This is a genomic window from Flavobacterium sp. SOK18b, from assembly GCF_014156605.1.
Classification (GTDB): domain Bacteria; phylum Bacteroidota; class Bacteroidia; order Flavobacteriales; family Flavobacteriaceae; genus Flavobacterium; species Flavobacterium tiangeerense.
The window spans coordinates 1-57,671 of the sequence record NZ_QKNZ01000035.1; the positions used below are offsets into that span (position 1 = coordinate 1).

Sequence of the window (57,671 nt, forward strand, 5' to 3'; positions counted from 1 at the left end):
TATTTTTAAAACAGCATAAACCAGTTTTTATTGATAATATTTTCAATAGAGAATTGTTAACTAAATTAAAATCAAAAGGATTAATAAAAGATTTTGGTATTTACTCAAAAGATGAAACTAAAATAAGAGCTATAGCAAATTATTAAAGTAATTAACTTTCTTAACAAATATTTAGGTAGCCTACACAAACTCCCCAATATCAAAATCCTCAAAATCATTTTTCCGCAAAAAGAAAGAACCGGCATCTGTTTCAGAAAAAAGGCTCCCGTCTAATAGCTCAGCTATTTTACGGGAAGCACTTTCCATAGAATTCTCCAGTAAGGTGAATAATTCGGTTCCTTGTATTTTCTGAACTATAGCAACTGCTGTTTCCTTTTGAGATGGCTCCAATTTTTCTTTTTGCAGCAGCATCCCCACGGAGCTTAGTTCTTCAAAGGTAACCCCTTGGGCAAAACCGTTATCCCCACTAGATATTCCATACCTGTTCCATTCTTCTTCCTCTTCCTCCAAATCAGCTATATTTCCAAAAACTTTGTCCAGTTCTTCCTGTGGAATTTGTATATCGACATCTTCCTCGTCGATTTCAATATCAAAATTATCCGTTTCTTGCTCCTGGTTTTTATTTTGTCTTTCAGTGGCACTTATTGGCACTGAAAGACTTCTCATCGGTTTGGGCTGCCCCATGATATCGGGCAGGTTCGGATTAGTTTTTTCCTGTATTGGTTTTTGCTCCTCCCCTTTCCTGATGACAATCTTATCCTCCAACAACAGCCCAATAACAATCAGTAGGCATATAACGATTACTGTTTCCATAATTATAAAATAGGTTTGTATTTATCATTGAAACTTGTGGTAATCTGCTCGCCGAACTCCTGAAAATGATATTCGAGAAGATTGTCTAAGTAGGCGTAAATGGTTATCTTATCTTCGCCTATTACCTGTACGATCCGAGACAGTTTCTCATGGAAATCCGGTCGAATATATACCGTTTTGCCATCACGGGCATTGGTACCAGGTCTTTTGAAAAATATACTTTCGTAATCCTGTTCATTTACTTTTTTGGTTCTATTACGTTCCTTCAGTAAAGGTTTTTCCTGTAACGGTTTCATAGGAGCTTCGGGTTCTTCCGGCGGAAGTTGCAACCCTTCCTTTTTTACTCCATCTACCATTAAATTCATCATTAGCTCTTCGTTGATTTCAGGAATAGCTTTTTTCTTATTGTCTTTTTCCATACTATTATAATTGAACGATTCTTAAAAATTCCGTCATAAACTGGTCTAAGCGGCAAGCTTTCATCAAACGTTCATCGGGAGGCATTAAAGTTGAACGAAAAACGGTCTTGGCACCGGCTTCGCTCTCCTTGCGGAAACGTGTGCTGTTCATGATAAGGCATTGCATCAGACTTAATCCCAACTCATCAATCAATTTATTATAAACATCATACAAGGGCGAGCGTTCACGACCATCTACCTGATTCCAAAACAGGTTAATGGTTACAATGGAGGTTTCTCCTTTTTTCATAATAACATCCTTCATCAGCTGGGTAAAAATGAGCGTACTTTCCATAACTACACGATCTGCTATGATAGGTGTGAAAATATGGTGCATCCCCGCCAGAGCTTTCAAAATACCGGGAGTGTTTACTGTACCCGGAAGATCAAAAAAGATAAAATCAACCGGAAAAGAAATGGATTCTAAAAAATCATGCGCAGCTTCCAGTACACCTTCAGCTTTATGTTGAATGATTGGATAAGCTTTTTTGTTAATGGTTGTAAATTGTTTGAATGCCACCCTTTTTAAAAATTCATTTTCCATCACCATAGCCAAATCACGGGTCTTCATTTTCATTAAACTATGTTGTGGAAAATCGGCATCGAATACGGCTACATTGTAGCCCAAGCGATAATGTAGCGTACTGGCCACAAGTGCCGTAAAGGTGGTTTTGCCTACACCTCCCTTTTGGGAAGAAAAAGCAATGAATACTGTTTTGTGTTCTGTTTTCATTTTTAACTGTATTTAATTATTTACTTATATCGTTGCGTTGGTAGATACTTATCTGCTATTGCCTATACGTATGCAGTTTTGTAGAAAGCTATGTGGTCATTTAAACAGGTATTGCTCTGCTTAAATACTAACATATGTACCTCTATTTTTAGGCAGCTATACATATAGGTTTGTATCATCAGACCAAGTTATATGCAAACCCAAGTCTGTAAATATGCACATATACAACTATATGATTTCATATCCTCAACTGCATCTATCCACATCCGTACGCTTGTACATACACAAGTGACTACATACATAATTAAGGAACTACATACCAACATAGTTATCTGTTTACATCCGCTTGCAGGTACAAAGAAATGCAGATATATACGTCCTTATTCTAAGGTGGAACGAATTGGCGTTCATTGGCACTGTTTGGCACTGCAACACAGCTCAATGCTCTACTGAAGAGGAGTTTACTTTGTAAAGTGATTTTTATTAACGGACTTATGCAAAAATATTATGAAATATCAAGTAAGAAAGTGAACGGCCCGAAGCCGTTTATCCCTGCTTTATTTAATCCGTCCCGAAGGGCGGATTTTTGTGTTCACCAGAACACGGCAAGTTGTGTTTTGAGGCACTCGAAACTGAGTTCGTGCCTCAAAACAACTTGCCCTGCTGGGGGCTGAAAAGCCTTCCGAAGTCAGGCTTTTTACTAAAGTTAAAAATGGATTAATGATGAACGAAAACAGTAACAGAAAACAGAATAAAGGCGGACGGACGCCCAAGAGCAATCCGAGTATTCACCGCCACGTTTTTCGCCTTACGGACGAAGAAAATGCGAAATTATTATCGCTTTTTGAAGCATCGGGAATGGTCAATAAAGCAAAATTTATCATTTCCGTATTGTTTGGAAGAGAGATTAAAACGGTCAAAATAGACAAAGCTGTGTTAGATTTTTATATGAGGTTAACCTCTTTTCACAGTCAGTTCCGTTCCATTGGCGTTAATTATAATCAGGTCGTAAAGCTGTTGTACCGCAATTTTTCGGAGAAAAAAGCAGCAGCTTATCTCTACAAATTAGAAAAACAAACGGCTGAAATGGCAGTATTATGTCAAAAAATTATTCAGCTCACAGAAGAGTTTGAAGCAAATCATTTGAAAAAATAGTGTTGAAATGATAGCAAAAATCGGAAGAGGGAGCAATTTATACGGAGCTTTGGCATACAATCAGCTCAAAGTGGAGAAAGAAAACGGGCAAATTCTGTTTGCCAATAGAATAATTGAAACACCTAATGCGCAGTATTCCATTGCTCAATTGACCCAATCTTTCGAACCTTATCTGATAGCCAACCGCAATACTGAAAAACCAATTTTACATATTTCACTCAATCCTGACCCGAAGGATAATGTAAGTGATAAAAAGTTCAAACTGATGGCTCAGGATTATATGCAGGAGCTGGGTTATGGGGAACAGCCTTTTGTAGTATTCAAGCACACGGATATTGACCGTACCCATATTCATATTGTATCGGTTTGTGTGGATGAAGAAGGCAAAAAGATTTCGGATAAGTTTGAAAAAAGAAGGTCTATGAAGGTATGCCGTGAACTCGAAAACAAATATGGATTACTATCGGCTACGGAGAAAGGACATCGGCAGAATGACAAGATTTTTCGTCCTGTTAATTACCAAACAGGAGATATAAAAAGCCAGATTGCTTCGGTTGTCCGGTATCTGCCTAAGTATTATAAATTCCAGACGTTGGGGGAATATAATGCTTTGCTTTCCCTGTTCAATATTACCACTGAAAAAATAGAAGGCGAACTGCAAGGAAAAATCAAGCAAGGCTTATTATACTTTCCTTTAAATGAAAAAGGAGAAAAAGCTGGGCATCCACTCAAGGCTTCCCTATTCGGTAAAAATGCTGGGCTTTCGGCTTTGGAATTACATTTTGCAAAAAGCAAAGAGGCTTTGAAAGACCACCCGACAAAGCCAACCATTAAAGCTACTGTTACCATTGCCCTGCAATCAACAAGTGATGAGCAGGCTTTTAAAAAGCGATTAGGCGAACAGGGCATTAACGTAGTGGTACGGAGAAATGACAAAGGGCGTATTTACGGAATAACTTTTATAGACCATAATTCTAAAGCAATTTGGAACGGATCCCGATTGGGAAAGGAATTTTCTGCCAATACCTTTAATGATTATTGGAACCATAATATCAAACCGGAAATAAAAAGGCTTAACGAACCTCATCCAAAAATATCTCAGCACAACGCAATGAAAGATCCACCAGCCGAAAAGCCCCATGAATTATTCGATTTCCTAAACAAAGAAATCACCGCTTCCAGCACAAATGAAACTAGTATGATGGAAAGTTTTGGAGGACTGTTGCCTGAGGCACAAGGAGAAGATTACGAAGAACAGGACTTTACCAATAAAATGAAGAAGAAAAGAAGACGTAAGAGAGGTAAGTAGGTTTTACGTTTATTATGAATTCCTTATTATAAAAACACTTTCAATCCCAATGCATAGCTCCAGTACAAAATCTTCGGAGCAGTTGGTGTCTTGAACTGATAAATACCATAGACATATAATGAAAAAAGTATAAATGCTCCCCAACTCAACCCAATACACAATATACTTTGTCGTTCTGTCAGATTGAACATACCTGCAACGAATGATTTTATTATGAGTGCTGGAATAATACAGCATATTAACACACATGTTACCCAAGGTAATATCCATAACTTCCTGTTCTTTGCTTGCAAGCCAATGATAGTTCCTTTAAAAAAATAAATAATGCAGAAAATAAAGTAGGTAAATAATAGAGAGAGACCCCAAATTTTAAATTTGTCGGTTTCTTCTCCCCAGAACTTTTGAGACAGTAAAAATCCTGCATAAAAAAACATACCGAAAATAGCAGCTATTTTTAAGGCTAGAATAAAACCCCCAACGATTACAAACATTAGTCCAGTAGCAGAATCACTTTCTTCTCTTTTCTTAGCTATATATTCATCTTCACTTTCTCCTGGATCAGCATCAGGATTATTCCAATTCATATTTTTCTTCTTTAATATTGATTATCAAATTGATGATGTAACCTAAAAATTTTTCAAGAGTATAAATTTACTAAAAAATCATAATAAAATCCGAACCTAGTTGGAGCTCCTTAACGCCAAACACTGTCATGCATCGCTAATGTCTGCCACTTTTTTGTAACCATGCTGCACTGCCTTTAAATTAACAACCGAACATTTAATAATTATAAAATGCAGGGAGAAGACGATTTAAGAGGATTAGCCAAGATAATGGCTTTTATTCGGGCAGTGAGTATCCTTTTAGTACTAATGCACCTTTATTGGTTCTGTTACGGTTTCTTTATGGAACGTGGCTGGACATTAGAAATCATCAACAAAATCTTAGGTAATTTCGACAGAACGTCGGGCTTGTTTTCACACATCTTATATACCAAAGTCTTTGTTTTGATATTATTAGCATTAAGCTGTTTGGGAACAAAAGGCGTAAAGAATGAAAAGATAACTTGGACAAAAATTTATGTGGTTTTGGGAATTGGTTTTGTACTATTCTTTCTTAACACATCATTGTTAAAACTATCATTAAACATCGCTACATTTCTCTATATCCTTACCACAGGTTTGGGCTATATCTCCCTTATGGTAGCAGGAATTTGGATAAGCCGTCTGCTCCGTACCAATTTGATGGATGATGTTTTCAATAATGAGAACGAAAGTTTTCAGCAGGAAACTAAGCTAATGCAAAACGAATATTCCGTGAACTTACCCACCAAATTCTGGTACAACAAAAAACAGCACAATGGTTGGATCAATATTGTAAACCCTTTTAGAGCGACCATTGTATTGGGTACACCCGGTTCGGGTAAATCGTATGCTGTAGTAAACAACTATATCAAGCAGCATATTGAAAAAGGTTTTTCAATGTATATCTATGATTTTAAGTTTGACGACCTATCTACAATTGCCTATAATCATTTACTAAAACACACTGATAAGTACAAGGTAAAACCGAAATTCTACGTCATTAATTTTGATGACCCTAGAAAAAGCCATCGTTGCAATCCCATAAATCCAGATTTTATGACCGATATATCCGATGCTTACGAATCGGCCTACACCATCATGCTAAATCTTAACAGGAGTTGGATACAAAAGCAAGGGGATTTCTTTGTAGAAAGCCCGATTATTCTTTTAGCGGCTATTATATGGTTTCTTAAAATCTATGAAAACGGCAAATACTGCACATTTCCACACGCCATTGAACTGCTCAACAAAAAATACGCTGACGTCTTTACAATCCTAACCACCTATTCGGAATTGGAAAATTATCTATCACCCTTTATGGATGCCTGGCAAGGTGGCGCGCAAGACCAGTTGCAGGGACAAATAGCATCTGCGAAAATTCCTTTGTCAAGAATGATCTCACCGCAATTGTATTGGGTTATGACAGGAGATGATTTTTCACTGGACATCAACAACCCTAAAGAGCCGAAGATACTATGTGTAGGTAATAATCCTGACCGTCAAAATATCTATTCCGCAGCGTTGGGTTTATACAATTCAAGAATTGTGAAACTTATTAATAAAAAGGGACAGCTTAAAAGTTCAGTCATCATTGATGAATTGCCTACCATCTACTTTCGTGGATTAGACAATCTTATAGCCACTGCTAGAAGTAATAAGGTGGCCGTTTGTTTGGGCTTTCAGGATTATTCACAATTAACCCGTGATTATGGAGACAAAGAAAGTAAGGTTATACAAAATACCGTGGGCAATATATTCAGTGGTCAGGTGGTAGGAGAAACTGCCAAAAACCTTTCGGAACGTTTTGGTAAGGTGTTGCAGAAAAGGCAGAGTTTGTCAATCAACCGTAATGATACGTCGACATCCATTTCCACACAATTGGACAGCCTCATTCCTGCATCTAAAATTTCTACATTGACCCAAGGTGTTTTTGTAGGGGCTGTATCAGACAATTTTGATGAACGTATCGAACAGAAAATCTTCCATGCTGAAATTGTTGTAGACAATGATAAAGTAGCTGCTGAAACCAAAAACTATCAAAAAATACCGGAAATACTATCTTTCGTAAACGAGGCAAGAGAAGATATGATGAAGCAGGAAATCGAAGCTAATTACAGACAGATAAAATTGGATATTATTCAGGTAATTGAAACTGAATTGGAGCGTATTAAAAATGACCCTGATTTACAGCATTTGGTGCAAAAGGATAGTACAAAAAGAATCAGCCAATAAATGTAGCTTCTTGTTTTGTTCCAGATTTACATTGTTTTTAAACGCACAGAAGATTTTCCCTGAACATCATCTATTTTAATTGTACTTTTTTGCCCTTCAGTCATCTCATCTTTCGGTTCTGGAGCAATTGACAATTGTATCTTCCTATCGATGGCCGCCAGTTCGGTTTTTAGTTCGCTCAGCCTGCTTTCTTTTGTCCACGTCCCATTGACCATTTCCTGAAGTACAGGAAGATCTTTTTGCAATTCAGCAATTTTCTTTTGTTGCTGTTCGATATAGCCAGGTATTTTTTCCAAAGCATTAAGGAAGTTCATTGACGCAAGCTTTTCATCATTAGCAATCAAGCCATTATTGTAGGTGTATTTTATGTTGCCTTCACCCTGTACCAAAAAACGATTGACCCTAATATCAATACCCTCTTTTTCGGACATTTCGGTTTTAACTAACAATGCAAACCCATATAGGCTGCCTATTTCTTCATATTGACCACCAGTACGAGCTTTATCGGCAATCTGGTTAAGCTTGGTTCCAATCTGTTTCATATCTGCATTAGACGATAATCCATCAAGTTGGACAGGATTTAGTATCGTACCATCCTGTCGTTTTTGTAAGCGTTGTTCCAGGTTTTCCCTATCAAGGCTCATTCGTTCCAATCGTGACTCGGCAGAATCCAGAGTAGCGGAAATATCTTCCAGTTTGTATTTGGAGCTGAACTTGGAACGGTTGAATGCCTGCTTCTCACTTTCCAATCCGGCAACCTGTTTTTCCAGCTTCGCTTTTTCCAAAAGATCGGTATTGCCCGAAAGAATAGCTACATATTCCGAAAAGTTCATACCCGATTTTTCATCCATGCTTCCCTCGTCAATGGTCCGCTTTCCGAGATTGTTGGTTTTAAGCTGGTCAATAAAAAGCTGTTTATTGTACAGCAGATTAAACTTGTAGCTGTCCAGCGATTTTTCGACTGCATAGATAATTACATCCACCTTGTTATCGGCGAAAAATTTGGCGATTTCATTGCCTTTTCGGACAGCCCTTCCGTCACGTTGGGCAAGATCGCTTGGTCGCCACGGGGTATCCAAATGATGAACGACAACGGCTCTTTTCTGTGCATTTACACCAGTTCCCAACATGCCGGTAGAACCGAACAGCACACGGATTTTTCCCTCATTCATACCATTGATAAGTTCCTTACGCTGCTTATCATTTTTAGCTTCCTGTATAAAACGTACTTCATGTGGCGGTATGCGGTAGTCCTCTACAAGCTTTCGCTTGATCTCCCCATATACATTCCATTCTCCTGGCTTGTAAGTGCCTAAATCTGAAAAGACAAACTGTGTTCCTTTCTGCGCATGAAACTTTTGGTAATACTTTGCAATATTGGCTGCACAATGAGAAGCTTTGTTATCTGGGTGGTCATCATATTTACCGCTTACCATTCGCATATCGAGCGACATCTTACGGGCATAATCAGTAGCAATCAGCATCTTTGCTTTTCCTTCCCGATCTGTCAGCGGAGGTCTCCCTAATAGGATAGCATTACCTGATTTTGCAAACTCCATCAATTTCTGGATGAATACTTCCTGATCTGGTGTAGGCGGTATATTATAAAGCACCTCGTTCTTTTCCGGACGATCTATACCAATATCCTTAGCGGTTCTGTAATCTGTAATTTCCGAATAGAACTGTGCTAGTTCCGGCACTTTGATAAAGTAACGAAAGCGCTCTTTTGACACGATATTATTCGCTACCGAAAACTCATAATCAGTCGTTTTCCTTGCATAGATAGCCGCCCAAGCATCAAAGCAATTGATACCCTGTTTTTCCAATGCTCTTGGACGCAGATATTTGAACAATAGATATAGCTCGGTTAAAGAATTGCTGATAGTTGTTCCCGAAAGAAACGTAGCGCCCATATCTCCTTGTATGCGATCCTGAATGGTGCGGATGGCAAAAAGCAGATTCATAGCCTTTTGACTTCCCATCATATTGCCCAAACCTGCAACCCGGTCATGGCGGGTATTGAACATCAGATTTTTGAACTGGTGGCTTTCATCAACAAATAAGTGGTCGATGCCCATCATCTTAAAATCCACTACATCATCTTTTCGGTTTTCGATGTCATGTTCCAATGTTTTCAACCTAACTTCAAGGTTCTGCTTCCTAATGATTACACCTTTGAGCATTCCCCTTGAAATCTCCTTGCCCTGTGCTTCTAAAGCGGCAAGATTATCTCCCACGCTGTTGAGTTCGACTTGTAGGATTTCCTTTTGCATTTCTGCTGACTGGGGTATCATGCCAAACTGATCATGGGTCAATATCACGCAATCCCAATCGTTGTTTTTAATATCTCCGAAAATCCGTTGCCTTTTCTGTGGGGTAAAATCTTCTTTACCAGGATACATAATTTTAGCGTGTGGGTAGGCTTCACGGTACGTTTCTGTAATCTCATGAACATTGGCTTTCAATCCTATTATCATAGGTTTGTGTACCATTCCCAAACGTTTCATTTCCTGTGCTGCCGTACACATCACCAATGTCTTTCCTGCTCCAACTTCGTGGTCACAAATGGCACCGTTGTTCAGCTTGATCATCCATACTGTATCTTTTTGGCTCGAATACAAATCGTTAATACCTAAGCCTTTTCTGTCCAGTCCGGGAAATTCCTGATGACTTCCGTCGTATTGCGGTCGTACAAAACAGTTAAAGGTATCATTATATTGGTTGGTTAGTCTTTTTTTAAACTCATCATTTTGGGCGTGAAGCCATTCACTAAATGCTGTACGAATTTCATCAATCTTGGTATTTGCCATTTGTATGGCTTCCATATCCCGTACCTTGATCTCCTTATCATCAATCATGACCTTTTTGGTAATATCAGGAGTGGTGTTAACTAATGCATTTTTCAGCAGAGCAATCCCGTCAAATGTTCGACTTTCAGACTTGACAGCATATTTATCCCATATATGTACATTTTTCTGGTAGCATTTTATAGAAAAGTCATCGGAAGTTTCAGAATATTGAATGCGCACCTCTGTGTCGAAAAGATGAGAAGCGAAGCGAGCATAGATCCCTGTCGGTATCCAGCGTTCACCAAGATTGAAATCCAGCTCTTCAAATTCAATTCGTCTTGGACGAGCTTCTTCTAAAGAGGTAAGGCTTTGTTTGGCCTGCCTATCATAGGGATTGTTTTCGAGATATGTTTTTACAGCTGTGGCTTTCTCCACCACATTGCCTGCTATCCATCTTTCAGCTATTTCATATTCCTTTTCCAAAGGATTGTAAAAAATACGTCCTTGTAATGCCTCTTTCAAATTGTCGGATGGCATACCACTGATTTTGGACATATACCCCAAATCAACCCTGCCGTATTTGTTCAGCGATGCGGCCAAAGCCTCATCAGGATTATCAGCAGTCAATGTGATAATGGAGAAGCTTACCGGACGGTGGAAGATATCTGCCTTATGTACCACACCACCCACCACACGTTCCAGATAAGGGATTTCCTTACCTGAACTGTCTGTTTTGATAAGCTTGATATTATCAGCACTGTTTAGGTTGCCGTACCTTTTTACAAAGGCATCGTAAGCCTTATCAAATTTTTCTCTCTCTTCTTTATGTTCAATTTGCAGTTCGGCTTCCTTCTGATATAAATCGAGATAGCTATCCCGTACAGAAATATAGGCTTCAGCCCTTACTTTCTGCAAGGATGATAATTGCAGAGGATGAAACATTGCCTGCTTCTTATCACTTTCAAAATCTTTAAGATAACCTACCCAGCCGTTATCCACTGCAAGGCTATCGTTACGATGAAAAGACTGTATTCCCTTGGTATAAATTGCAGGTTCGGGAATAGTGTTCTCTGAGGTAATCTTTTCGATCACACCATTTCTGTTCACTACTGAAAACAAATCGCCAATGACTTCCTGCGCATTTCTTTCACTTGGAGTATTATTTACTGGAGAAATAGGAACAGGAGGTTGCTGCATCAAACCGCTGAACAGGTTTCCCTGATATCCGCTCACAGTTCTTTTTCTTTTGGCTGGTTGTTTTGTTGTTGCAATTGCTTTAACAGGAGTGGCAACAGCAGCCAGTTCTTCTGAATTTTCAAAGAGATCAAAAATGCTCAGTTGCCTTTCCTCTTTTACAATGTCCTTATTTGTTGTTGAAGCAGATAAAATCTGTGTTTCCAATGTAATTGATACAGGTCCGGAAACGGGAGGTGTAACCGTTGGTTTTATCGGAATTTGTACGACAGACGAATCGTTCCGTTCACCTTTATACAAGCCAATATCAAGATGTTTTCTAAAATCCTCCGTTACCATTTGTTTCAGGTCTTTGGCAATTCCCTCCACACCATTCGTGTGCGTATAGATAAATGCAGGTTGTCCGTACGGATCAGTACCAAGCACACGCGTAGTATGGACAATCCTTACGTTATCCTGAAACAAGGCATTGTTTGGTTTATTGTATTCCGCTATTTTGCTTTGACAAAACAGTTCTTCCGCTTGGGTCACACTTTTCTTTGTAGAATTTTTTTGCAGGATTATCAAATCGCTACCGACTTCCGTACCGGCATAGTCAGTAAACAGGTTGTTTGGCAATCGAACTGCTGAAACCAGATTATTATCCTTCATCAATGCCCTACGAATGGTTTCATTTTTAGGGCTATTCAGTACACCCTGTGAAGTTATAAAAGCCAGTATACCGCCCTCACGGAGCATATCGGCTCCCTTCAGGAAAAAGTAATTGTGTATGCTTCGAGCAGCCTGTACTTTTGCAGTATCCCTGCTTCTAGAATAGGAAAGATCAAAAACGGAAGTATCACCGAAAGGGATATTACTAGCAACCACATCATAGCTATTTTGTTCTCTTTCTGGTACTTCTTCAAAACCGTTTATTCTGACAGAACTGTCGGGATAGAGCTGCTTTAAAATTTTTCCTGTAAGCAGATCCTTTTCATAAGCGGTAACCTGAGGTGAGTCTCTATCGGCAAAAGATTTTATAAAAGAGCCGATACCGGCAGAAGGTTCTAGAAATTTTCGGATGTTTATACCGTTTTCTTTTAAGGGAGCAGAAATAGCATCAATAACCAAAGGCGGAGTATAAAATGCAGTCAGTACAGAACTCCGCATACTGTCCACATACCTTTGGTATTGCTTCTCGTCAGTTGCATTTTCTTTTAGAAGTTGATGGAGTTCTTGTGTAAGTGAAAAGAGTTCGTGTTCAGTTTTCCTCCAATGGTTAATGTCTATCGGTTTTTTGGCAGGGTTCAACAGGAATTTAAGACCGCCAAATCCGCTGTATTGCATCATTAGCAGTCTTTCGCCTATCGTGGCTTTCCGTTTCTCCCTTTCCAGTTCAAAAGCAATTCGTAAGGCATCAATATTCCTTTGGAGATGTTGACGTTTACTGAAGCCCATTTTCTTCTATCCAAATGGCTATAGTTCCAGTCAGTTCGGTATAGAGCAGTTCAAACTCCGAAGAATAGGCAAAGTCATCCTCCAATTTGTAGTTTGTAAAAACAGGGTCGCAAACAGGCAACATCTTGAAGGCAAACGGTCGTAGTTCTTCGTCTGCCATTGTAGTATCAAACTCATTGCAAACCACCTGAAAAACGGTATCAAATCTGGAGAAGTACAATCCTTCAAATAAAACATAATCAGCAATATGATTGCATTGACTGACGGGGTTTCCTGCCCGAAATGCTCCTTCATAAGCATTGGAAGCCCAACTTGAACGCTGGTCAATAAATTTAACATCATACGTTTTTTCGGGAAAGCTTGTAGTCAATAATTCTTGTAGTCGTAACCTGAAATAAGACAGGTCTTTTTGATGTGTTTCCATACTATATTTTGTTTATAATTTTGCTAAACGGATAAAATTTGAAGCATTCTGCCAATCTCAATATCCATTCTTGAAAAGGCAAACCATTTTTTACCCAGATCTTTAAATGATACTCCAATATGATAGAGTTCGGTATTATAATTATGAGAAAACGGTCGTGGTCATCCTTTTACGGCAGTATAGCTGCGGAGCACAGATAAGAGCATAGCGATACCTTGTTCGGTAAAAGCATAAGGCAGATAACGCCTTCCCGCATAATTCAAACTTGAGTTCACAAATTGTGACCTCAAGGTTATAGTATCAAATTCATCTTGGGTCAACTGGAAACGGAAGTTTTCAGGAAAGCGGTCTATATTCCGCTTTACAGCCTGATTAAAGACTTTAGTTTCTACCTGATAAATTAGATTTTTCAAATTCAAAGGAGCTTTCCCCTTTTTCATTCAATACAATATAGGCCTCGAATTTCTTTCCAGCTTTACTTTTCATTCCTCTTATAAGAGAAGTTTTGCCAGTATTGACAAGACTTTCTATATCAGTTATGCTTACATGCACACCACATACATTTCGGAACTGTACCCAGTTGCAGACCTCATCAGGACATTTAACAATTTTATCCCTAATAATCAGTTGCTCCTTTTTGCATTTAGGACAAACAAGGGTAGGCGTGTTTTCTTGTGCAATGGCCGTTTGCAGCAATTCATTGGTAATAGATGTGGCATAGATTTCCATTTCTTTTTGAAAAGCTTCCGCATTACTTTCGTTGTTTTCAATTTTCTGCAAAGCCAGCTCCCACTCTGCGGTCATTGCTAAATCGGCAATTTTCTTGTCTTTGACCAGTTCATAGACTTGCAATCCTTTACCGGTAGGTATCAGGGATTTATTTTCCCTTTGGATATAGTTACGGCTAAACAGGGTTTCAATAATGGCGGCTCTTGTGGCTGGTGTACCAATACCTACGTTTTGCATTGCTTTTCGCTCCTCTTCATTTTCAATCTCCTTTCCTGCCGTTTCCATAGCTGATAAAAGTCCGGCCTCAGTATAAAGCACAGGTGGTCTGGTTTTCTTTTCCAAAACCGAAGCATCTTTGATTTTGAGTTCATCACCTTTTTTTAGTTCGGGTAATTCCTGCATAGGTCCAGTATCATTATCTGAAAAACTGCCTTTGATGGACCGCCAACCTGGTTCCAATATCTTGCAGCCTTTCAGGGCAAAATCATAATGCAAAGCCTGTAAAGTAATATCGGTTATCTCTTTTGTACAGGCTTGTGAAATTGCTTCAAGTAGTCGAAAGGCAATCATATTGTAAACGGCATTTTCCTTTGCCTTTAATGCCGAAGGGATTTTGTCCGTAATCAGCAGACCATGATGATCTGTAACACGAAGGTCGTTTACGATACGTTTATTGAAATGCCCCCATTTCACTTTGGTTATTGCTCGCTTGAAGGCTACCATTTCCTGCAAAGCCCTGATAAGATTTGGAATCTCTGCCCACATATCTTCAGGAATATACTTACTCCCAGTGCGTGGGTAAGTAATAAATTTCTTTTCATACAGGCTTTGGACAATGTTCAAGGTTTCTTCAGCCGTCAGATTCAACTTTTTATTAGCTTCTTTTTGTAAGCCAGTCAGATCAAACAGCAAAGGCGGTTGTTCCGTCACATTTTTGGTTTCTACAGTGGTGACCGTAACTGTATTGCCATTTCTTTCCATGGACTTTAATATATTTTCCACCAGCTTTTTATCTTGCCATTTGTTTTTGGAAAGGCTTTTAAAGTCTATGAACTCTTTTGTATGGGACACCTGTATTTGCCAGTATTGCTGTACCGAAAAATTTCTATTTTCCAGATAACGCCTGCATATCAAAGCAAGTGTAGGCGTCTGAACTCTTCCAAGCGAATAAATCCCGTTGCCTGCGGCAATGCTTAATGCCTGAGAAGCATTTATGCCCAAAAGCCAATCAGCTCGGCTCCTGCCCTGCGCTGCCTGATATAATCCGTCAAAATCGCTACCAGGTTTTAGGTTGTCAAAGCCCTGCTTGATTGCCTTTTCGGTCAGCGAACTAATCCAAAGACGTTCAAAGGGTTTGTAGCTTTTGAGGTATTCATAGATATAGCGGAATATCAGTTCACCCTCACGCCCAGAATCGGTTGCGACAATAATCTCTTCACTAAGGTTGATAACATGTTCAATTACCTTTAACTGCTTTAACGCTCCTGTATCTGCTACATAGATTTTGTCTTTTTTGACTTTTCGGACGGTCAATAAAAAAGGATTTGGAAGTATCGGCAGGTATGATTTCTGAAATCCTGAAATTCCGTAATCTTCCGGCATACCCAATCCTACCAAATGTCCAAAAGCCCACGTAACATAATAGCCATTGCCCATTAGGTAGCCATCTTTCTTTTCGGTGGCTCCTAACAGGGCTGCTATTTCACGGGCTACGCTTGGTTTTTCTGCAATCACTACTTTCATAATTCAATACATTTTTAGTAATTACCTTTTTATGCCTTTAGATTTGGCCGGTGCTTTGGCTGCTTCTTGTTCCTCCAGCTGTTCCTTGCTGTCGGGATTTTTTTGTCCTGATTTTAAAGGCTCTTTGATATTCTTGGTCGCTTCATTAGTTTTCCCTTCAGAATTGACTGCCGTCTGTGTTTTATGAGCTTCGGTAGGTTTTGCCTCTTCTTTGATTTTGTTCGGGTTTTGAAAAGAAAAATCTGTTTTGTTTGTCCCATTGTTGAAAGTGATGTAACCATTGTATTCTTTACCTTTCTTATCCACCAATCCACTAACATAGACAGTCTGACCGTCTTTGAACTTTTGATACTGCTCATTATCCAGTTCTTTACCTCTAAAAGTTTTCGGAGTTTCCAGCGATTGTTTTTTCTCATTACCTTGTACCTGCTTATTGGTATTATTCCTGTCAAACAAGAACTCTACAAAACGTTTGTCGGCATTGAATTGTACCTCTGCATCAAACGAAGTTCCTTTTTTGGAAGTCATACCCTCTATATGAAGCGGCTTACCCTCCATAAGGGTTTGCTTTTGTACATCATCCAGTTTCACGCCTTTGATCTCATCAGGGATTTTGATTTTGTCTGTTCGCAGAGCAATAAGCTCATTAGTCAGCCTATCCACGCTGACAATAGAGAGAATGGTCTCATTAGTTTTAGGATTGATCAGATTGACCACACGCCCCATATTGCCTGTTTGGAGCAGGTTCTCTTTATCTTCCTTACTGAACTCATGACCGAAAAAAGCAAAATTCAGATTAGGTTCTTTGCGGATACCATGAATAGCAACCACAACCGCTCCTTCATCATTTTGTTGTAAAGACAGTCGTGCATCCATCCGAGTAACGGCAGTGCCGAGATTAAGGCTTACTGGTACAAGCTCATTGGTTTTAAAACCTCTCAATAAAGGATCAAGGAGGTTCATCTTTTCAAGTTTTTCTTTATTCAATCCTAGATTGTTCATTGTTTCCCAGTCAATCTGTTCTGGTTTGTAACGGTATCCACCTGTTTCCGATGTTGTCTGTGTTGTTTCCATACTATTTCTATTTTCTTGTTTATTATTATTTTTATCAGGTTCTGCTTTCACTTCGTGTTGCTTCATCAGCTGTTCTACTTCGGGAGTTGGTCTATCCATCTGTTTTTGCATTTCATTTGCCATATCAATAGCGACAGGTTCAGTAACTTTGAAAAAGGAAAAACGAGTAGGATCCTTTAATTGGCTGAAAAAATTAGAAAAAAAGTTAGAAAATAAATCGCCATTCTTATCCACCCGCATAAACTGGTTCTGGTTTTTCTTTATAGGTTCAACGGTTTCCAGCTTGCCATTTTTATCAATGCCCTTTACAGCCTGAATTTTCTTTTTCTCTTTATCCAGTACCAATAATATCTCAGATAATTGTTCGGGAGATTTTGGTCTATCTAAAGTTTGTTCGCTCATAATCTGAATATTTTCTATTTCTATGCCGAAAGTAAAGAAGCTGCCACTGTTTCTCTTTGGTTGGCTTTAATTGACATCATTTGTCAGCCGTTGACTTTTGCTTTGGACAAGGGAGAGGTAAAGCTTTCTCTGATGAACTGGTGCACATCTGAGAGCTTATAATAAATTTTTCCACTAATAGTATAATAGGGTAACTTACCGGAAGAGCGGTAACGCTGCAAGGATCGTGGGCTTATCTTCAGTATTTGTAAAATATCCTGATTGTCCAACAGCTCTTCTCCATCAATAATCGCATGTTGATTTTTAGTCCCACTTGCCAATTCCATTAGGATGTCAAATCGCTCCATTATTCGCTCCATCCAAGCCATAAATTCTATTCTGTCGATATTCATAATCAAAAATTTAGGTTCAATACGCAGTATGTAGCAATTCTTCCAGATAGAGGTACTGTTTAAAATGCTTTTACAAAATTCAGTTGCTTTTGTTGGATTTTATCCCAATGGCTTTCGTAGTACTGAAAAACTTTAACATTTAAAATTCTTAAAGCCTTGGTTTTACTGGAAAATAATTCTCCATAAAATGATGATTTCTTATTCGATTTAAAATATTCTCTTTTTAGGCTCCAATTATTTGAGTGATCTTCTCATGAAAAATGAGTGAAACCATGATTTCTGTTTTTAGATTAGTACTGTTTAGTATGTTTTTATAAAATTCAGCAGCTTTTATTGGATTTTATCCCCATGGCTTTCGTAGTATGAAAAAAGTAAAAACCTTAATTTTTCTGATAATTGTTCTTTGATTGATTCTGGCATAAAAAAAAGCAGTATATCCTTTTAAAATCAGGATTTACTGCTTGTGGGCATAGTGGTTAAGGCTTTATTCTTGGTCTTCTCTATACATTTTTTGCTGTAGGTTTAGCGTTAATTCCTCCAGAAATTTTGTCTTACTGCTTTTACGTGCTTTAATTTCAGTATAGGTTTTATAAATGTTATCTAGTTTGATGTTGAAAAAATCTTCAAATGATGTCGTTATCATATTAATATCTGCCGCACCATGATTGATTGTTCCATTAGAAAACAAGGCGTAGATTAATTCTGTCAAAGCTGTTTTTGGCCCTGTCCATACCAATACTTTATGCTTTTTTTCTTCAAAAATATCAGAATCATCCACTTTTAGTCTTTTTAGTGCTTGTCGGATGTAATGAATAAATCGATACATCGCCTTTACTTTTGCCCAGAGCATGTCTTGCGATGTTGAAAATTCCGGAAATTGGTAATAATCAGTCATAGGTGTAAAGGGAAAATTATCGCGATGGTTTCGAGTAAAGAATTGATGATCCAGATAACTGTATCCTTGTTCCATATAATGCACAAAATCGGCATTTCTGTAAAAGAACTTATTAATTTTCCGCAATTCTTTTTGGAGGAATTCGACTTTATAAGTGTTTCCCGCTTTTGGCATTCTTAGCTCGCAGGAACGCACTTCTGTAAAATAGATCAATAAACTCATAGGAACGGGTTTGATATTTTTGAAAAAATCGATCTCCTCCGGAACGGTGTTGAAATCATTTTTATCAACTATCTCTTTTAAGTTCGTTAATGTTTTATTACACAATACAATTCCATTGCAAGCCTTATTTTGCATTGTATCGTTTGCCTCTAAAATTTCATTGCAGACAGCATTAAATGATTCAATCGCTTTTTCAAACATCTTTTTAAATATTAGTTGTCAATATCTTTCGTCATTTTGCAATTGATTTGTAATCATTTTGCAAAGTATTCATAAGTTCCATTGCGTAATTGTCTCTTGCCTGAACATAGGCTACTTTTGGAATTATCCTAGCTCCTAATTTTCTTTTTTCAAATGAGGCTGACACTCCAAAATCTATCTTTTGAAGTTGCAACTCATTAGCTCTTTTTATGGTTTGAAATAACAATTGCCTGTACAGTTGGTATTCTTTCGCCCATTTATAATCCATACCTATTAATTCCGGTACATAGGTATGATTGTCATTTTTGTAGCAAAACATAACTCCTACAAATGGATTTTCAGGCTCTACTTTCAGGGCTAATACTATAAATTCCCAGTTGGGACTTTCATTCATGTTTTCGAAAATTTTTTGGGTATATCGGAATGTATTGATAGCGTAATTATTGTCTTTTACATTGTTGTAGAGTTGATATGCTCTTCCTATTTCTGATTTGCTCAATTTATCTTTTATTACAACATCATAGTACTTCTCATAAGGTTCTATCTCTTTATTGAAATGTTTACGGGAACGCAACGATAATGTTTTTGTAAACTCTTCGTGTGAATGCCAAACTTGATTTTCAATTACACAGGATTCCGGCATGTCTATTTTGAAATAACCTTGATCTACTATTATTTTGTTGTAGCTGTTGTCTTTTTCGAAATCTCTTAAAACTAACATGTCTGCATTTAAGTCATTGAATTTTTCTTCTAGCTTATCCAATAATAGTTTCAATGCTTTTTCTGCCAAAGGATGTTCCTGATTGATAAAGCAGTGTTCTCCTTCGGTAAATAGAGAGCCCATACCCAATACTCTTGAGGTGAGGTATAAAGGATTAGTCTTTCTTATTTCTTCCAAATGGATAGAAACCGACTCAGTAGCCAGCATGTCGTCTTTCCAAAGACCGTAGGTAACAAAGGTCATTAATACTATGATACCTTTGTTGTCTTTAATGATATAATAGTAAAAATCCCATTGGTTAGTCGGGTCTGGATGCTGACTAAATGTTTTTTCTAAATAAACAATTCCATCCCAATCGAAAATATTTTGTTTTCCCATGTATTGATTCCATGCTGATTTTTCAATATCTTGAATGGTATTTTTTTCTTCGATAAAAAGCTCCTGCTCTTTTGATTGTGAAATATTTTCTGCTTTTTTATTGTCCATTCCAAAAGCCCGTCTGATTTTGATTTCACTACTGTTTGTTTCTTCCAAAGCTTTGGGAAAATGGTATTCCATTGCATCAGCTAAGGCTGTAATATCTTCTAGCTTATTGTGGCTCGATAATGTTATTCTGATTCCTGTATTCTTTATTGGAACTGCTGGATAAATTCCCAAGTTCAGAAAAAATCCTTCTTCAAATAGGCGATGCACAAACTTATAAGCTGTTGCAGGCGTACCCATACCCAAAAAGAACACTGGCGAATCATTTTTTGAAATTATGGGGAGGTTTCCGTTTGATAATAACTGGTTAAAATAATCGATTTTATCCGCTAGCACTTTTTGTTTCAATTCTATTTCAGGAGATAAATGAATGTCTGCCGAAGCGATTGCTGCTGCTACAGATGCAGGTTCTAACTGAGCGGAAAAAGTTAATGGACCGCCGAAATTTTTGATTTTATCTCTTAGTTTCTGATTCCTGCAAAATACCGTCGCACCACTGGCTCCAAAGGTTTTGCTTAATGTACTCACCACAATACAATTTTCTGGAAGTTCTTCTATCATATCAAAAATAAAACCAGTTCCATTTTTACCTCGCCAACTCATACCATGAACATCGTCAAAATAGAGATTAAGCTGAGAATATTTTTGAGTCAAAGCCAATAATTCTGGGATAGGTGCATAATCACCAAACATGGAATATACACCATCAGCCATATACCAGATTTTATTGCATTTGGTAGTTAATTGTTTGATTTTATCTTCTAACATTTCCAAATTACTATGTCTGATCATCTCCACTGGAATTCCCCGTAGCTTTAAAAGCTGACACGCATTTTGTACACTCCAATGTACTTGATGATCCATTATTACGGCATCTTCATCTCTTATCAATGTCGGGATAACAGCTAAATGTCCTAATGTACTGTTCTTTGTTATAATGGGTGGTATACCATACATTAATTCAATTTTTTGCTCTAGTTCACTGTAAAGCGGATGCGAAATATATGACTTTGAAAGTGGGAATTGTGTACCATAATTGTTTATGGCTGCTATTGCAGCCTCTTTCAACCGAATGTCTTGTTCGAGTCCCAAGTAACCTGTTGTACCAAAATGAAACATTTCCTTTCCCTTAACTTGGATTGTCCTACCTGTCAATTTTTTGTCTTCTGCATATAGATGTAGTAATCCTTCTTTTTTTGCTCCTGATAAAACCTCATCAACTGTGTCTATGAAATTATTGTGCTTAATTTTTGCCATTTTTAAATTGTTTAAGTTGTTTTAAAAATTTAGATATCTAAAATTCATCATAAAAATTGAAAGTTATTTCATCCAATACCTCAATACTCCCGATATAACAAGTCAAAGTCCCGAATTGACAACTAAAACTTCCAAATTGCAACAAATAATCCCAAATTGGCAAGTGTCTTATTAATAGATGTTTATATTTTTGTTAAATTAGAAAAATTAAATTCGTAAAACATGATTGCAGCACATGATTTTTATGAGAATGATTTTGCCAGGTTTTGGATCTCTGGGGGCATTCTCTTTTTTGAATACAAGCCTAATACTACTATTGATTTAAGGGTAGCCCAGTGCGTTGTAACCGATAGAATTCATTTTCAAAACGAATGTACTTATCCTATTTTATGTGATATTAGGGGTGTTGTTGCTACTGAGAAAGCTGGAAGAGATCATTTAGCACAGTCGGGCTCTATTTTGACGCAAGCAGTAGCACTTATTGTAAATGAAAAACTTTCCTTGATTATTAGTACTTTTTATGTAGAGATTAGTAAGCCCTCTGTACCTACTCAAATTTTCACGAAAGAAGATGACGCTTTAATTTATCTAAAAGGGTTTGTTTAGCGTTTACTATAAGATAAAAAATTAAAAGTTGAATCTTATGAATAAAACATACAACGAAGAGCGTATTGTTACAATTCATCAAATGTTATTTGAGATGGCACGTGGCAATTTCAACACGCGCATTCCTTTAAGTTCAAATGATGAACAATTGGAAACGCTAGTTGTTTTAATTAATATGGTAGCGGAAGAAATGCAGGAGTCGGTTTTTCAAATTGGTTACATTAATACACATAAGACCCTTCAAGTTACAGCTCTAAGCACATTTGTTTTAGATTCGTCTTTTTTTATCAAGAGCTTTACTCCTGAAGTTACTTCCTTTTTGGGTCATTCCGAATCTGAGTTGATCAACCTATCTTTGGCGGACATTATTACTACAGCTTCTTTTGAACAACTTCAAGAAGTAGTTGATGCAAATAGTACTTTGCCTACAACTATTACATTAGATTTTACACCTAAAGAACATTTACCTATTTCGGTTGCCAGTAACATTGTAAGGTTGGTTAATGGTTCGGAAATTATAATAAATCTGGTTACTCCTGCACGTCAAGATACTTATAGTCCTTTACTGTATGGGAATGAAAACGAGAAACATAATAAAACTCGAAAGGCAGATGCGTTATTGATTCAAAAACTTTATGATTATATTTTAGCACACCTTGAAGAACCCCTTCCCTCCTTAAAGGTGCTTTCTTCTAAATTTGGTACTAATGAACATAAATTAAAAGATGGTTTTCGCCATTTTTTTAAGACTAGTATTTATCAGTTTTATAATCAAGAGCGTCTCAAAAGAGCTTTCTTTATGATTGAACATACTGGAATACCGTTAAAAAATATTTCTGTCATGAATGGTTTTAATAATTATCCAAATTTTTCAAAATCATTTAAAAAACAATTTGGTTTTTCTCCCAACGAATTAAAGCGAAATGAAGTTGGTTTTATTTCGTCAGTTGAGGATTAAAGTTATCCGTTTTAGTCATCTCTTACTCCCAAAAAGACAACTATAGTCATTTTATAATTCAGAATTTTGCTTTAAATAAAAAGTACTATGAAACTGAATATTAAATTACAAAATGTATTTTTAGAGATGGTCTGCTTCCTGTATATCATTTTGTTTACGTATGCTGCAATCAGTAAACTAATTGATTTTGAAAACTTTCAAACACAATTAGGCCAGTCTCCACTTTTAAGTGCTTATGCTGCTTCTATCTCGTTTCTTGTAATTTTTGCGGAATTGGGACTAGTAGTTGCTTTATCTCTGCGAGTAAGTCGAATAAAGGCCCTTTATTTATCAGTGGGCTTAATGACTGTTTTTACTACATATATTATTTTGATTTTGAATTTTAGTTCGTTTATTCCATGCTCTTGTGGTGGAATTTTAGAAAAGTTAGGATGGAATGAACACTTGATTTTCAACCTTTTTTTCATTTTCATAGGTAGTTGTAGTCTGTTGCTTCATCAATATGATAAAAAAGGGATTATCTCACTGTTATTAATAGTAGTATCAAGTGTGCTTTTCGTTGTTTTTTTATTTCTATCATCAGAGGATACTATGAAGAAGCAAAATCCATTTATTCGTCGATTTACTCCTAACGTTGCATCAAGGACTTTAACAAAAAATTTAAATAATTATGGATTTTACTTTGCCGGCCACTCTAAAGGAAATATCTATTTAGGAAATACCATTTCTCCTTTAACTATCATTGAGTTTGACAGCACATTGCAACATAAAAAACAATATTCTATTCAACTTACTCCGGATACTTTACCTTTTAGAGCCGTTAAAACAAAAATTTTGGGTGCTCATTTTTTTCTTTATGATGGTTCTATTCCTATCATTTATCGGGGTTTAGTTTCTGATTGGAAAGCTACCATTTGGGTTACCAAAAAACCTTACTTTACTACATTACAGCCAATTGATTCTACTCTTTGTGTATTTAGAGGGCAACAATTAGGTACTTACGAAAATATATTGGGTACAATAGCTTTAGATGATTCTTTAAAAATTAGAAAGCAAAAGCACTTATTACAAAAACAAATAGACGGTATTTTTGACACGGACGGAACCCTGACTTACAGTGAGGGTTTAAAGAAAATCGTTTATACGTATTTCTATCGGAATCAATTTATTGTAGCCGATACAGCTTTGCAACTTGTCCATCACGTTACGACTATAGATACCACTACCAGAGCTAAATTAAAAGTAGTCAGAGTCAAAAAATCAGGGGATAGTAAACTTGCAGCTCCGCCTTATACTGTTAATTTAAGAAGTGCTGCCTTTAATGAACTTTTGTTTAATCAATCAGGGCTTCGTGGTCGTTACGAAAGTAAAAAAAACTGGGACCATGCTTCTATAATTGATGTTTATGATATTACGAATAAAATCTATTTATTCAGTTTCTACATCTACCACGAAAATAAAATGAAAATGAGTGATTTATTGATAACTGAAAAGGCCTTGTATGCAATAGTAGGACATCAAATTGTAAAATATACTTTTGGGACCCCAATGTTAACGCAACTAAAAAAATAAAATGAAAGATATACTGGCCGGTATCAGGGGTAAGATCGAAAACCTGTAGAAAAGAGTAGATCGAAATAATAATTATTAATTTTTTTATTATGAAAACAGATTTTTTAAAATTGATGGTGCTTCCAATGGTAGCATTCTCATTGGCTAGTGCTGCTGCTGTAACCACTAGTACGGCTAAAGAAAGCCAAACGGCTACTGCAATTATTAATGGTTATATCCATTCACCACTCCCTTCCAGTTGTAAACTGGTAAACGTAGATTGCGATGTTACTGGAAATGCTTTTTGTATGAGTGGTTCTTCACAAGTATTCGATAAAGATAGTGAAACGACCTGTTCTACGCCGCTTTTTAGAACTGTTAATCCGTAGATTAACGAATAAGTGCAGTTTTTTCAAACTGCACTTATTTATTTTATTCCTTTAAATATCGGTCAAACCAATCGGTAATTCGTTTTGTAAGGTCCATTTTATTCTCCTTGATTACAATTACATGCTGGTCTTTTGGATATACCAATAAAACATTCTTCTTCTTGGCTCTTCTCAATGCATTATAAAAAAGTAAACTCTGTTCGTAGGGTAAATTAGTCTCCATTTTACCCACCCAAGACAGTAATGGTGTAGTAATATTATCTGCATAAAGTATTGGTGAATTTTTTAGGTACAACTCTTTGTCTTCAAAAATAGATTTTCCTATTCTCCATTGTTGCGATTCACTTCGCCATAATTCTGGGATATTGAGACTTTTTGAGTTACTAAAATACCAACTTACCATGTCTGAAATTGCTGCACCCGATACTGCCGCTGCAAAAATATTCGATTTTGTAATAATGTAATTTGTTTCATAACCTCCGAAAGAATGCCCTATTAAGCCAATATGCTTTATGTCAATCATTCCTGTTTTTACAACGGCATTGTTTGCAGCAACAACACAATCCAGTGCACTATTTCCGGTTTCTCCTTCATAATATTTCACATCTGGTAATAATACAAAATAATTTTGTTGCACAAAATGCTTTACATTAAAACCGGTATCGTTGTATAAAGTCGGAATGCAATATTCATGCAATGAGTTAGTGATTTGAGAGTACACATTGATTATCATCGGATATTTTTTGCCTGCTTCATAATTTACAGGATAGTATAATAAACCTTGCAGTTTGTCTCCTTTTGAATTCGAAAATGAAATTAGTTCTACCTTTCCTTGATTAAATTTTTTATCATGGGTATTGCTTTCAAACAGAACCTTATTTACACCGTTTTTAAATAATACAATTCTTGGAGACTCATTATGCGATTGTTCTCGATAGACATACACTTCATTATTGACTCTACGCAATTCATCTGATTTTGTATCATTGTTTGCTACTGGAATTAAAGTGTTGGATGTAGAAACTAATTTGAATTGTTGTGCTTTGGTAGTCGAATTTCTTGATGAAACGATTAAATTAGTAGTCGCATTAATTTCAGTAAGAGCCCAACCATTGTAATTATCATTTCCTATTTGCTTGATGTTTGAACCCTCTACAGTGAAGTGAGTACTACTTTCTCGTCCATTTGTAATGCGTTTTAGTTTATTTGTTTTGATGTGAAATTGATAGATATCGAATTCATCTTGTAGCAAAAGGTATTCTCCATTATCACTCCATCCTTTCATTCCAAAAACATGTGGTCTTGTTATGTACTTTAAATCAGTTGAAACCCATTCGGAACCTGTAGGTGGCACAATTGACACTGTAGATTGTGTTTTTATATTGTACAGCCACCAATTTTTATCTTTAAAATAGCATATGTACGCTCCATTTGGGGAAAAAGACAATAAGTAATTTTCGCCAGGTTGCTTTTCTAAAAATAACTTTTTGGTACCATCAGCCAGATTGTACAAGAAATAGTCAACCTCACCATAGCGTTTAAAATGAGGCGCATATGCAGTTGGATTGTAAAGTAATGCAACTGATTTACTGCCGTTAAGCTGTACAAAAGGAAATTCTTTACTTGTAATCGTATTCCAGCGCTTTTCTTCAATAAACCAAACCGATAAAGTGGAATACCCTTCTAAATTTTCCCTACTTGCTTTTGGATAAATCCATAAATCTTCTGTATCCCAAACCTCGACATCGTCTTTTTTTGGTGTTGCCTCTTCTTTGACTTTCGCGATTCCAAAAAACACCCTTTTACCATCACTTGAAATTTTGAAAGACTTTGTGGTAACAATTTCATGCTTTTCTGGAAAATTTAAGAATGATTTTGGTTCAAAGGTTTGAATACTTTTATCTTGGGTTTTGTAGAAATTCAGTTTTGTGTATTTCCCGTTGATGCCCTCTTCGAGCCAAAAAACACCTTTTCCATATTCTGCTAATGTCAGACCAGATAATTTGTTTTGCGTTGTGTGATATTCAGTTTTTTGGTTTGTCCTAAGATTTATTGTTCCGAAACTACTTTTCCCTTTATGGTTACTTAGATAAGTCAGGATATTATTAAGCTGGTCCAATTGGTATTCTATTACATTTGGAAGTTGGATAATTTCTTTATTTTTGATGGTCCTTACTATCAATTCCCCATCATTGGAATAGCTCACGATAATTTTCCCGCTGTTGGCAAATTCAAAAGCAGCACTATTCGCTATAACAGTACTTTCACTACTTTCTAAGTTGGTTACTATTACTTTATCTCCTTGAAAGGCACCAAATGCAATTTCACCACCAAATTTGCCTTGTGTTCCTAGTGGAAAACTAAATACAATATTTTTCTGGGTATGTTTTACAAAGAGTGTATCTGAACCATTGCTGTACTGCATATCAAATGATATCCAGTTTCCTTTCTGGGAAATAGCTCTGTTTTCTAATTTGCCCCACCTTTCATACTCTGCTACAGCAATATTCTTTTTGGAATTATCCTGCCCGTAAATAGAGCAGGATATTACTATCCAAATTGTCAAAATTGTTTTTTTACAAGAATAACTGAAAGCGATAGTACTATTGTTTTTTAATAACTTCATGACTTTAATAACCTGTGTTTTGTGGTTGTAAATTAGGATTTGCGTTCAATTCTAGCTCTGGAATAGGCCACAAAATATCTGAACTGTTCCAGCCTGGTTTTGAAACAGATAGTATTCCATCGACTGTTCCACTGCGCTTTAAATCAAAAAAGCGATGGCCGTGTTCAGTAAAAAACTCAAATCTTCGTTGTTTTTGAATTTCAGACAAAATTTCAGTGGCGATAGATGATGTAGTTATTGGTAAGCCAGCGGTCGTTCTTATTTTATTTAAATCCTCTTTTGCGCCCGCTAAATCGCCTTGTTTTGCTCTTGCCTCGGCTCTGATCAAATATTGTTCTGCTAAACGCAACACAATAGAATATTCCTGCGAACTTGTTGTTGCGGTACGTAGTTTGTATTTATTGGGATGATTCCAAGTATTTAGTCCGGTGGTAACTGACTTTGTCCAATTCACTTTGCGTTGGTCGCCTGTTTCAAATGCATTCATAAAATCCGTACGAAGCGCACAAACTGGTGGCGGTCCTGATACGAAAATAAAAGTTGTACCTTCATTACTATTTCGTACCGCTGTTGCTGATGCTAATTGCCAGATAGTAGTTTTACTATTTCTTAGAAAAATCTTGTTTAAATCCGTTTCCCAAGCATAAAGCGGACTATTGATAACAGTAGTTGCTTCATTTGCTGCTGCTGTATTTTTATTCATGTATAAATATACTCTCGCCAGCATGGCTTTGGCCACCATTTTATTGGGTTTTGCACGATCCGAAGAACTATAATTTTCAGGCAATCTAGAACTGGCAATTTCTAAATCCTTCGCGATTGCTGCATATACTTCATCAGCAGCACTACGTGTAACTTTTCTATTAATTTCATAATTGGTTCCTGTAATATAGGGGATGCTACCATAAATTTGCAACAGATAAAAATGCACTAGAGCACGAACGAATAGTGCTTCACCCGACACTCTGTTTTTAACCGCAATAGGTAACCCAGTCGAATTTTCAACACCTTGAATAACTGAATTTGCATTATATATTTGACTATAGCTTGAAGTCCAAAGTGACGCCACAGTAGCATTGTCAGCCGTAAGCGCATTGTTGTAAATAGGTAAGGAAATTGTAGAGTTGGTATAATCTTGTAATTCATCAGCGTACAATCCCATTCTAACAGATGCACCAGTAGGTAATCCAGATAGGATGCCGCCGTCACGAAGTTGTGCATAGATTTGTGCCATTGCTGCATTTGCTGTCAATTCACTTTCAAAAACTGTAGTTCCTGTAAGCTGAGAATTAGGTAATGGAACCTCGACAAAATCACTACAGGAACTTGAAGACAGTATTAGTGCCAAAACCAAAAGAATGCGATACAGCTGGAATGGCTTTGTTAGTACCATTATAAATTGTAAATTTTTCATATTACTATTTTTTTGAGGATTAAAAGTTTAATGTCATTCCGCCACTGATCACTTTTAGCGGAGGGAGGAATCCTGAGAACTTAAACTCGGGATCACCTGCTTTGTAAGATGTAAATGTCAGTAGGTTTTGACCTTGAATAAAAAGTTTGCATTTTACATTAGTGGTCGCTTGTAACGGAATATCATAGGAAAGTGATATATTTTTTAGTCTGATGAAAGAGCCGTCTGTAATTACGGCATCACTTTCTATGTACCTATAATAGGTGCTTACCGCTGCACCATTTAGTCCCGTAGTATGCAGTTGCGAACTGCTTTGATTCCCAATTTGCTGCCAAGCATCGCCAATAGTGTTGCTTTGGTTTACTTGACCACCTCCCGGAACATTTGAAATGTAATCGTAATTGTCTCTTTTTACGAACTGCAATAAAAAATCCAATTGCCAATTTTTATAGTCCAATTGGTTTTGGATGCCTCCAAAATATTTAGGAGATAAGTCCTTAATAATTTGCTTGTCGCCTGCTGTTATGCTTCCATCCCCATTTAAATCTTCAAAATCGTATAATCCTGTTTGTGGATTAACACCTTTGCTTTGGTATAATTTTACAATATCAATTGATTGTCCAATCACATACCGATTTGCAAAAGTGGAACCTGAAAGATTCGGGAAAGAAAGTAATTTATTTTTTGAAACGGCCACATTGAAGTTTGTTGACCATTTAAAAGAGTTTGAATCAATATTTAGGGTTCGTACGGAAAATTCAAAACCTGAATTTTCAACGGTAGCATCAAGATTCGCATTCAATGACAAGAAACCTGTTGTAGCTGGCATAGGAATACCCACCAATTGATCCGACGAACGATTCCTATACAACGCTAGCGTACTAAAAATTCTGTCTTTAAAAAAACCAGTTTCTAAAGCTAATTCTAGTTTACGATTGGTTTCCCATCCAAAATCGGCATTATAAAGTCGTGTAGGTTGTAACCCAATTATGCCCTGATAATTAGCACCAGTTGTACCGTAGGTATCATAAAACTGATAATCTCCAATTTGATCATTGCCCGTAGTTCCATAACTAAAACGGAGTTTTCCAAAACTCATTTTACTGTTTTCTGGATTGAATTTTTCTTTGCTAAAAATCCATGCGGCACCAATAGCACCAAAATTAGCATATTGTTTGCCTGGTCCAAATCGGCTGGAACCATCCCGACGACCTGTAAAGTTTAAAAAGTATTTTTCGTCGTAACTGTAATTGATGCGACCAAAAAAAGCTTGATAACGGTATAAAAAAGTATCGCTATTGGTTGTGTTTTTTGTAATTGCAGAAGCTAAGTTGTTAATCAGATTGTTGTTTGCAAAACCAATACCCGATTGGAATAGGCGTTCTGTACGTTGCTGTTGGCTAGTCATCCCCAGTAGCACATCAAATTTGTGGTTTCCAAAATTTTTGAAACCTCTTAGTTGTGGCTCTATAATCCATGATTGTCTGCTGGTAAGGTTTAAGTACATTAAGGAATTGTCACTCCCAACTTCGTAAACGGGATTGTAAATGGTGGATGGTATCGTTCGCACTTCTTTGGTTTTTAAATCGGTAAAACCAAAGTTTGATTTTATTTCTAAACCTGGAATTAGTTCATATGACAACACACTGTTGGCCACCAAGTCATTGGTGTTCGCACGGTAGGTGCTTTTTAGAGGTGCCAAAGGATTTTCGAAGGTATCATTTTCCCAGTTTAAATTTCCATTTGAATCGTAGAGTGCGGGAGCGTTTGGTGCCAAATAACGCGCTGTTAATGTCAAATCTGTCGCTGCTTGTAGATTGTCTTGTGCCGTGTAATTTCCCGAAAAAGAGATTTTGAATTTCTTATCTAAAGAAGTGTGGTTTATTGAGCTAAGAATCCCTCCTTTAATGTACCTGAAATCTCCCGGAAGGACTGTTCCCTCGGTTCTGTAGTTCCCACTCATCAAGAATTGTGTTGTTTCACTACCACCAGAGATACTGGTTCTAAAGTCATTAATTGTTGCTGAACCGCCTAATAATTCCTTTTGCCAATTGGTATATCGAGTTTGATCCCAAGCTCCATTTACATCATAATCAGTATCCGATATTGGAATTCCATCATTGATAAATGCTTGTTTACGCATCGACAGATACTGCTCCGTATTCATCAGATCTACAAATTTAGTCGCTGTACCAACGGCTGTTGAGGCAGTTACTGAAATGTTTGTTTTACCTGACTTTCCTTTTTTTCGAGTAATTAAGACCACACCGTTTGCTCCCCTTGAGCCGTAAATTGCAGTCGCATCGGCATCTTTTAATACTTCGATATTTTCTATATCATTGGGATTAATACTGTTGAGCGGGCTGGCTTGGCTTGGTAATGCCGTTGATGTGTTCGCACTTCCTATGGACTCGTTTGAATAGGGAACTCCATCAATAATGTATAATGGTTCATTTCCATCAAGGCGAATACTGTTACGACCTCTAATTTTAATTTGGAAACCACCGCCGGGAGTTCCCCCATCTTGAATGATATTGACACCTGCCATTCTTCCTTGCATTGCGGCTAATACATTTGTGACAGGTTGCTTGTCGATGTCTTTCGCAGTCATTCTTGCAATGCTACCGGTTTGCTCTTTTTCTTTAATAGAATAATATCCAGCATTTATTACGATTTCTTTTAAAGTCGTTGCATCTTCAGTCAATTTTACATTAATAGTTGCTTGATTTGCAACTACAATTTGAATCGTTTTATAGCCTAGATAGGAAAAAACCAAAACATCATTCTCAGCTGCTAGTATTGTGTAATTTCCATTTTCATCAGAAAATGCTGTTGTTGGCTTATTGTTAACCTTTATGGTTACGCCAGGAACTGTGCTGGTATCATCGGTGATTTTGCCTTTAATAGATCGTGTTTGAGCATTTAATCCTGCAAAGAAGCACAGGAAAAGGATGCAGTACAGTTTGGACAGTTGTGTTGTTGTCCAAAACTTCAAAAATGATTTTTTTTTCATACTTTTGAATTGGTTAAATGAGACTTCGGTTTAGTTTGCTTTGGTCCTCTATTCGTCCGCCAAGAAGAGTTAGAGGGCCTTTTTTTGTGATTAGCCTCGAAAGCGCTAAGGCATAGATTTTTATTTTTTAAGTCATAGGCGTTATCTGAATATTATTAGGTGTTATTACATCTAAGCACGCTGTGTGATGTGAAAATAAATAGTTATTTTTCTTAGTTATTGCTATTTATATAAAAGCATCGGAACCATAAAGCCAACAAATTATCAGCGTAATGAAAGCTAGAATTAAAGTAACTTTTATAGTTTTATAGTATTTCATCTTTTCGTTGTTGTTTGCTGTTTTTCAATTTATTATTTCGATTTGCACTATTGCTATTACCACAGATCTTGAGAGCACTCTTTTTTGGATGCAAAGGCTTTTGAATTTATATTGTTTATTTAGGAAAGTACACTGCCGTTGCCAGTTGCAGCCCAACTCAGGCAGTGCGTTTCCAAACAAACTAATTCAATTAATTGATTGATTTACGATACTGTAAAAAAGAAGATTAGCTAAGAATAAAAGGGAGTAACTTTTGCGCATAAAAAATGGCATGGAACTCAGCTTATTGCATCAGAGGCATTGGCATACCTTAACCACAAATAAGTGAGCCCACGCCATGGGACGTGAGCATCTTACTTATCATCTCGTGGTTATAAAACGCCAATTTTCTGATACGAGATTCTAAGCGAATGCTTCAAATATTTTATATGAAGAATCGCAAATATATTAATTATGTTACAAATATAACAAAGTTATTCAAAACTAGCACTATCGTGCCAATAAAATTCATGAAAAATATTTTCTTTTGCCGTAATGGTTAATAATAAAAGTAATAGCAACAAAAGTAATGAAGCAAAAATATTTTTGCTCGATAGATTTGTTTGTAACTACATTAAAAAAGAATGGATTTCAGATGAAAAATCAAATCTATCTCAAAGTCAAGAACTCGGAATACATCCTCATGTTCTAACTAAGATTAAAAATGATGATGGCTACCGAATACCTTTATCAACACTGGCAATTATCTGCTTTTACAAAAAAATTGAATTATCTGAATTTTTCAAATTGATTGAAAAACAATATGGTTCAAAGATTAATGACGATTTTGTTTTAAAAACGAACACAAAAAAAGATGCTTAAGCATCTTTTTCTGTTTTATGGCGGTATGAAAAACTTATCAATTTGGCATTTAAACTTATCAGAAACTGAAGAATTGATTTCATGCTATAAGTGTAACTCTCTAAACATATTGTAAGCTTTAAAATATTAATTTGCAAAACTTCCTAAAGAAAGTAAAAGTACTACAAATTACAAAAAGTTATTAGATTTCAGCCTATAAATGAAAAGTAAATTTTTATGAATATGGGCAAGAATGGTAAAACCGCAAAATATCCTTTAACTCATTTCAGTCTAACGGTTAAAAAAAAAATTGAATAAATCGATTTTATTTCTCATCGTGAATAGAATTCTCTCTCTCCTCTACCTCCTTTACTGTGCGTTTAAAATTAAACTTTTTTGGAATAATTAGATTAATGATGGTATAAAAAAAGCTCATAAGTAGAAATAATATTCCTGTTTATATTTCTGTATGTCAACACAGAAAAAGGACAATTATTAAAATTACCCAACTTAATAGAACATTTCACAGAACAGACCACGAAGTGAAAAAACTGAAACTGTCTGCGCTAGTTCCTAATAAACAGGTAATAAAAACTATACAAGAGGGGACATTAACTTTCCACTTGTTTTACAAATATGGTAGATAGTGTTTTGGATATGCCATGAGTTATCCCACACAACTTATGAATACTATAAAGGTGCAGCGTTCGGCGCGTACAATGCAGTCACTGGGTATTCCCAAAATATCCAAAATTAACAAAAGATGATGAAGCCAAACTAACCTCTATTTGATGGTTAGCACAGGACAGATAAGCACGCAATCGACTTTTAATCTTTGTTTGGAATTTTTCAATAAAGTTTCGGACGCACTAATCCTTAAATTAAGCAACCAGAGGCTGTCCGAAAATTACTTTTCGGACAGCCTCTGGTTTATATTATTTATAATTGTCGATAGATAGAATTAGTCTATAAAAATCCCTAAAAATAAGTTGAAACTCCAACACTAAATCCATCGGTAGTAGCCGGTGGGTTTCCTAAAATATCGGTTTGTTTCTGAAAGCGATAATTTAGTCTAAAAACAGTCTGTGAGGTAGGACGGAAACTTAACGCAGGCATGATGCTCCAAATATCTTCTGCAATATTCCCACTAGTTTCGTTAAAGGTTCCAACGTTCCAATCAACATATTCCAGTCGACAAGCTAAGTTTAACACAACATTTTCCCAACCTAAAACATTTTTTGTAAGTAAAGGTTGAACGATATCGATAAATCCTCCAAATTGCTTATTGCCAAATTGTTGGCCATACGTTTCCGGAACATCTACTTTAACCCATGCCAATTCTGAAGTTATAAACGTTTTAATTTTAGGAAGCGTTGTGTTAAAGTCTAATGCATAAATATCGACACGTCGTTTTTTGTCTAAAATTATTCCTTCATCTTGAAATTTATTGTAAACGCCCCCCATATAGGAGAGTCCTAATTCACCAATTTTACTGTTTCGAATAGCGATTTTACTAGTAAATAAAGGTAATCCGCTATTTATTTCTTCAAAACGTTCTGGATTGTTTTTGGCAGCTGGCAGAAAAGTTTTGTTCTCTGTGTTTTCAATTATCGAGTTATCAAAACTTCCTGAGAAATAAGCTTCATAGCCAATCATCCAATTCTTCGAGTATTTTTTTCCAAAAAGCCCAGCCCCAGCATTACTAAAAGTACTCGGTAACATTTGTGTTGCTGAAATGGGTCTGTCGGTAAATTCCCATTTTGGACCATCATGATTCTGATTGAAAGCCCCAATAGGATTCATGATTATTCCTCCTCTAAAATTAACCAAGGGATTAAATTCAACATCCACAGAGGCGAATTCTATAGCGATTTCCTTTCCACCTTCTTCAAATTCGATCTCGCTTAAAAATTTCACACGTTTGCTGATTGCCGATGACATAAAAATGGTTAATCGTCTGGCTTGAAATTGATGTCCTTCGGAAACGCCATCGGTGGAAAGGCGTTGCCAATTAGCTTCCAGATAACCTCCAACGGCTATGGGTGTTTTTCCAATATTTAAAAAAGGACGATTATAAACAGCATCCATATTTAAAGCTTGTTTTGTACTGTCTTTAGACGTCCTTTTTAGTAAAACAGGGTCGATTTGTGAATAGAAATTTATAGAAAATAAAAATGTTATGCATAGGAGTTTTAGTCTCATTTTAATGATATTTTAAGGGTGCCGTTATCTATTATGATCGGAAAATTTCGTAAATTTCTATCAGCCGGGCCGTTTTCTAAACTTCCTTTGTTGCTAAATTCACTTCCATGTGCCGGACATTGTAATTTATCTCCAAAAACCTGCAGTTCTGCTCCTTGATGAGTGCATTGCATAAATAGTGCGCTATAATTATTCGCGTCAAAACGATAAACACAAATAGGATGGGTCAGTTTTTCGTTTTGTATGATTACGTATTTTTTATATTCTATGATTCCCTTATTTTTGATTTCAAAATCAGTCAATGGAACTAGAATATCTGAACCTTTTATCTCTTTTTCCAAAATTTTAGATGTGCTGCAGCTTTGTAATAAAGTAAGAGTTGAAATTCCTGCTAAACAACCAAAACCACATGTTTTTAAAAAATCTTTTCTGTTCATAATTACAATGATTTTATAAATTTTAGTAATGCCTCTCTGTCTGATTGTGAAAGATTTTGATAGCCTGTTTTACTGTTGTTTGCTTCGCCACCATGCATTAAAATGGCACTTTCAATACTATTTGCTCTACCATCGTGCATTAAGAAATAGTTCCCTCCTTGTGCGTCTTCAGAAAGCCCTATTCCCCATAGTGGTGGTGTTCTCCATTCGTAAGTTTTTGCGCTTCCTTCAGTATAACCATCGTCTAAACCGCTTCCCATATCGTGTAATAACAAATCGGTGTAAGGAGCGAATGTTTTATTTGAAAGGGCCTTAATAGGTGAATAACCTGTTTTCAATTCAGATTTATGACAGCTTGCGCAATTAATTTGGTTAAAAATGGTTGCTCCTTGTTTAACAACTGCATCACCTTGATTGCGTTGAATTGGTGCTTTTAATGTTTGCAAGTAAAAAACAACGTCGTTTACGGTACTTGTCGCAATTTCAGGATCAATTTCCAGATTAGTATAAACGTCAATAGGATTGAATATAGAGGTAATTCCGATGTCTTGGTTGTAAGCATTTACGGTTTGGTGCAATAAATCAAAAGCCGCGGCTTTTTTGCCAAAACGGCCTATATTTTCCGTTTTGAGAAACAGCATTTGATGTTGGGATTACAAAGTCAGGAATGTCTATCCAGTTTGGAACACCCGATATTCCATCGCCATTAACGTCATTAGGATCTGCCATTGCCAGGATAGTTGCATCTGTAACAGATTCTAAAAATCCTAAACCTGTATTTGCTGGTGGCGTAAATTTAGCAAAAGTAGCTCCAGATGGGATTTGTTCGGGTAAAAATCCGGGTAGCGATCTATTTTGTAATTGTGGGCCACCTTGGTTTAGGAACAAGTTTCCTGTTTCATCAATTTGTCCAAAACGGGTAAGTGTGGTAGAGGGGTGTCCTTTACCGTCGCCAGCATGACAACTGATACAGCTTGACGCAACAAAGGTAGGACCAAGTCCTGTTTCACGGGTAAAAACCTCATTGAATGCCGCATCACCTTTTAAGAAACGTGCTAACTCTTCATGGGAGAGCCCTTCAACGGTTCCATCTAAAACTTCATCATCAGCAGGAATTTCAGTATAATTTTCATCACAAGATGTGAATAACAGGATCAAGAGTATTGGTATAACCCAAAAAAAAAAGTGTATTGTTTTCATTTGCATAAATTAAATTTTAGGCAAAGCTAAATAAATATTTCGTATTAAATAAAAATAAAAATATAATAATAAAAATTAATTAATCCCTAAATCATATAAATTTTATTGTTACTTTTGTATTAGTGAAATGGATGAACCTCATACTATCAATTTATCTAACAGCACTTTCATTTTTGCCTTGTGCTGATTTGGAAGTAAATAGTTTGGTACATACATCAAAGGAACTTTCCTCCTATAAAGAAAACCATTCCCACAATAAAGAAAAAGATTTGTGTTCTCCTTTCTGCGCTTGCAATTGTTGTGGAGTGCAAATATTAAGTCATTTTCCAATTAAATTCGATTTTCCTTTAATTTCTGCGGTTATAAAAACCAAAGAGCCATTCTATAAATCTATTTTTGCTTCCAATTTCTTCGGAAGTATTTGGCAACCGCCTCAAATAGCATAATGATGCCCGAGTAATTTCGGGTTAGAAAATTGTGACCTTTTCACAAATAATGGCAAATATTCTATTTGCTGATTTCTAATTCATTATAATATTTCAATGTTAGACAAAATCATACAATTTAGTATAAAGAACAAGTTCATTATACTCTTATTTACCCTTGTGCTTATAGCCTGGGGAAGTTATTCTATTAAAAATTTACCGCTGGATGCCTTGCCAGATGTAACTAATAATCAAGTACAAATAATTACTACTGCCCCTACTTTAGCAAGTCAGGAAGTAGAACAATTAATTACCTATCCACTCGAACAAGCTGTAAAAACGATTCCAAAAGTAATTGAATTACGAAGCATTTCTCGTTTTGGATTATCTGTGGTAACTGTTGTTTTCAAAGACGATGTAGATATATATTGGGCAAGAGAGCAAATTTTTCAACGCTTAAAGCAAGCTGAAGAAAACATACCTAAATATGCAGGTTCTCCAGAATTAGGACCTATTTCTACAGGTCTAGGAGAAATATATCAATACGATGTATATGCCAAAAAAGGCTATGAAGATAAATACGATGCCGTAAAATTACGAACCATTCAGGATTGGATTATCACTCCACAATTACAGGGTATTGAAGGTGTTGCCGAAGTCAGTACCTGGGGAGGAAAATTAAAACAATACGAAGTGGCTATTAATCCAAATAAACTAAATAGTTTAGGAATAACCATTACCGATATTTTTGAGGCTTTAGAAAAAAATAATCAAAACACAGGCGGTGCTTACATTGAAAAAGACCAATACTCTTATTTCATTCGTGGTGTTGGTATGGCTACAGGCATCAAAGATTTAGAAAATATAGTGGTTGCCAATAAAAACGGTGCACCTATTTTAATTCGAAATGTAGCCGAAGTTAGAGAAGGTGTAGCACTACGTTATGGGGCATCTACTAAAGACGGAAAAGGAGAAATTGTATGTGGAATGGCTCTTATGCTAAAAGGAGAAAATTCAAGTGCAGTTGTCAATAGAGTAAAAGAAAAAATGGATCAGATCAACAAAACTCTTCCAGAGGGAGTGGTTGCTGAAGCTTTTATCGATAGAGGAAAATTAGTAGATAGTGCCATAGGAACTGTTACTAAAAACCTATTGGAAGGTGCATTAATAGTAATATTTGTATTGATCTTATTTCTTGGAAATCTTCGTGCAGGACTAATTGTAGCATCTGTAATTCCATTATCAATGCTTTTCGCTGTGATTTTGATGAATACCTTTGGAGTAAGCGGAAATCTAATGAGTTTAGGAGCAATCGATTTTGGAATTATTGTCGATGGTGCGGTTATAATTGTCGAAGCAACAATGCATCATTTGCAAAAACTCAAAAGAAAAAAAGATTTATCCCAATCTGAAATGGATGAAGAGGTATATCAATCGGCTTCCAAAATTAGAAACAGTGCCGCTTTTGGGGAAATAATTATCTTAATCGTGTATTTGCCAATCCTGGCATTAGTTGGCACAGAAGGTAAAATGTTCCGACCAATGGCAATGACAGTAGGATTTGCAGTAATAGGTGCATTTGTTATGTCTTTAACTTATGTACCAATGATGAGTGCGATGTTCTTATCCAAAAATACAGAACACAAAACCAATTTTAGTGATAGAATGATGGCTTGGTTCGAGGGAATATATACCCCGTTTTTAGAAAAAGCATTGCGTTTCAAAAAAGCAGTTTTGGCAATTTCATTAGGTCTATTTGTATTGGCGCTAGTAATTTTTCAAAATATGGGTGGCGAATTCATTCCAACAATTGAAGAAGGAGATTTAGCCTTAAATGCTACAATTATGACCGGAAGTTCGCTTTCGCAAATGGTAAAAACAACCACAGAATATGAAAAAATTCTAAAAGCTAAATTTCCCGAAATTAAAACCATAGTAACCAAAATTGGAAGTGGTGAAATTCCAACGGATCCAATGCCTATAGAAAGTGGGGATATGATTATTGTACTTAAAGACAAAAGTGAATGGACAGGTGATTACGACAATTGGGAAGATTTAGCCAATGCAATGAAAGAAGAAATGGAAGCCATTCCAGGTGCTAATATTGAAGTTTCACAACCAATTCAAATGCGATTCAACGAGTTAATGACCGGAAGCCGAAGTGATATAGCCATTAAAATTTTTGGTGATGATTTAGAAATTTTAGATACTAAAGCCAAAGAATTGATTGCTAAAGTCAATAATATTGAAGGCATTGGAGACTTAAAAGCAGATAAAGTAACAGGCTTACCGCAAATTACTGTAAAATACGATTACAATAAAATTGCATTATATGGTTTGAATATTACCGATATCAACCAAATCATCCGCTCTTCATTTGCAGGAGAAAGCGCAGGTAAAATCTATGAAGAAAGCAAACGATTTGATGTAGTGGTGAGAATGGATGCAGCTAGCCGAACAGATATTACAGATGTGAGTAATCTATTTATTCCTTTACCAAACGGACAACAAGTACCACTATCACAAGTAGCAACGGTTTCTTATGAGCAAGGCCCTGTTCAGGTTTCTCGTGAGAATGGTAAACGTAGAATTACTGTTGGATTAAACGTTCGTGGTCGAGATATAAAAAGCGTTGTCGAAGAAATTCAGGCTAAACTTGATAAAGATTTCAAACTTCCCCCAGGTTATTATGTTACTTATGGAGGACAATTCGAAAACTTGATTGAAGCTACTAAAAGACTTTCGGTTGCTTTACCTATTGCATTAGCATTAATAATGGTGCTGCTATATTTTACTTTCAATAGTATGAAACAATCTTTGCTAATATTTACCGCCATCCCATTATCAGCCATTGGAGGTGTTTTCGCACTATGGATGAGGGGAATGCCTTTCAGTATTTCGGCAGGAATTGGATTTATAGCCCTTTTCGGAATCGCAGTGTTAAACGGAATTGTATTGATTTCTTATTTCAATCAATTGAAATCTGAAGGAATAACCGATCCATTACAAAGAGTTTTAATGGGTACAAAAACACGGTTACGACCTGTTTTAATGACAGCTGCTGTTGCGTCTTTAGGATTTATGCCAATGGCATTATCCACCAGCGGTGGAGCTGAAGTACAAAAACCATTGGCAACGGTTGTTATTGGAGGATTATTATCGGCTACATTATTGACGTTGATTGTTTTACCAATACTTTATTTATTGTTTGAAAAAGGAATTAAAGCAAGAAGAAAAATAAAAACACCAATCGTTACCCTAATAGTTTTATTGATAAGTAGTTTTTCTTTTGCTCAAAATAGCCAGCCTATTTCATTACAAAAAGCTATCGAAATTGCAAAAACCAATAATATTGATTTAAAGATTGCTGATAAGGAAATTGAGAAACAAACGGTTCTGAAAAAGACAGCATTTCAAGCAGATCCTTTGCAAGTGCAATATCAGGGTGGGCAATTCAATAGTAAATATTATGATAGCAATGTTTCGATACAGCAGTATTTTCCAATTGGAAGAATTACAAAAGCCAATCGTCAATTGCAGGAAGAATTGGTGAAACTAGCTGAAAAACGAAAAGCATTATCCGAATATGAAATCGAAAAAGCAGTAACAATCGCCTACTATCAATATTTATATGGTGTTTCTGTACAAAAACTAAATGCAGATTTATTGGAAATTTATTCTAAATTCCTAAAGAATGCAGAACTACGTTTTGAAACAGGCGAAAGCGGAAAAATTGAAGTAATCAGTGCCAAAGCAAAGTCAAAAGAAATAGAAACACAGCAAGCGCAACTCGAATTTGATTTGGCAATTTACCAAAAACAATTACAATTTTTTATTCAAACGGAAGAGAATATTGTACCCGATAGTACAACGCCAATGCAATATTCATTTCAACCGAATGAAAACCAATCCAAAGTAGAAACGTTGGTAACCGATTATTATACACAGCAAATTTCGGTGTATCAAAAAGAAGCCAATACTTTTAAAGCATTGCGAACACCAAAATTAGGATTAGGTTATTTTGGACAAACCATTGATACCAAATCTTATTTTCAAGGGTTTACGGCAGGTTTACAAATTCCTTTATTTGGTGGGGTAAATTCAGCTAAAGCTAAAGCATCTGCTATCAGTATTTCGCAATCCCAATTAGAATTAGACAAAAATAAATTGACTTTGAAATTACAAATGCAGGAATTGAAAAATGATTTCGAAAAGCAACAAAAAGCATTAGATTATTATCAAAAGGAAGGTTTGCTATATGCAGAACAAATAATTGCAACGGCTCAAAAAAGTTATGCCAATGGTGATATGAGTTATTGGTATTACATCAGTTTTTTGAATCAGGCTATCGACATCAAAAAGCAAAATGCCGAAGCTACCAATGCTTATAATCAAAGTGCTATTCAATTGCAATTTCCATCTATTTCTAACAAATAAAATTTCTCAAAATGAAAAATATAAATTCAAAATTCAAAATTTTCTTAATACTTAATACTTTATTCTTACTACTTCTCACCTCTTGTGGAGAAAAGAAAACAGAAGAAGCAGGTCACGAAGAAGAAAAATCAGAAAACGAAGTAGCATTAACAGCCTTACAATTCAAAACAGTTGGTATTCAAACAGGTTCTGTAGAAAACAGGAATCTTAATTTAGTGATTAAAGCCAATGGATATACGACAGTTCCACCACAAAATATGGCTAACATTTCAACCTTAATTGGAGGAACGGTTAAGGATATTTTTGTTTTAGAAGGCACGTATGTAAACAAAGGAAAAGTACTGGCAACTATTCAAAATTTAGAAGTAGTTGGAATGCAGGAAGATTATAATTCGGCTGTTGCCAATATTGAATACCTGCAATTAGAATACAATCGCCAGAAGACATTAACTGATGAAAATGTAAACCCTAGAAAAGTACTTCAGGAAGTAAAATCAAAACTAGCTGTTGAAAGAGCCAGAGCAAAAGCTGCAAAAAACAAATTGCAAGCCCTGAATATGAGTACAAGCGGATCAAGTTTGGTACCGATAGTTTCACCAATATCCGGTTATGTTGGAAAAATCAGCATTGCCAAAGGAGCATTTGCCGAAACAGGAATAACCCTTTTTGAAGTCGTGGATAATAGCCAGATGCACTTGGACTTAAACGTTTATGAAAAAGATTTGGAATCAATTTCTGTGGGGCAAACGATAGACTTTATTTTGACTAATCAAGGAAACAAATCCATTAAAGGAAAAATATTTGGTATCAATAAATCCTTTTCAAATGAAAGCAAAACCGTTGCTGTTCACGCCAAAATTAATCCAGCTGATTCCAAAGATTTAATTTCTGGAATGTATGTTTCTGCCAATATCAATATTAAAAATGCAACCGTCCCTGCCCTACCCAAAGATGCTGTTGTAAAAAATGGAGATAAATACTTTGTCTATATCCAAGAAGAACACGAAGAAAAAGCCACAGGTAAAAAAGCAGAAGCTCACGAACACAAAGAAGGCGAAGCACATTCTGAAGAAGCTGTTGGCGAGGAAGAAGGACACAACGAAGTACATTTCAAAGCAATAGAAGTTGTACCAGGAACAACAGATTTAGGGTATACCGAAGTGAAATTTGTTGAAGCAATTCCTGCCGATGCAAAAATTGTAATTAAAGGAGCTTTTTATTTACTGTCTGCTATGAAAGGTGGCGGTGAGCATACACATTAATAAGTAGTTTAAGAAGCATTAGTAAATTTTATTCACAACAATAGCTCGAATCGAACGAAGTGTGATAAAAAATATCCTAAAACGTTATGGGCAATTAGAAAATTTAAGACTATCTAAAACCGCTAGTATTATTTGTATTGGCGGTTGTGATAGTAAATTAATTGATGAAGACTATGCCCCCAAAATAATATTAGAAAAATCATTAATTGCTGAATATGAAAACAACAAAATATAGTTTTCTGCGAAATACTAGCGGAATAAAAAAGATAATAATTTGTCTTACCTTATCATTATTGTTGTATTTCATTTTACTGTTTTTTAAAATTGATATTAAAAACAGGATAATTTTATCCTGGGATATCTTTTGTCTTTCTCTAATTATATTTAGCTGGGCATTGTTTTTTACTACCACAAATAAAGATCTATGTGAGGTGGTAGATCGTCAGGATGATGGACTTAAAGTGATTTTTACGATAGTGCTCATTGCTGTTTGTGTTAGTTTGTTTGGTACTTTACTTCTTTTAAAAGGTACAGAAGAATCGTCCTTTAACAGAATATTTGATGCAATCGTTTCATTATCGCCCATTTTAGTGTCGTGGACATTGCTTCATACAATTTTTACAATTCGGTATGCACACTTATATCACGACCATAATCAATTAAAAACGGGTAGTAATGTTGGAGGTATCAAATTTCCTTGTAAGGAGGAGCCTGATTATATTGATTTCGCCTATTTCTCATTCGTAATTGGTATGACATTTCAAGTTTCAGATGTCCAAGTAAGCTCAAAGGTTATCAGAAGATTTGTTTTGTTGCACAGTCTAATTTCATTTGCGTTCAATACAATTATTGTGGCACTGACTATTAATAGTATTGCCAGTTTTAAATAACTATTTAATATAAAAAATTTAGAAAATGAACAAAAGACTCAATTGTTGGAAGTGTGTATTAATGCTTTCAGGTTTGCTTGGAATGGCTACCATTTTTTCATAATAACATTAACGAAGGATCAAATTAGGGTTTTAAATAATTCCTATTTGCACTCTCTTTTATATAATTTAAGAAACATTTTAAATCTAATTTGATGAAAAAATTAATCATACTAGGAATTATAAATATTGCAATAATGACGATTGTTTTTTCCTGTAAAGAAGAGAAAAAAGTACAAAAGGTTCATATTCACAAAAAGGCAGAAGCCCATATGATAGTCTACGAATGCCCTATGAAATGTGAAAAAGGGAAATTTTATGACATTTCTGGAAAATGTCCTGTTTGCAAAATGTCATTAATAAAAATTGAACACGAAGAAAATAAAAACCATTTAGAACATAATCATAAATAACTAAAAAAGAAACACCAACACAAATATGATGCAAACAGTAAACAGCTTTGGTGCAGACAGGAAGAAAAAATAAATCACCAAACAAACAATCAGGTTGTTCTATTCACAATGATTCAGAAAATCATTCTGATGATGTTCATAAACGCTAAAGCGAAAGAAATGTCTGCCGAAGATAAATAAAACGGCTGTTCGCACGATCTAGAGCACAAGCATTAAAAAGTAGAACATAAATGAGTATTGTTTTCTGTATCCATTTGCATTATAAAAATTTTGATTAAAAAGACAGAAGAATGAAAAACAAAATAAATTTGTTACAAATAACCAATTTAGCGGTGTTGTTTTTTTGCATAAACTTTGCAAATGCCCAGAATTTAGACATTGATGTTTTAAGAAACATAAATCATAATAGGAACAAATCACTGGATCCAGCATCAAAAGGAATTACAAATAGTCTAGCTCCTGTAAGTATTGGAACTCCAATTATTATGTACTCTGTCGGATTGATAATGAAAGATAGTACAGTCAAAAAGAAAGCTATTTTTATTGGAGAAGCCTTTTTGGCTTCAGGATTTATAACATTTGCTTTAAAAAAAACAGTAAATAGAGAACGACCATTTGTAACTTATCCAGATATTGAGCAAGTTACAACAGCAACCGGACCTTCTTTCCCATCAGGGCACGCTTCTTTAGCTTTTGCAACTGCCACTTCCTTGAGTATGGCGTATCCAAAATGGTACATTATTGCTCCTTCGTTTGCGTGGGCAAGTGCAGTAAGCTATTCTCGTATGGTATTGGGTGTTCATTATCCAAGTGACGTGTTAGCTGGCGCAATCATAGGAAGCGGATCAGCTTATCTTTCCTATAAATTGAATAAATGGGTTAATAAAAAACAGAGGAAAAAAATCCCACAACTTTGGGAATAAATAGTTCTTTTTATTTAAAATCAAATACTTATGTTTTATATATAGTAAAAATAAAAAGGTTACAAACATTCTAAAACGAAAGAAATACCCAACATCTGCAATGAAGTCTTTAAAAAACTTAAACCTATCCCAAACTGCCAGTATCATTGATGATTTTGAAAACTATTTCAAGGCAGTAGAACCGATTAGGCAATGCTTTTAGGAAGTACATTTCTTTTAATAAAAGATGAAGGAGAAATGGTCTCTGGATTCTCATAACTAAAAATACAATTTAAAAAAATGAAAAATATATTTAACAAACGATTTTCATTACTATATTCATTTATATCAACTTATGTTCTGATTTCTTTCGGGATAAGAATTTCCCTTTATGCTTTATCATTTGATGATATTGATTTTTCTCTTATTTCAATTATCAAAATTTTCAGTTTAGGATTTTTCTTTGACCTATCAGTAGCTTTGTTTTTTTCTACAATTTATTATTCATATCTACTTGCTTTACCTTCAAAACTTGTCGGTGGCATACTTGATAAGGTAATTACTTATTTTTTAATGGGTATTTTACTATTCATTAGTATTTTTTCTTTTGTTGCGGAATTTCCATTTTGGGAGGAATTCAATACAAGGTTTAACTTTATTGCTGTTGATTATTTAATATATACTTACGAAGTTTTTGAAAATATAAATCAATCCTATCCAATCCCATTAATAATTTTGGTTCTATTTACTTTAATCTTCATTATATATGTCATTTATAAGAAGAAAAATGTTTTTAGGGAAACATTCACAGAAAAACCAAAATTTAAAGAAAGGCTTTTTAATGTTTTACCTTTATTACTAGTAACATTACTTTTCACTTTTTTTGCAAAAAATAAACTTGCAGAATGGAGCATCAATAATTATGAAAATGAATTAAGCAAAAATGGTGTTTTCTCTTTTTTTTCAGCATTGCATTCAAACGAGTTAGATTATACAACATTTTATAAAACATTGCCTAACAAAGAAGCATATAAAATAGTAAAAAAGGAATTGCTTCAAAACAATCAAGAATTTACAAATCAAGAAAAAGATGCGATTACAAGAAACGTAAGTGGCTCAAAAGAACAAGCCCCTAACATAGTTTTAATTGCTATTGAAAGTTTTAGTGCCGATTTTTTAAAACAATTTGGAAACCAACAAAATCTAACACCTAATTATGAAGCATTAGCAAAAAACAGCATATTCTTTACTAATATGTATGCTACAGGTACAAGAACTGTTCGAGGTATGGAAGCACTCACTCTCTGCGTTCCACCAACACCAGGAAACAGTATTGTAAGAAGACCAAATAATGAAAGTATATTTTCAATAGCTACGATATTAAAAAAGAAAAATTATGATTTAAGTTTTATATATGGAGGCGATGGCTATTTTGATAATATGAACACTTTTTTTGGCGGTCAAGGGTTTAATATAATAGATAGAAACAGAGGAAATCCGCTATCTGATAATATTAAAACAAAACGATTTGCAATAGAAGACAACGAAGTAACATTTGAAAATGCTTGGGGAATTTGTGATGAAGATAGTTATACTCAATCTATAAAATATGCCAATATAAATTCAAAAAAAAACAAACCTTTTTTTCAATTTATAATGACAACATCTAACCATAAACCCTATTCATTTCCTAATGGAAGAATAAATATGGTACAAGGAAGTAGAGAAAGTGCAGTAAAATATACTGATTTTGCTTTAGGACAATATATCAAAAAAGTGAAAACAAAACCTTGGTTTTCAAATACAATTTTTGTAATTGTTGCTGACCATTGTGCCAATAGTGCTGGTAAATGGGAAATAAATATTGAAAATCATCATATTCCAGCAATGATTTACAATTTGAATAATCAAAAACAAAAAATCAATAAACTTGTATCGCAAATTGACCTAATGCCAACAGTATTTGGATATTTGAATTGGAATTATCAAACAGAACTTTATGGCAAAGATATTAATATAATGAAACCTAATGAAGAAAGAGCTTTAATTGGAAATTATAGAACATTAGGATTATTAAAGAATAAATATTTTACAGAAATAAATGACCGAAAAAAAGTAAATAATTATATATGGGATGCAGAAAAGAAAATAATGAAAAAAATAGAAAATAAAAATTTAATTGATTTAGAAAAATTAACTGTTTCTTATTACCAAACTGCGAGTGAACGATTCAAAAATGGTAAGATGAAACAAAGTAATTAATTATAAATGATTATGTTTTTGTTCTAGATGGATTTTGTCTAAATAATTAAAAAATTAATTTATGCTATTAAATAAAAGAATATCAATATTCACATTTTTGAAACAAATAAAATTTGACATAACTGCCATTCTAATCTATGCTATAGTAGTAGGAATTGCTGACCAGTACGGTTTTCTGTCAAAAATAGAAATACCAATTGCTATGAGTGCCATAATCGGAACTGCATTATCATTATTACTGGCTTTTAGAACAGCCCAAGCTTATGAAAGATGGTGGGAAGCAAGAATAATTTGGGGTGCAATAGTAAACGATTCAAGAACTTTAATACGTCAAGTAAAGCAATTTTTACCAGAAAAAGACACTAAAATTGTGCAGGATTTTGCGTACCGTCAAATAATTTGGTGTTATGTTTTAGGAGAATCGTTGCGAAAATTATCGTATTCAAAAAAAGTATACGACTATGTTAAAGAACATAAATTATCAAAAAACAACATCCCAAATGCAATAATTAATCAACATAGTGAAGCACTATCTAAACTAGAAATTAGCGATTTCAAGCAAATACAGATTGACAGTACTTTAAGTCGCTTGTGCGACTCTATGGGAAAATGCGAACGTATTAAAAACACCGTTTTTCCAAAATCATACAGCTTATTGGTACATTTTTTTATTTATGTTTTTGCCACGCTTTTACCATTTGGGTTAGATGATAAATATGTTTTAGTAGAAATATTTTTAACAGCTTTGATACCTATAATATTTATAGCCATAGAACGAACGGCAATTATATTACAAGATCCGTTCGAAAATGTAACAACCGACATTCCAATGACAAGTCTTGCAATAACAATAGAAATAAATATTAAAGAATTGATAGGCGATACAGATTTACCAATTGTAGAAAAGCCAAAATCGTTTTATATAATGTAATATATAAATTATGGATATAAATGCAGAATTAATTATTGTTTCCAAACTGATTGTCTCCTTTTTATTAGGAGGATTTATTGGTTTAGATAGAGAAAAACACTGTCAAGATGCAGGAATAAGAACGTATGCAGCCGTATGTATTGGCGCAACTTTGTTTACAGCTATTACAGCCCATTTGGTAAATAACCCAGCGGATACTTCAAGAGTAATTGCAAATATTGTAACAGGCGTTGGTTTTCTAGGTGCTGGAATTATTTATCGCAATTCTACTGCAGGAACATCACACGGATTAACAACAGCAGCAACCGTATGGTGTACATCAGCAGTTGGTGTTGCGGTAGGATTAGATATGTTTATTATAGCTATAATAGGTGCTTGCGCATTGTATTTTCTACTTTCATTACACCATCAAAAATGGTATATAAAATGGAAGCAAAATATGATAATAAAACACGGTAAGGAAAACGAAAATGATTAAATAAAATATTCTTAATTAATTTAAAATGATTAAAAAATGAAAAATACAGATCCAAAACACAAGCACACTTATGATGCTCAAGGTAAAATGACTTGCTGTTCACAAGAAGAAAAAATAAATAAAATGGCAGATAAGCAGGTAAAAAAGAAAACTAAAAAAGAAAGCTGTTGTAGCAACGAACACGATGATACAAAGGCTAAAAAAATAGTAAAGGACCAGCACAATCACGATGAGCATTCGGATGATGACGGACACGACCATTCAGGCGGTAATCAAACGACGTTTCAAATGTTCTTGCCAGCAGTTATAAGTTTTGTGCTATTACTCATTGCTATTGGTTTTGATAATTATTTTCCACAAACTTGGTTCACTGGCTGGGTCCGTATTTCTTGGTATGTAGTAGCTTATGCTCCTGTTGGTTTTCCGGTAATAAAAGAAGCTTTTGAAAGCATACGTAAAGGCGAAATCTTTTCAGAATTCCTATTAATGAGTATTGCTACAATCGGAGCATTCGCTATTGGTGAATATCCCGAAGGTGTTGCCGTAATGCTATTTTATGCCGTTGGCGAAGTATTTCAAACACTGGCAGTTCAAAGAGCAAAAAACAACATCAAATTATTGTTGGATCAAAGACCAGATACCGCTACAGTTATCAAAGAGGGCAATACTATTGATAAAAAAGCAGCTGAAATTGTCATTGGAGAAATAATCCAATTACGCCCAGGAGAAAAATTAGCACTCGACGGAAAATTACTTTCAGATAATGCTTCCTTAAACACAGCAGCATTAACAGGAGAAAGCAAACCAGATACAAAACAAAAAGGAGAAACCGTTCTTGCAGGAATGATTAACCTGAATACAGTTGTTCAAGTCGAAGTGACAACGGCTTACACTGATAGTAAGTTGTCAAAAATCCTTGAGATGGTGCAAGATGCCACGGCTAAAAAAGCACCTACCGAACTATTTATTCGAAAATTTGCTAAAATATACACCCCAATAGTTGTGTTTTTGGCAATCTGTATTTGTTTAGTTCCAATGATATTCATAGAAAATTATATCTTCAACGATTGGTTATACCGAGCTTTAGTTTTCTTGGTTATTTCCTGTCCTTGTGCGCTGGTAATTTCTATTCCTTTGGGATATTTTGGAGGTATTGGTGCAGCAAGTAAAAATGGAATTTTAGTAAAAGGCTCGAATTTTCTAGATATAATGGCATCTATTCAAACAGTAGTTATGGACAAAACTGGAACGCTGACCAAAGGCGTTTTTAAAGTTCAAAAAGTGGTAGCCGTTGATATTCCGGAAGCTGATTTAATAAAATTCACAGCAGCATTAGAAACCAAATCCACACATCCGGTAGGAACTGCTATTATTGAATATGCCAAAGGTTCAGAAAAAGAGGTAACAGTTACCGATGTCGAAGAAATTGCAGGACACGGATTGAAAGGTAATGTAGAAGGAAAAGAAATATTGGCAGGAAATGTAAAATTAATGAAGAAATTCAATATCAGTTACGATGCTGAAATCGACAACACACCATTTACAATAATAGTTATTGCCATCAATCAAAAATATGCAGGATACTTTCTAATTGCTGACGAAATAAAAGAAGATGCAAAAACAGCTATCGAAAGTTTGCATAAAATAAACATCAAAACCGTAATGCTTTCGGGAGATAAACAAGCCGTTGCAGATGCTGTTGCAAAAGAATTAAATATCGATCAAGCCTATGGCGATTTGTTACCTGAAAACAAAGTAGAAAAAGTAGAAGAATTGAAAAAGCAAAACCTTAAAATTGCCTTTGTTGGTGATGGTGTAAATGATGCGCCGGTTGTAGCCCTTGCCGATGCCGGAATTGCAATGGGTGGTTTAGGAAGCGATGCCACTATCGAGACCGCCGACATCGTTATTCAAAACGACCAGCCCACGAAAATTTTTACAGCAATAAATATTGGTAGAAAAACAAAACAAATCGTTTGGCAAAACATTGGGTTGGCATTCACAGTAAAAGCAATTGTACTGGTTCTTGGTGCCGGAGGTTTAGCCACCATGTGGGAAGCTGTTTTTGCCGATGTTGGTGTGGCTTTATTAGCTATTTTGAATGCAGTTAGAATACAGCGAATGAAGTTTTAAATCTGATATTAATAAGAAGCGTCCATTAATAGGGACGCTCTTTAAAATATTTATGATTTTTTTGGAGGTGCTTTTCCTCCTGCACAACAAGAACCATCTACACTACAAGATTTTTTCTCATTAGAGACTAGAACCATTACCCAATAAAATCAAAGTATTTTAAAAGTTATTATTTTTAACCCTAAAAATATTGCGTTATAAAAAAAGCTGTCCAAATCATTTTTAGACAGCTTTTTTCTATTTTTGAAACTGTTTAATGCCATATTTCAGCCATTGTTCATATTCAGTAATGTCTGGCATATATCCAACTGGTTGGTTTAAACTTTTCTCTTTTGTATCCAATATGATATAATACGGCTGAGCGTTTGCCTTATAACGAGTGATTTGGAAATCACTCCATTTGTTTCCTATTGATTTTATCTTTTTGCCAGTTTCTTTAGAGACATATTGTTCCTCGATAGGCAATTCTCTTTTGTCATCAACATATAGTGAAATAAGAACTACTTCATTATTTAAAATAGATAAAATGCGAGGATCCGACCAAACATAATCTTCCATTTTTCGGCAATTTACACAAGCAAATCCTGTAAAATCCAAGAGAATAGGTTTGTTTACACTTTTGGCATAAGCCAATCCTTTTTCATAATCGGTAAAAGCCATAATATCATGTGGTCCTTTATGTGCTCCGTCTGGTAATACTATTGCTGATGTAGATTCTCTGTTTGAGCCGCCTACACCGTATGGAGATTCACTATAGGTCATAGGTGGAGGAAAGCCACTTATTAATTTTAATGGAGCACCCCATAAACCCGGAATAAGATATATTGCAAATACCAATACCACTAGTCCAACAGATAATCTTCCTACTGAAATTGAAGACGAAGGAGAATCATGTGGCAAGGTTATTTTTCCGAATAAGTAGAATGCCAAAGTTCCAAATATAGCAATCCAAATGGATAAAAATATTTCTCTTTCAAACCAGTGCAATTGCAATACTAAATCGGCATTAGACAAGAATTTAAATGCTAAAGCTAATTCTATAAAACCTAAAAATACTTTTACTGTATTTAACCATCCGCCAGATTTTGGTAATGTATTTAACCAACCTGGGAACATGGCAAATAACATAAAGGGTAATGCTAAAGCAAAAGAAAAACCTAACATCCCCACAATTGGTGCTATACCACCTTTGGAAGCTGCTTCGACTAATAATGTTCCGATAATTGGTCCTGTACAAGAAAAGGAAACTATTGCAAGAGCCAGCGCCATGAAAACGATTCCTAAGATTCCACCTTTATCTGCTTGACGGTCCACTTTATTTGCCCAGGAATTAGGTAACATAATTTCGAAAGCGCCTAAAAACGATAATGCAAATACAACCAATAACACAAAGAAAATAACATTGAACCATACATTGGTTGATAATGCATTTAGTGCATCGGCACCAAAAATTAAGGTAATTACAGTTCCTAGAAATACATAAATCAAGACGATTGAAATACCATAGATAATGGCATTTTTAATTCCTTTGGCTTTGTTTTTGCTTTGTTTTGTAAAGAAACTTACTGTCATTGGGATCATTGGAAACACGCAAGGAGTAAGCAATGCCGCAAAACCAGATAAGAAAGCAATAAAGAAAATCATATATAAACTAGAATCAGATTCATTAGATTCTGGTTGTTTTTCTACCGCAGTATTTGCATCAGCTTTGGTAGTTTTTTCGTTTGCAATATCGGAAGCCTGGATTTCTTTTGCTTCAAGCGTTTTAAGATCAAACTCAAAATATTTTGTTTCGCTGATACAGTTTTCCATGCAAACTTGGTAAGAAAGCTCCACTTGTATAATTTCCTTTTCTGGATTAATCTGTTTGATTAATTGGGTAAAAGTAACTTTATCGGAAAAGAAGATTTCATCGACACCAAAGATTTCATTAAACTCTCGTTTGGTTTCACTTTCGGTTGCTTTTCCAATAAATTCATAATTGCTTTTGTTATCATGAAAAATGAATTCGGCAGGAAGAGGACCATCTTCAGGTGTAAATTGAGAATATACGTGCCAACCTGCTTCGATATTACCATTAAAAGTAAGTACATATTCTGAGGTGGATTTCTTCTCGATTCTAGGTTCCCATTTCACAGGATTTATAATCTGTGCCTGGACTTTGACAAAAACAAAGCCCAAGAGTAATAAATAAAAGATTTTCTTCATTTTATAAGTTTAATCAGAACGATTTGTTCTGGTGATAATTTGATTTTACACGTGTCATTTCCCGATAAGCCATAGGAAGTGTTTCGATGGTCTTTTGCCATCGAAACACTTATTTTATGAACTTTAGATTTAAATTAAAATCTTGGCGAAGTAATTTATTTGGTCACATTAAAAAAAGTATATTCCAGTTTTAAGAAAACACCATCAGATGTGGCACGTTGCATCGAGCTATACAATTCTTTTTTGTATGCAAGGTCAATTCTCGCCTGACTGTTAATGATAAACTGAATCGAAGGAACTACATCCAGATATGATTTTCCGTTTTCGGTTATCGTTTGTCCAGTAAATTCCAGCATCGCATTGATGTTGGTTTGTTTAAAACTTGTATAATTTTTTGGATACATTAATTTCCCTACTGAGAACGTATAATTTACTGCGCTGTTACCCAAAAAATCCGGAAAGCTATAATCACTGTTATTAAGTGCCCGCACGTAACTTGCAGAAGAACTTATGGCAACTTTATGGATTAACTGAGTAGCTACCAGACCAGCTTCGTAACCAGAGTTTCCTCCCATTAAGTCTATAGCTTCCTGATTAATAAAAGAGTTATTATAACTGTATCGTCCAAAGGCAGCCATCCTAAAATGACTTTGTAAATCATCTACAGAAAAGAAACGATATTTAGCATAAAAACCACCACCTTTAAGTCCCAATCCATTTTCTTGGTTACTAAGAAAAGCTGAGGTACGAACCATGATATTTTTATTTATTCCCCAAGTAACTTCGGGCGTTAAATTATACATAGACCCACTTTCCAGTTGATTTTTCATAAGAGATTGACCAACCCGAACCCCAATAGAACCCGCCGGAACATTACTAGCGGGTTCGGTTACTACAAATAATTCCTGTGCATCTATTTTGAATGAAACAAGTAATAAGAAAACAATTGATAGATATTTCATTTTTATAGGGTCTTTAAATAATAATCATTTTCATTTTCCGTAGCATAACCAGGATATTTAGAATATGATTTAACTAGTTTTTTATACTCTTTTTGGGTTACAAAACCTTTATCCAGAACTCTGTATCTTGTTTCTGCATGAGCTACTGGGGTTTTAATATCAATGAAATTATAAGTTACATCATCAACTTTTAAGGTTGTATTATCCTCAATTGTTGGCGTATGAAACTTTGCAGTCAAAACCATAGAACCTACAAAGAAACCAGCTTTTTCAACAGCGTTTTTTAATACTTTAGGTTGTAATGAGTTATCTTTTTTAAAATAAACGGTAAACGTATTTGTGTTTAAATCAGTACCAATACTATCTACTTCGGTAAAAGATTTTAATTGTTTATTTATCGCATTAGAGCACATAGAACAAGTTAATCCCGTTGCCATTATTTTGACTTTAGTGATTTGAGAATATGATTTTACACCAGTTAATAATACTAAAAGTGCAGCGGCTACGAATTTTATATGTAATGTTTTCATTTTATTTTTTGTTTTTTTTGATTTGAGCAATTATTTGTGATTCGGTTGGGTTTATGGCAATCAGTTTTCCTGATGCATCAAAAAGATAGGTTGCAGGTAGTGCTTCAACTCCAAAAGCCACAGCATTTTTGGCATCAAAACCTTTCGGGTCGATTAATTGCTGGTGTTTCATTTTGTCTTTTTCAATGGCTTTTAACCATTTTGATTTATCGATATCAATTGAAATTCCAACAATTTCAAAACTCTGACCTTTGTATTGGTCATACATTTTTACCAATTTTTTGTTAGCCATTCGGCAAGGTGCGCACCATGATGCCCAAAAATCTACCAAAACTGTTTTTCCTTTAAAAGTATTTAGTTTAACTGTAGCGTTCTTATTGTTTTGAAGCTGAACATCTGGAAAAGAATCTCCTATTTTTATTTGTGCACTTGCTATAGAAACAGTTGCTATCAGGGAGAGTAATGTGATTATATTTTTTATTTTGAACATGAAATTTAATTTAAATGATTTGATTATGATTACTCCGCTTTTTTAGGACTTGCTTCTCTATCATATTGGCAACATCCGTGCAATTCATCGTAAACAGCATTTGGGGCACTAAATTTTTCATTGTCATATCCAGCATCTGCAACACGTTTTAGTATGGCATCAAGATTGGTTTTCTTAGTATCGTAGGTAACTGTAGCGGTTTTGGTGTTCGTGTCCCAATTTACTTTGGCAACTTTATCAATGTTTGCAGCCGTTTCAATAGTTTTTTTGCACATGCCACAATTACCATTGATTTTTACGGTTTCAGTTGTTTTGTTTTTTATTTGCGCGCTGGCGAAAGTGACTGATAGCAATAGAGTCATTGCCATCAATAATTTTTTTATTGAGTTCATTGTTTTTATAATTTTGAATGAATTAATCCTAAAGCATGACAGAAGCATAGCAAATACAGCTATATCTGAAAATGAATCGGATTAAATATTTTAATAATTTTAAGCCTTAAATAGGCTTTGGAAGAGACAGACTTATGGATGTCAAAAAGGAATCTAGCTTAATTTAGGTGGAAGCCAGATAGAACGGAAATCTGAAGAAATAAAGATTTCTGAATAATAGTGATTTTGTTTTCTTTCAGAAAAACTAAAAAGTGAATTGTTTTCTGTTTGAAAATTAAGAATAAAGCTATAGCCACAGTAAGCAGTTGGGCAACCACAAGAATTACTTAAACAACTAGTATCGCAATTGTGTTCTTTCTTATTAGAATCTTTTTTCTTGCAACAGTCTTTTACTGTAAATTCTTTTTTACAACATGGCATTTCTTTTTTTGTCCCATGCGCATAAGTAAGCGTTGGTCCCAAAAGAAAACCAAGCGTAACGAGTAGCAATATGTAGAACTTTTTTGTCATACTGGGCACAAATTTACAATTTTATTAGCTGACTCGAATGTTAATTTTTTTGTAAATGTTCTATTATAATTGATTCTTCAATTATGTTTAGTGACACCCCGCTGAAATAAAAACAGTTTAATTAATTGATAATCAGTATTTTTGTTTTTAGGACTAAAAGATCGTTTTTAATTTACTGAACACTTGTAACATGTAGATTAGTAATTTTTACAAATTAAAAGAAATATAATTGTTGATTATGAAACCAGTTAATTAATAACGTATCCCAACTGAAGAACTGGAAATTCATCGCTTTTATTCAACAAACGGAAAGAATTGATAAAATTATCGATGGATTTGAATAGTCATATGTCTTCCATGAAATTACATTAAAAGCTAGTGAATTCAAATTTCTAACTTTAGATTATGATGAGAAAACTCAAAATTTCGATATAATAGTTTTCCTGAAAAACTAAAATTTATATCAACTGGCTCAAATACCAGATAATAATGAGGAATTAATCCATTTATATGATTTAAAATTTTACATAGATGAGATTAACACTCATAACAAAGATTAAAGTAGTTTAGTCTTCATCTATTTGCTTCCCTAATAATACTTTTAATGAGAATATAAATCAAAACAAAATAGTAGTGATGAAATTTTTTTAACAAGTCTTTATTGAAAATTAAGATTATTTCTCTAACTTTGTTCAATATTAGATTTTCTATACAAATGAAAAAGTTTCACATTTTATTAATCGTTGTACTTGGCTTCTTCTTGATGCCAATGGTAACTTTTGCGTGTGGAAACAATTCAGAAAAACAATCTTGCAAAAAAGAAATCTCTTCTAAAACAGATAAAAAAGATTGTTGCGAAGGTGATAATCATTCGAAGAATAAAAATCATAAAGGTTGTGGAGGAAAATGCAGCCATTCTAAATGTGGTTGTGCTTCTTCTTGCAACACATCTGTTTCTATTAATGAATTGAACTTTAATAAAAATATTTTTAATTTCTTTTCAGAAAAACAAAATTTTTACAATTACGAAACCTCCATTTCTTCTGGTTTCAATTCTTTATGGCTTATACCAAAAATAGGCTAAATTTTAAATTTGATAGCCATAATTGTGTCAAATCAAAAGCAATTATTGCTTTAAATCATTTACTTTCTCAGTTAATTTCATTTTCAAAAGGCTGGCTTTGTTGTGCTGTCATTTTGTTCTTGTTTAACTAATTCAATTTAAAATTATTTTACAATGAAATCACTAAAAAAAATAGTGATGGCAATAACTCTATTGCTATCATTCACAGTGTCTAATGCGCAAATCAAAAACGCTAAAACTGAAACCGTAAAAATATTCGGGAATTGTGGAATGTGCGAAACCACCATAGAAAAAGCAGGAAGTCTCAAGAAAATTGCCAATGTTGATTGGAATAAAGACACCAAAATGGCTACGCTTACTTATGATGCTAAAAAAACCAATCAGGATGAAATCTTAAAACGTATTGCACTTGCGGGTTATGATAGCGAAAAATTCCTTGCTCCAGATGCTGCATATTCAAAACTTCCGGGATGTTGTCAATACGATCGTGAAGCAAAAGTTGCAGTAAAAACGGAAACAAA

At 35.1% G+C, this 57,671-nt stretch carries 46 protein-coding genes (1 of these 46 running past the window's edge); 21 read left to right on the forward strand and 25 right to left on the reverse strand.

Features of this window, described 5'->3' with window-relative positions; genetic code table 11:
* Window positions 1-180: 180 nt before the first annotated feature.
* From DNC80_RS07040 to DNC80_RS07050, 3 genes are read right to left on the reverse strand one after another with little or no spacing between them, the layout of a single operon-like run.
* Window positions 181-813 carry a conjugal transfer protein TraD gene (locus DNC80_RS07040; protein ID WP_131910620.1) on the reverse strand — a complete coding sequence of 211 codons (633 nt, stop codon included), beginning with the start codon at window positions 811-813 and terminating at the stop codon, window positions 181-183.
* 2 nt (window positions 814-815) lie between these two features.
* On the reverse strand, window positions 816-1,232 hold the full coding sequence (locus DNC80_RS07045) for a DUF3408 domain-containing protein (protein ID WP_131910619.1): 417 nt from the start codon (window positions 1,230-1,232) through the stop codon (window positions 816-818).
* A gap of 4 nt (window positions 1,233-1,236) precedes the next feature.
* On the reverse strand, window positions 1,237-2,004 hold the full coding sequence (locus tag DNC80_RS07050) for a ParA family protein (protein WP_131910618.1): 768 nt from the start codon (window positions 2,002-2,004) through the stop codon (window positions 1,237-1,239).
* A gap of 723 nt (window positions 2,005-2,727) precedes the next feature.
* Between DNC80_RS07050 and mobA the strand changes: the two genes are divergently transcribed.
* The gene (mobA, locus tag DNC80_RS07055; RefSeq protein ID WP_131910623.1) at window positions 2,728-3,159 is read left to right on the forward strand and encodes a conjugal transfer protein MobA; all 432 of its coding nucleotides are present in this window, start codon (window positions 2,728-2,730) and stop codon (window positions 3,157-3,159) included.
* 7 nt (window positions 3,160-3,166) lie between these two features.
* Complete coding sequence (gene mobB, locus DNC80_RS07060; RefSeq protein ID WP_131910617.1) at window positions 3,167-4,468, forward strand: conjugal transfer protein MobB; 1,302 nt, start codon at window positions 3,167-3,169, stop codon at window positions 4,466-4,468.
* Between the two features lie 26 nt (window positions 4,469-4,494).
* Here mobB and DNC80_RS07065 read toward each other — a convergent pair whose 3' ends face one another.
* A complete protein-coding gene (locus DNC80_RS07065; RefSeq protein WP_131910616.1) occupies window positions 4,495-5,052 on the reverse strand; it encodes a hypothetical protein in 558 nt (185 codons plus the stop codon).
* Between the two features lie 210 nt (window positions 5,053-5,262).
* On the opposite strand from DNC80_RS07065, the gene mobC reads away from it, so the two are divergent.
* Entirely contained in the window at window positions 5,263-7,284 is a 2,022-nt protein-coding gene (mobC, locus tag DNC80_RS07070) for a conjugal transfer protein MobC (RefSeq protein ID WP_166137744.1), read from the forward strand.
* 26 nt (window positions 7,285-7,310) lie between these two features.
* Here mobC and DNC80_RS07075 read toward each other — a convergent pair whose 3' ends face one another.
* The 8 genes from DNC80_RS07075 to DNC80_RS07110 form a co-directional block, all read right to left on the reverse strand.
* Window positions 7,311-12,704, reverse strand: a complete 5,394-nt coding sequence (locus DNC80_RS07075; protein WP_182650430.1) for an N-6 DNA methylase — start codon at window positions 12,702-12,704, stop codon at window positions 7,311-7,313.
* On the reverse strand, window positions 12,691-13,128 hold the full coding sequence (locus tag DNC80_RS07080) for a DUF1896 domain-containing protein (RefSeq protein WP_086452589.1): 438 nt from the start codon (window positions 13,126-13,128) through the stop codon (window positions 12,691-12,693). The genes DNC80_RS07075 and DNC80_RS07080 overlap by 14 nt, the downstream gene beginning before the upstream one ends.
* A 161-nt stretch (window positions 13,129-13,289) precedes the next feature.
* Entirely contained in the window at window positions 13,290-13,568 is a 279-nt protein-coding gene (locus tag DNC80_RS07085) for an ORF6N domain-containing protein (RefSeq protein WP_086452588.1), read from the reverse strand.
* Window positions 13,510-15,600, reverse strand: coding sequence for a type IA DNA topoisomerase (locus tag DNC80_RS07090; RefSeq protein WP_113667151.1), 2,091 nt, complete (start codon window positions 15,598-15,600; stop codon window positions 13,510-13,512). The genes DNC80_RS07085 and DNC80_RS07090 overlap by 59 nt, the downstream gene beginning before the upstream one ends.
* A gap of 21 nt (window positions 15,601-15,621) precedes the next feature.
* Window positions 15,622-17,076, reverse strand: coding sequence for a DUF3945 domain-containing protein (locus tag DNC80_RS07095; protein WP_182650432.1), 1,455 nt, complete (start codon window positions 17,074-17,076; stop codon window positions 15,622-15,624).
* Window positions 17,077-17,159: 83 nt separating this feature from the next.
* The gene (locus DNC80_RS07100) at window positions 17,160-17,468 is read right to left on the reverse strand and encodes a helix-turn-helix domain-containing protein (protein ID WP_086452585.1); all 309 of its coding nucleotides are present in this window, start codon (window positions 17,466-17,468) and stop codon (window positions 17,160-17,162) included.
* Window positions 17,469-17,952: 484 nt separating this feature from the next.
* Window positions 17,953-18,786 (reverse strand): RteC domain-containing protein, encoded by an 834-nt coding sequence (locus tag DNC80_RS07105; protein WP_113667154.1) that lies wholly within the window; start codon window positions 18,784-18,786, stop codon window positions 17,953-17,955.
* A 31-nt stretch (window positions 18,787-18,817) separates the two neighbouring features.
* Entirely contained in the window at window positions 18,818-21,247 is a 2,430-nt protein-coding gene (locus DNC80_RS07110; RefSeq protein ID WP_086452583.1) for a bifunctional aminotransferase class I/II-fold pyridoxal phosphate-dependent enzyme/GNAT family N-acetyltransferase, read from the reverse strand.
* A gap of 222 nt (window positions 21,248-21,469) precedes the next feature.
* On the opposite strand from DNC80_RS07110, the gene DNC80_RS07115 reads away from it, so the two are divergent.
* The 4 genes from DNC80_RS07115 to DNC80_RS07130 all read left to right on the forward strand — a co-directional run bounded on the left by DNC80_RS07115 (window position 21,470) and on the right by DNC80_RS07130 (window position 24,751).
* Window positions 21,470-21,853 (forward strand): hypothetical protein, encoded by a 384-nt coding sequence (locus DNC80_RS07115; protein ID WP_086452582.1) that lies wholly within the window; start codon window positions 21,470-21,472, stop codon window positions 21,851-21,853.
* 37 nt (window positions 21,854-21,890) lie between these two features.
* Window positions 21,891-22,811: an AraC family transcriptional regulator gene (locus DNC80_RS07120; RefSeq protein WP_182650434.1), complete on the forward strand. Its 921-nt coding sequence runs from the start codon at window positions 21,891-21,893 to the stop codon at window positions 22,809-22,811.
* An 87-nt stretch (window positions 22,812-22,898) separates the two neighbouring features.
* The gene (locus tag DNC80_RS07125; protein WP_086452580.1) at window positions 22,899-24,383 is read left to right on the forward strand and encodes a MauE/DoxX family redox-associated membrane protein; all 1,485 of its coding nucleotides are present in this window, start codon (window positions 22,899-22,901) and stop codon (window positions 24,381-24,383) included.
* An 89-nt stretch (window positions 24,384-24,472) separates the two neighbouring features.
* Entirely contained in the window at window positions 24,473-24,751 is a 279-nt protein-coding gene (locus DNC80_RS07130; RefSeq protein WP_086452579.1) for a DUF6520 family protein, read from the forward strand.
* A gap of 43 nt (window positions 24,752-24,794) precedes the next feature.
* Here the strand turns inward: DNC80_RS07130 and DNC80_RS07135 are convergent, their stop codons facing one another.
* From DNC80_RS07135 to DNC80_RS07145, 3 genes are all read right to left on the reverse strand, one after another.
* On the reverse strand, window positions 24,795-27,317 hold the full coding sequence (locus DNC80_RS07135; RefSeq protein WP_182650436.1) for a prolyl oligopeptidase family serine peptidase: 2,523 nt from the start codon (window positions 27,315-27,317) through the stop codon (window positions 24,795-24,797).
* A gap of 64 nt (window positions 27,318-27,381) precedes the next feature.
* On the reverse strand, window positions 27,382-28,791 hold the full coding sequence (locus tag DNC80_RS07140; protein ID WP_255493188.1) for a RagB/SusD family nutrient uptake outer membrane protein: 1,410 nt from the start codon (window positions 28,789-28,791) through the stop codon (window positions 27,382-27,384).
* A gap of 19 nt (window positions 28,792-28,810) precedes the next feature.
* A complete protein-coding gene (locus DNC80_RS07145; RefSeq protein ID WP_182650438.1) occupies window positions 28,811-31,804 on the reverse strand; it encodes a SusC/RagA family TonB-linked outer membrane protein in 2,994 nt (997 codons plus the stop codon).
* Window positions 31,805-32,657: 853 nt separating this feature from the next.
* Between DNC80_RS07145 and DNC80_RS07150 the strand changes: the two genes are divergently transcribed.
* Window positions 32,658-32,984, forward strand: coding sequence for a helix-turn-helix transcriptional regulator (locus DNC80_RS07150; RefSeq protein WP_086452575.1), 327 nt, complete (start codon window positions 32,658-32,660; stop codon window positions 32,982-32,984).
* A 957-nt stretch (window positions 32,985-33,941) separates the two neighbouring features.
* Here DNC80_RS07150 and DNC80_RS07155 read toward each other — a convergent pair.
* The 4 genes from DNC80_RS07155 to DNC80_RS15985 are packed head-to-tail and all read right to left on the reverse strand — an operon-like array spanning window position 33,942 to window position 36,802.
* Window positions 33,942-35,165, reverse strand: coding sequence for a hypothetical protein (locus tag DNC80_RS07155; protein WP_086455350.1), 1,224 nt, complete (start codon window positions 35,163-35,165; stop codon window positions 33,942-33,944).
* Window positions 35,162-35,602 (reverse strand): ubiquinol-cytochrome c reductase iron-sulfur subunit, encoded by a 441-nt coding sequence (locus DNC80_RS07160; RefSeq protein WP_086455349.1) that lies wholly within the window; start codon window positions 35,600-35,602, stop codon window positions 35,162-35,164. Before DNC80_RS07160 ends, DNC80_RS07155 begins: the two co-directional genes overlap by 4 nt.
* Window positions 35,603-35,604: 2 nt before the next feature.
* The gene (locus DNC80_RS15980; protein ID WP_255493189.1) at window positions 35,605-36,243 is read right to left on the reverse strand and encodes a di-heme oxidoredictase family protein; all 639 of its coding nucleotides are present in this window, start codon (window positions 36,241-36,243) and stop codon (window positions 35,605-35,607) included.
* Entirely contained in the window at window positions 36,185-36,802 is a 618-nt protein-coding gene (locus tag DNC80_RS15985) for a di-heme oxidoredictase family protein (RefSeq protein ID WP_255493191.1), read from the reverse strand. Before DNC80_RS15985 ends, DNC80_RS15980 begins: the two co-directional genes overlap by 59 nt.
* A gap of 131 nt (window positions 36,803-36,933) precedes the next feature.
* Here DNC80_RS15985 and DNC80_RS07170 point away from each other — a divergent pair, with 131 nt between their 5' ends.
* The 11 genes from DNC80_RS07170 to DNC80_RS07220 all read left to right on the forward strand — a co-directional run bounded on the left by DNC80_RS07170 (window position 36,934) and on the right by DNC80_RS07220 (window position 50,974).
* Window positions 36,934-37,248: a DUF6660 family protein gene (locus DNC80_RS07170; protein ID WP_225872936.1), complete on the forward strand. Its 315-nt coding sequence runs from the start codon at window positions 36,934-36,936 to the stop codon at window positions 37,246-37,248.
* Window positions 37,249-37,344: 96 nt separating this feature from the next.
* Window positions 37,345-41,664 (forward strand): CusA/CzcA family heavy metal efflux RND transporter, encoded by a 4,320-nt coding sequence (locus tag DNC80_RS07175; RefSeq protein WP_086454895.1) that lies wholly within the window; start codon window positions 37,345-37,347, stop codon window positions 41,662-41,664.
* An 11-nt stretch (window positions 41,665-41,675) separates the two neighbouring features.
* Window positions 41,676-42,926 carry an efflux RND transporter periplasmic adaptor subunit gene (locus tag DNC80_RS07180; RefSeq protein ID WP_024981662.1) on the forward strand — a complete coding sequence of 417 codons (1,251 nt, stop codon included), beginning with the start codon at window positions 41,676-41,678 and terminating at the stop codon, window positions 42,924-42,926.
* A gap of 61 nt (window positions 42,927-42,987) precedes the next feature.
* Window positions 42,988-43,161 (forward strand): hypothetical protein, encoded by a 174-nt coding sequence (locus DNC80_RS07185; protein ID WP_165930050.1) that lies wholly within the window; start codon window positions 42,988-42,990, stop codon window positions 43,159-43,161.
* Window positions 43,142-43,816: a DUF1345 domain-containing protein gene (locus DNC80_RS07190; protein ID WP_086454894.1), complete on the forward strand. Its 675-nt coding sequence runs from the start codon at window positions 43,142-43,144 to the stop codon at window positions 43,814-43,816. Before DNC80_RS07185 ends, DNC80_RS07190 begins: the two co-directional genes overlap by 20 nt.
* 194 nt (window positions 43,817-44,010) lie before the next feature.
* On the forward strand, window positions 44,011-44,268 hold the full coding sequence (locus DNC80_RS07195) for a heavy metal-binding domain-containing protein (protein WP_166137781.1): 258 nt from the start codon (window positions 44,011-44,013) through the stop codon (window positions 44,266-44,268).
* 290 nt (window positions 44,269-44,558) lie between these two features.
* On the forward strand, window positions 44,559-45,191 hold the full coding sequence (locus DNC80_RS07200; RefSeq protein ID WP_086455356.1) for a phosphatase PAP2 family protein: 633 nt from the start codon (window positions 44,559-44,561) through the stop codon (window positions 45,189-45,191).
* A 279-nt stretch (window positions 45,192-45,470) separates the two neighbouring features.
* A complete protein-coding gene (locus DNC80_RS07205; protein ID WP_182650440.1) occupies window positions 45,471-47,432 on the forward strand; it encodes an LTA synthase family protein in 1,962 nt (653 codons plus the stop codon).
* 61 nt (window positions 47,433-47,493) lie between these two features.
* Window positions 47,494-48,363: a bestrophin family protein gene (locus tag DNC80_RS07210; RefSeq protein WP_131910601.1), complete on the forward strand. Its 870-nt coding sequence runs from the start codon at window positions 47,494-47,496 to the stop codon at window positions 48,361-48,363.
* A 10-nt stretch (window positions 48,364-48,373) separates the two neighbouring features.
* The gene (locus DNC80_RS07215) at window positions 48,374-48,841 is read left to right on the forward strand and encodes an MgtC/SapB family protein (RefSeq protein ID WP_086452997.1); all 468 of its coding nucleotides are present in this window, start codon (window positions 48,374-48,376) and stop codon (window positions 48,839-48,841) included.
* A 36-nt stretch (window positions 48,842-48,877) separates the two neighbouring features.
* On the forward strand, window positions 48,878-50,974 hold the full coding sequence (locus DNC80_RS07220) for a heavy metal translocating P-type ATPase (protein ID WP_086452996.1): 2,097 nt from the start codon (window positions 48,878-48,880) through the stop codon (window positions 50,972-50,974).
* A 237-nt stretch (window positions 50,975-51,211) separates the two neighbouring features.
* Here the strand turns inward: DNC80_RS07220 and DNC80_RS07225 are convergent, their stop codons facing one another.
* The 6 genes from DNC80_RS07225 to DNC80_RS07250 all read right to left on the reverse strand — a co-directional run bounded on the left by DNC80_RS07225 (window position 51,212) and on the right by DNC80_RS07250 (window position 56,066).
* Entirely contained in the window at window positions 51,212-53,182 is a 1,971-nt protein-coding gene (locus tag DNC80_RS07225; protein ID WP_131910599.1) for a protein-disulfide reductase DsbD, read from the reverse strand.
* A gap of 155 nt (window positions 53,183-53,337) precedes the next feature.
* Window positions 53,338-54,144 (reverse strand): hypothetical protein, encoded by an 807-nt coding sequence (locus DNC80_RS07230; RefSeq protein WP_182650442.1) that lies wholly within the window; start codon window positions 54,142-54,144, stop codon window positions 53,338-53,340.
* A gap of 2 nt (window positions 54,145-54,146) precedes the next feature.
* Entirely contained in the window at window positions 54,147-54,674 is a 528-nt protein-coding gene (locus DNC80_RS07235) for a heavy-metal-associated domain-containing protein (protein ID WP_233206898.1), read from the reverse strand.
* A 1-nt stretch (window position 54,675) separates the two neighbouring features.
* Window positions 54,676-55,164: a TlpA disulfide reductase family protein gene (locus DNC80_RS07240; RefSeq protein ID WP_182650444.1), complete on the reverse strand. Its 489-nt coding sequence runs from the start codon at window positions 55,162-55,164 to the stop codon at window positions 54,676-54,678.
* Between the two features lie 29 nt (window positions 55,165-55,193).
* A complete protein-coding gene (locus tag DNC80_RS07245) occupies window positions 55,194-55,556 on the reverse strand; it encodes a heavy-metal-associated domain-containing protein (RefSeq protein WP_086452991.1) in 363 nt (120 codons plus the stop codon).
* Between the two features lie 153 nt (window positions 55,557-55,709).
* Complete coding sequence (locus DNC80_RS07250; RefSeq protein WP_182650446.1) at window positions 55,710-56,066, reverse strand: hypothetical protein; 357 nt, start codon at window positions 56,064-56,066, stop codon at window positions 55,710-55,712.
* A gap of 715 nt (window positions 56,067-56,781) precedes the next feature.
* Here DNC80_RS07250 and DNC80_RS07255 point away from each other — a divergent pair.
* Window positions 56,782-57,150: a hypothetical protein gene (locus tag DNC80_RS07255; RefSeq protein WP_086452989.1), complete on the forward strand. Its 369-nt coding sequence runs from the start codon at window positions 56,782-56,784 to the stop codon at window positions 57,148-57,150.
* A 153-nt stretch (window positions 57,151-57,303) separates the two neighbouring features.
* Window positions 57,304-57,671 carry the 5' end (the start) of a DUF3347 domain-containing protein gene (locus DNC80_RS07260; protein ID WP_099715381.1) on the forward strand. Its footprint extends 478 nt past the window's final position, so 368 of the gene's 846 nt are visible here — the first part of the coding sequence; it begins with the start codon at window positions 57,304-57,306; its stop codon lies beyond the right edge, outside the window.

Coding starts and splice junctions, on each gene's coding strand:
- DNC80_RS07200 (WP_086455356.1), top strand. CDS start 44,559: ATGAAAAACAAAATAAATTTGTTACAAATAACCAATTTAGCGGTGTTG.
- DNC80_RS07220 (WP_086452996.1), top strand. CDS start 48,878: ATGAAAAATACAGATCCAAAACACAAGCACACTTATGATGCTCAAGGT.
- DNC80_RS07255 (WP_086452989.1), top strand. CDS start 56,782: ATGAAAAAGTTTCACATTTTATTAATCGTTGTACTTGGCTTCTTCTTG.
- DNC80_RS07130 (WP_086452579.1), top strand. CDS start 24,473: ATGAAAACAGATTTTTTAAAATTGATGGTGCTTCCAATGGTAGCATTC.
- DNC80_RS07090 (WP_113667151.1), bottom strand. CDS start 15,600: ATGAAAGTAGTGATTGCAGAAAAACCAAGCGTAGCCCGTGAAATAGCA.
- DNC80_RS07120 (WP_182650434.1), top strand. CDS start 21,891: ATGAATAAAACATACAACGAAGAGCGTATTGTTACAATTCATCAAATG.
- DNC80_RS07195 (WP_166137781.1), top strand. CDS start 44,011: ATGAAAAAATTAATCATACTAGGAATTATAAATATTGCAATAATGACG.
- DNC80_RS07225 (WP_131910599.1), bottom strand. CDS start 53,182: ATGAAGAAAATCTTTTATTTATTACTCTTGGGCTTTGTTTTTGTCAAA.
- DNC80_RS07175 (WP_086454895.1), top strand. CDS start 37,345: ATGTTAGACAAAATCATACAATTTAGTATAAAGAACAAGTTCATTATA.
- DNC80_RS07180 (WP_024981662.1), top strand. CDS start 41,676: ATGAAAAATATAAATTCAAAATTCAAAATTTTCTTAATACTTAATACT.
- DNC80_RS07125 (WP_086452580.1), top strand. CDS start 22,899: ATGAAACTGAATATTAAATTACAAAATGTATTTTTAGAGATGGTCTGC.
- DNC80_RS07100 (WP_086452585.1), bottom strand. CDS start 17,468: ATGAATATCGACAGAATAGAATTTATGGCTTGGATGGAGCGAATAATG.
- DNC80_RS07085 (WP_086452588.1), bottom strand. CDS start 13,568: ATGAAAAAGGGGAAAGCTCCTTTGAATTTGAAAAATCTAATTTATCAG.
- DNC80_RS07110 (WP_086452583.1), bottom strand. CDS start 21,247: ATGGCAAAAATTAAGCACAATAATTTCATAGACACAGTTGATGAGGTT.
- DNC80_RS07160 (WP_086455349.1), bottom strand. CDS start 35,602: ATGAACAGAAAAGATTTTTTAAAAACATGTGGTTTTGGTTGTTTAGCA.
- DNC80_RS07145 (WP_182650438.1), bottom strand. CDS start 31,804: ATGAAAAAAAAATCATTTTTGAAGTTTTGGACAACAACACAACTGTCC.
- mobC (WP_166137744.1), top strand. CDS start 5,263: ATGCAGGGAGAAGACGATTTAAGAGGATTAGCCAAGATAATGGCTTTT.
- DNC80_RS07235 (WP_233206898.1), bottom strand. CDS start 54,674: ATGAAAACATTACATATAAAATTCGTAGCCGCTGCACTTTTAGTATTA.
- DNC80_RS07075 (WP_182650430.1), bottom strand. CDS start 12,704: ATGGGCTTCAGTAAACGTCAACATCTCCAAAGGAATATTGATGCCTTA.
- DNC80_RS07105 (WP_113667154.1), bottom strand. CDS start 18,786: ATGTTTGAAAAAGCGATTGAATCATTTAATGCTGTCTGCAATGAAATT.
- DNC80_RS07115 (WP_086452582.1), top strand. CDS start 21,470: ATGATTGCAGCACATGATTTTTATGAGAATGATTTTGCCAGGTTTTGG.
- DNC80_RS07080 (WP_086452589.1), bottom strand. CDS start 13,128: ATGGAAACACATCAAAAAGACCTGTCTTATTTCAGGTTACGACTACAA.
- mobA (WP_131910623.1), top strand. CDS start 2,728: ATGAACGAAAACAGTAACAGAAAACAGAATAAAGGCGGACGGACGCCC.
- DNC80_RS07065 (WP_131910616.1), bottom strand. CDS start 5,052: ATGAATTGGAATAATCCTGATGCTGATCCAGGAGAAAGTGAAGATGAA.
- DNC80_RS07150 (WP_086452575.1), top strand. CDS start 32,658: ATGGTTAATAATAAAAGTAATAGCAACAAAAGTAATGAAGCAAAAATA.
- DNC80_RS07210 (WP_131910601.1), top strand. CDS start 47,494: ATGCTATTAAATAAAAGAATATCAATATTCACATTTTTGAAACAAATA.
- DNC80_RS07040 (WP_131910620.1), bottom strand. CDS start 813: ATGGAAACAGTAATCGTTATATGCCTACTGATTGTTATTGGGCTGTTG.
- DNC80_RS07140 (WP_255493188.1), bottom strand. CDS start 28,791: ATGAAAAATTTACAATTTATAATGGTACTAACAAAGCCATTCCAGCTG.
- DNC80_RS07245 (WP_086452991.1), bottom strand. CDS start 55,556: ATGAACTCAATAAAAAAATTATTGATGGCAATGACTCTATTGCTATCA.
- DNC80_RS07205 (WP_182650440.1), top strand. CDS start 45,471: ATGAAAAATATATTTAACAAACGATTTTCATTACTATATTCATTTATA.
- DNC80_RS07045 (WP_131910619.1), bottom strand. CDS start 1,232: ATGGAAAAAGACAATAAGAAAAAAGCTATTCCTGAAATCAACGAAGAG.
- DNC80_RS15985 (WP_255493191.1), bottom strand. CDS start 36,802: ATGAAAACAATACACTTTTTTTTTTGGGTTATACCAATACTCTTGATC.
- mobB (WP_131910617.1), top strand. CDS start 3,167: ATGATAGCAAAAATCGGAAGAGGGAGCAATTTATACGGAGCTTTGGCA.
- DNC80_RS07155 (WP_086455350.1), bottom strand. CDS start 35,165: ATGAGACTAAAACTCCTATGCATAACATTTTTATTTTCTATAAATTTC.
- DNC80_RS07250 (WP_182650446.1), bottom strand. CDS start 56,066: ATGACAAAAAAGTTCTACATATTGCTACTCGTTACGCTTGGTTTTCTT.
- DNC80_RS07215 (WP_086452997.1), top strand. CDS start 48,374: ATGGATATAAATGCAGAATTAATTATTGTTTCCAAACTGATTGTCTCC.
- DNC80_RS07190 (WP_086454894.1), top strand. CDS start 43,142: ATGAAAACAACAAAATATAGTTTTCTGCGAAATACTAGCGGAATAAAA.
- DNC80_RS07170 (WP_225872936.1), top strand. CDS start 36,934: ATGAACCTCATACTATCAATTTATCTAACAGCACTTTCATTTTTGCCT.
- DNC80_RS07230 (WP_182650442.1), bottom strand. CDS start 54,144: ATGAAATATCTATCAATTGTTTTCTTATTACTTGTTTCATTCAAAATA.
- DNC80_RS07240 (WP_182650444.1), bottom strand. CDS start 55,164: ATGTTCAAAATAAAAAATATAATCACATTACTCTCCCTGATAGCAACT.
- DNC80_RS07050 (WP_131910618.1), bottom strand. CDS start 2,004: ATGAAAACAGAACACAAAACAGTATTCATTGCTTTTTCTTCCCAAAAG.
- DNC80_RS07095 (WP_182650432.1), bottom strand. CDS start 17,076: ATGAGCGAACAAACTTTAGATAGACCAAAATCTCCCGAACAATTATCT.
- DNC80_RS15980 (WP_255493189.1), bottom strand. CDS start 36,243: ATGCTGTTTCTCAAAACGGAAAATATAGGCCGTTTTGGCAAAAAAGCC.